Below are 42828 nucleotides of genomic sequence, written 5' to 3' on the forward strand. Positions count from 1 at the left end.
TTTTTTATCGATACTTATTGGAGTAGTGATAGGTATAGTGGCTGTAACGAGTATGAATGTAGTGATTGGCGGAATTTTAAATATAGATAAGGAACTTATATTAACTACTTTACCACAGTTAGCAACGATGCCTATTGCCCTATCATTAGCGGATCAAATTGGTGGTATTCCATCTATGACTTCTAGTTTTGTAGTTGTTGCAGGAATAACAGGCGCTATTATCGGACCAACAGTACTTAAGTTTTTCAGTATAACAAGTACGATTGGAAAAGGAGTTGGAATGGGCTGTGCATCACATATTATCGGTGTGAGCCGTCTCGTGAAGGAAGGCGAGAAAGAGGCGACAATCGGTTCGGTAACGATGATTGTAACTGGAATACTCATTAGTATACTAATACCGTATGGAACGAAATTTATTTTTTAAATGTAATGGAGATGATAACAATGACAACATGGTTTATAGTTACATTATTTGTTTTTGGAGCTATTAAAGTATTAGTTTCTAGCATGCCCACTTCTGTTGTAGAATCAATTATTAGTAAATTTGAATTGCATCAAAAGCTTGAGGCGGAAAATACTTCTATATCGATAGATGGAAAAAATATAGAGGGAGAAATGAAACTACAAGTTATTCATGAATTTAATGAGGCTTTGTTTTTAGATAAACATTATTTCCCGCCGCACGGAGAAGGGACACCAATAGTCATTGATACGAAGAAAGGGAATAAAGAGATTAGGTTTTCTCTATATAGCTATGAGGAACATGTTGATGTCATTAAGCAATATAAGAAGAAAGTCGTTGCCTATCGTTTACGCTCTAAAAGCCTTCAAACACTGGCACCATTAGCAATAATGGAAGAGTATGCTTAAGAAGGGACCTATAATGGTCTCTTTATTTTTTTATCCAATTATATACGTTCCAAATAAAAGAATAAAAAATCATATAACCAAATAAAGAATATGTATGGTTCCAATTCGCACTATGTACAAATAAACCTAAACTTTCAGCAATCTGTTCAAAAAGGCTAGCGCAAATACCGATCGAAATAATAAATAGAATTCTAGAAACTTTAGATAATTTTTTTGAAATGTGTATAAAGATAACTGTTAAAATCGGCAGTACGAACAATGTAAAAGCTATATTAACTAAAAATGTGGATGAGAAGGGTCTAGCTGGAAAGGAATATATTTGTTTATGAACAAAAAAAGCATCTAAACAAGTTCCAATAATAGAAGAGAGAAAGATTGTAACTACTAATGCTAGAAACTCATTCTTCTTCTCGGAGGAGGACATTTTTCTTTGCGAGAATTGCGAGTTCAATTTTTTCGAGTGTTTTGCAGTAGTCTTCTGTAATTTGTCCATTTATATTTTCCTCCTTATCAACTAAGTAATTTACAACTTGCCAATCGGTAAACCAATCTTCACTGTCAACTTCTTCATGCTTCATATCTCGCCATGCATAGATGAGTGAAGGACTGTATATACGATAAGCGCCACTTCGCAACTGGCATTTCTTTATTCGGCGCTTATAAAACTCACGGGAAAAAGATTCATTTACACTTGAAAATAAATGGGGCCAGTAATCTTTCCTTGAGCCTGTATGCGGATGATGTTGGGCCCAGCTTATTATTTGAGATAAAACATGTGTATCTCGAAATAATAATGAATACAATCTTTTTCCAATTAATATTCGTTCATGTAAGGAAGTGAAATGTTTCATTGTATCACCAAATAGTAATACTTTTTGTTTTTTATCATTTTCGTAGAATGGGAAAAGGATATGATTAAACTGAAAGAAATCAAAGAGTTTAAATCCAATACTATTTAGTACAGTCTTTTTAAATTGTACATTTTGAATCACTCTTTTTTCTAAGTAGTTTTGTTCATTAACAATAGTTGCAATCGCTAATGTTTTTTTGTTGCCTGTTTTCCAAAAATCGTTCCACATCGTTTCCATAAATGTAGAAACATTTAGGTGAGGGAGAAGGTGAAATAACTTTTGTGATCTCTTTACACTTTGTTCGTAAAGTAAAAATTGAGGGTATACATCTTGGAAAATAAGCCAATTCCCTCTTTCTAAAAAAGAAAAAAATATGAATTGATCTTTCTCTGATAAAATTCTCGTATATAAATCGCCCTTTAAATCAGTCATATTCCAACCGCCGTTACGTGATACCATATGCCCAAGCAGTGCCCAATGTATTTCTGGATATTGAATGTAAAATTGGTAGTATGCGCGTGTTCTTGTAACATTATTTTTATTTAGCTGTTCTGTTTGTATTTTTATTTTGTTGATGATGAGTTGCTCTTCTTTCGTTAATTTATACATGGTATCAGAAGGAATAAGTTTGCTTTTTTGTTTCAATTCATTTTTTACATCGAATAGGGAGAGAGGCAGTGCTTTGGAAGGTCCGTTATATGTATGATATGAATTGTTTCGGTCCATTCCGTTACCTCCCTTTTTCATAAATTTAAACATGATTATTGGCTATGAATCATTCTATTTATTTTATTACGAGTATAAGAAATAAATGAGCGGTGTTTTTTACAAGGAATTTATTTATCATGCAAACAGTATAAAAAATCTTACTGTTGTGAGGTGAAATGAAAAACAGAAACTAAGTTTAATAGTTTCTGTTTTTTTATTTTGTCAATTAAATGTAACAAACGACGATTATGATTTGAATCAATTGAAAATAATTCAATAAATATTATTTAAATTGAGATGTTTCGTAGGAGGAAAAGGAATGTTAAATAAAATAATTTTAATTACTGGTGGTACAGGTTCGTGGGGGCATGAACTTATAAAACAACTATTAGAAAAATCACCGAAAGAAATTAGAGTTTTTTCAAGAAATGAAACGGTCCAGTTTGAAATGCAGCAACAGTTTATAAATGATGATAGGCTAAAATTTATTATTGGAGATATTCGTGATAAAGATCAACTAGTCTATGCATGCCAAGGTGTACATTATGTATTCCATCTTGCAGCTTTAAAACACGTTCCAGTATGTGAGTATTATCCTTATGAAGCTATAAAAACTAACATACATGGTACGCAAAATGTAATTGAAGCCTCTACAAAGACGCAAGTTGAAAAAGTTATATATGTTTCAACGGATAAAGCAGCTGATCCATCAAATACGTATGGGATGACAAAAGCAATTGGTGAAAAATTAATGGTTCATGCGAATATACAAACGAAGAAAACAAAATTCATTTGTGTTCGTGGTGGAAATGTTTTAGGAACGAGTGGAAGTGTAGTACCGCTTTTTAAACAACAAATTAAAAGATCTTCACAAGTAGGGATTACCGATGCGAATATGACTAGATTTTTCTTAACAGTTGAAGATGCTGTTGGATTGTTATTTAAAGCAGTATATCAAGGTAGAGGCGGGGAAATCTTTGTTATGAAAATGCCGGCATGTAAAATAACAGATTTAGCAGAAATATTAATTGAAGATTCAAAAAAAGAAAACATTAAGGTGAAAGAGGTAGGGATAAGACCGGGTGAAAAATTAAGTGAAATGCTTCTATCTGAGGTAGAGAGTAAAACAAGTATAAGCTTTGATCAAAATTATTTTGTGGTACTACCGACGATTCCTATCGAAGGACTTCAAGAATATTATTCTAGCTATCCGCTAGTGGATGTGAAGAGTTTTAGTTCTCAACAAGACTTGCTTGCAAAACATGAGGTGAAACAAATGCTATTAAAAGGAGGGTTTTTGCGATGAAAAAAAATGCGAGCCTTTTAATAACTGGTGCAAATGGTTTCACAGGACGCCATGCTTGCCAATATTTTTTAGAGCAGGGCTTTCATGTAATTCCTATGTTTCAAAATCGTGCACATAGAGAAAAAATTAGAAATGGTATTACTTGTAATTTAACTAATAAGAGCGAAGTAATGAAGGTAATGAAACAAATAAAGCCAGACTACGTATTGCATTTAGCAGGAAGGAATTCGGTTATAGAATCTTGGACAGCTGCTCTTGAGTATATAGAGATTAATGTAATAGGAACGTTATATTTATTAGAAGCAATTAAGCAAGAAGCCTCGCATTGTAGAACATTAGTTATAGGATCTGCTTTGCAAGCAGATAGTATGAACGAAATAAAAATTTCAAATCCATATAGTTTAAGTAAAACGATGCAAGTCATTATTGCAGAGGCTTGGGGAGGATTAATGGATTCAAATATTATCATTGCAAAGCCCTCAAACTTAATTGGTCCAGGGGAATCGAATGGCATTTGTTCGATTCTCGCAAAGAAAATGATAGATATAGAATCAGGTAGAAGTAAAGCCATTATTGAAGTAAACAGTTTGAAAGATAGTAGAGATTTTCTAGATGTACGTGATGCGATTAAAGCGTATCATGTGTTATTACGAGATGGAATAAATGGAACACAATATAATATCGGATCAGGAGTAAAACGATCTTTATTAAATGTACTAGAACAATATAAAGAATTAACACAGCTAAATTTTTTTATAGAGGAAACAGAGAAAAATGGGAGCGACTCAAATGAGAGTTTAGCAATAGAGGAAATAAAAAGGTTAGGTTGGATCCCAGAAATTGAATTTCATCAATCATTAAAAGATGTACTTGAGTATGCGAAGTGTAGTGACATCTGCATGCAATGAAAAACAAAAAAGGGTGTAAGAAATATATGAATGATTATGAAATAATAGATAATCAAAATACGCTATTTCTTTCAATTGTTGATACGTTGGATTGGAGAGATGAAGAAGCGCATGTATTGCGTCTTTATGAGGCAATACATAAATATCAAGCGTATGTAGAAGAAAAAAGGGTTAATCAAATAAAATCAGCATTAGAGACGGAAACTAGATATGTAATTCAAATCTTTGCTCAATACGAGTGTAGTGAGTATGGAAATGATTTTTATGAACTCATTAACGATCTTTTACAAGATATAGAGGTGGAGTTAAAGATTTATATAAAAAATAATAAGTTTATTTACATTTAAAAGGTAAAGAGAAAGATAGATTTTTAATAATAAAGGTGGGTATAAGTTATGAGCAAAACGATTCTTTTTACTGGGGGCGGTACAGCCGGACACGTTATGATTAATATTGTATTAATTCCTAAATTTATAGAGAAAGGCTGGAGAGTCGAGTATATTGGATCAAAAAATGGAATTGAAAAATCATTAGTGCAAAATGTTAAATACAATAGTGTTTCAACGGGAAAGCTTAGGAGATATTGGGATTGGGAGAATTTTAAAGATCCTTTTAAAATTATACGCGGTTGTTTACAAAGTTATAATTTAATTAAGAAAACAAAGCCTGACGTTATCTTTTCAGCAGGAGGATTTGTTTCAGTTCCTGTAGCTATAGGAGCATGGTTAAATCGTGTGCCTATAATTATACGTGAACCAGATAGCACATTAGGGCTTGCCAATAAAATAGCATTACCTTTTGCTACAAAGCTATGCACAACATTTCCTCAGACAGGAGAAAATGTAAGTAATGAGAAGAAGGTTTATGTAGGACCAATTGTAAGGGAAGAAATTGAGAAGGGTAACGTATTACGAGGAAGAAGATATTGTGAATTTCAGCAAGATAAACCAGTATTATTAATTATGGGTGGGAGTCAAGGTGCTAAGTGGATAAATGATATGGTAAGGGAATGTTTAGATACAATACTATTAAAATTTAATATTATTCATATATGTGGTAAAGGAAAGGTAGACCCATCTATTGGCATGGAGGGGTATATGCAATTTGAATATATAGGCGACGAGTTGCCGCATATACTAAATATGGCAAGTGTTGTAGTTTCCAGAGCGGGTTCTACTGCTATTTCTGAATTGTTATTTTTGAAGAAACCGATGTTGCTTATCCCGTTAACTAACAGTTCCAGTAGGGGAGATCAAGTTTTAAATGCTGAATATTTTTCACGGCAAGGATATGCTGAAGTTATACTCCAAGACAGAGTAAGTACGAATACATTTATACATGCAGTAAATAAGTTGTATACAAATAAGGAGAAATATATTCAAAACATGAATGGATATAAGAAAACAAATGATGAGGGAATTCATCAAATAATAGATATAATAAATGAAGTGGTGAAGTAATAGAAATGTAAATAGAAAAACAAAAGGAAAGAAGGTATCTTCTTTCCTTTTTACTATATTTGTTCAAATTCATTATTATTTATTCTAATTAGTTATGTACTATCGGTGAATGCCGTTTTCTAATAGCTCAGTAAATGCATGAATATGAATAGGTTTACTGTAATAATAACCTTGAATAAACTGACATTTATTTTTTTGAAGGAAATTTACGTGCTCTTTTGTTTCTACACCTTCAGCAATGACAGACATTCCTAATGTATTTGCTAATGTGATGATCGTTTTAATAATTTCCATTCCATCATCACATGTTTCAGACATTGTAATAAATTCTCTCGGGATTTTTAACGTATCAATTGGATATAAAGGTAAGTAGGCTAGCGAAGAATAACCTGTACCAAAGTCGTCGATTGAGATGTGAATCCCTAAACTTTTTAGTGTACGCAGTTTTATCAATGTTTCTCGCTCATCCATCATTGCAATTCGCTCTGTTAATTCAAGATCAAGAGAGCTTGCTGGTAAACCTGTATTTGTTAAAGTAGAAGAAATAGATTTTACAAAATCCTCTTGTTCAAATTCTTTAGCAGATAAATTTACACCTATTTTTAAATGTGAATATCCGAGTGCGTGCCAACGTTTCATTTGCTTACAAGCCTGCTCTAATGTCCATTTTCCTATTGAAATAATTTGTAGTGTTTCTTCTGCAATCGGAATAAACTCGTATGGAGAAATAATACCTAATTCAGGATGGTTCCACCTAATTAAAGCTTCTGCACCGATAATTTTATTAGATTCACTATCAACTTGAGGTTGATACAAAAGGAACAATTCTTCATTTTGTAGTGCGTTTGGTAAATCTTTTTCTAATCGTAATCGTCTTTCAATTTTTTTAGCGATTACATCGTCATAAATAGAGACAGAATTAAGCTCTTTTGCTTTTGCATCATACATTGCAACATTAGCGTTTTTCAGAAGTGTAGCGGTATCGATTCCGGAATGTGGATAAATAGCGATACCGATACTCAGTGATAAAGTTAATTTATGCTCATGTATGATAAATGATTTTTTCATGCATTCAAATAATTGGTTACATAATTGGAATAAGTAATCTTCGTCAGTATAGTTTTCAATTATGATTGTAAATTCATCGCCACCGATTCTTGAAAGATGAGTATGTGATGGAAGACATGATTGGAATCGCTTTGCTACTTCTTCTAATATGTAATCTCCTGACGAATGTCCAAGTGTATCGTTAATTGCTTTAAAGCGATCTAAATCTAAATATAATAATGCAAACTCGCTTTCTGTTATTTTAGCATTTTTTATAACTCTCTTTAATTTCTTATGGAAAAAGGCACGGTTCCCAATTTTCGTTACAGTGTCATGGAATGCTAAATATTTTATTTCTTCTTGCTGTTTTTTTAGTGCAGTAATATCTTTCACCATAATATAGCTTCCTGAAATTTGTCCGTCTATTATAATAGGAATGATTGTAACGTATAAAAAATAAGTAAAGCCATCTTTATATTGAGAACTAAGTTGTAAGAATGCCGATTCTTGTTGTTTCACTTTTTCTAATGCCAATGCTAGCTTATGCTTATCTTCATCTAAAATGATCGAAAAACAAGTTTCGCCTAGTAACTCATCCGTTGGTGCCCCAAGTAGTACACTCCCAGCCTTATTTACATTTAAGAATGTTCCATTTAAATCAATGGTGAAAATAGGGTCAGGATGATATTCATATAATGATTTAAACTTTTGTTGTTTTTGAGAAAGAGCCTCTGATTTATGAACTAAATCAGACGTCCGTACAGTAACTTTTTCTTCTAGTTGGGCATTAAATGCCTGTAAACGTTTTGTTAAGGAATTGTTTTGCATACGTACGATAGAATGACGAATGAGTACGAAAATAAAAGTAATACAATTCCCTGTAATGAGAGTTGAAGATGATGTTTGTTCTTTTAATGTAAACCCGATTAGTATTGCAACAGCAAGATAGGGAAATACAACTAAAGCTTTTTTTCCTATTATAGGGTTTACAATGAAATAATTTTTATGGCTATTATGATCTTCTGAAATAGAGCCAGCTATTGCAATAAGTAATATAGGTATTCTATATAAAAGACGTAATAAAGTTATTGTTTCTGTTGATAAGTGGTTATTTAAGTAAAAATAAATATAGTTAAAAGTTGCAGAACTTATTAATACAAAAATAAATATATAAATTTTCCGTTTGGAATTAAAAATTGTTGGACGGAAAAAGAGACTAACACCTAGCAGTAGAAATAATAAATCTGCAATTGGATATAAAAATGAAAGGAAAACATCTCCTAGTGAAAGAGCGAATATATTTAAATTTGGTTGATTAAATAAATACCATTCTAATGTAAATATGGAAGTAAGCACTATGCATATATCACAAATAAAGAACGCTTTTTCCCATTTATTGCATTCCTTTAAGATTTTATAGGAGAAAGCGATAAGACAGAAAAATAGAAAAAACATGTAAAATACATCAGAAACCGTAAAACGATGTATTGGAATTTCGAAGAAGCTATCTTGATATGTATATACTATTTTCCCTAATAAAAAACTACCAATTGCTATTGTAATACATATCCAAAACGGATTTGAACTGACTTTTTTAGAATATATAGAGTAAATTAGTGATACAAATGTAATGGCTTCAACGACAAGTGAAGCGAAGCGTACATCTGAATTTGAAAAATGAGTAGGGAACAGATAGAAAAACATAAAATAGATTGAATAGCATATTAATGTTCCGATTAATATACATAATTGTAAATTTTTATTTAATTTCAATGAAATCACCTTCTTTAATTATGCACTATGTTCGTTATATCTATACATAATAATATTATTTAAGAATTGTATCAGATTTCCTTATAAAAATCATGTTTATAAGGAAAGTGTTAAAGAGTGTAAGTATTCTTAAGGTTAAAAAAATATTGCGGTTGATAGTATAGACTGTATCAAGACTTTAAATAGAAATTGTATATTTAGTCATCCTTTGAATTGTAAAGTTTTTTTAGTGATTTGTAAGTGGAGATGCAAAATTGCATATAAAATGATGAGTATCTTTTTTTTTGTGAGATTTTTATTTTTAATCTGAAAATGTTGAGAAAGGATATAAAATAAGAACGTGTATTCTTACAGAGTGGAATAGTATTGCCACTAAATAGGGAGGCTTTTTTATGATATATCGAATTAAAGATGCAGAAATATACTATGAAATTGTGGGAGAGGGTAAACCGGTCATTATCATACATGGCTGCGCCCCTGACCATAGGTTAATGATGAAATGTATGGAATCAGTATTTCAGAAATATGAAGGTTATAAGCGAATATATATTGATTTACCTGGAATGGGAAAATCGAATGCTCCAAATTGGATAAATAGTTCAGATCGTATAGTAGAAGTGCTTATCACATTTATTGAGGAAATCATTTCTACTGAAAAATTTTTATTGGTAGGAGAATCATATGGAGGCTATTTAGCCAAAGGTATACTTGCAAAGATGTTTGAGAGAGTTAGCGGATTACTATTAGTATGTCCTGTTGTTGTAGCGGAGCCAGAAAAAAGGATTCTTCCAGATAAACAGGTAATTGTACAAGATGAGGAATTTTTAAATACGCTCACTTCCACAGAAAGAGAGGCATTTTGTGAGTTAGCTGTAATAGTAAATGAATATACATATAAGCGATTTAAAGAAGAAATTAAGCCTGGGTTAGATGTTGCTAATGATGAATTTATTGAAAGGTTGCAAAAGAATTACTCTCTTACTATGGATTTTCAGCGTAAAAAATATGAAAATCCCGTTCTTTTACTGACTGGAAGACAAGATATATCAGTGGGTTATCAAAATATTATAGAAATTATTGAAGAATATCCAAGGGCAACATTAGCAGTGTTAGATATGGCAGGGCATAATTTGCAAATTGAGCAGCCTGAATTATTTGAGAGTTTAGTAGGAGAATGGATTAGACGAACAAATCAGCACGTTTTATAAAGTATTTTAGTATTACGCCTAAGTGTTGAAATGGGATAAATGAACGTGATTTATTAACTTATCTCGCTATTTGCCGGGCAGTAAGACCCCCACCTCAAAATTTAGCGGAAGCAAAGAAATTAGGTGGGGGCGGGCTGCCTGTAAAAGCCCGATTAGTGATAGCTAATTAAAGTTTCACTTTATAAAAAATTTTAAGGAGAAATTATGAGCACATATATTTATATGGTTAGACATGGTGAATCACCAAAACTAGAAGGAAATGAAAGAATGCGCGGGTTAACTGAGAGGGGACATATGGATGCCCGTAGAGTAACTGACATATTAAAAGCGGAGAGGATTGATACTTTTATTTCCAGTCCTTATAATCGGGCTATGTTAACGATAGAGGAGTCAGCTAATTTCCATGAAAAAGAAATAGTAGTATATGAAAATCTTAAAGAGTGTATGTTTTCAAGTGAGGATCAGGTTATATCAGACAAAGAGGTGTATCCACTTGTACAGAAGATGTTCTCTAATCCAGACTTTGCACGAACGGAAGGAGAGTCATATGCAGATTGCCAGAGAAGAGTAGTGAAAGTATTAAAAGAAATCTTATTGGATTTTCAAGGACGCAAAATTGTAATTGGTACACATGGGCTTGTCATGACATTAATGATAAATTATTTTGATAAACAATATGGTTTTGAATTTTTAATGAATACGTCAAAACCGGATATATATAAGATGGAGTTTAAAGAAGAACAATTAATGAATGTGGAGAGATTATGGAAAGAGGAATAAAATTAGTTGCATGGATTTTGTTGTAAAAGTTACTTTTATAGCAAAGTCTTTTTTGAATAGAAAGCATCTTTATCAACTATTTTTAGAATGTTAAATCAATAAGTAATTATTCAGTATTTGAATAAATTATTGGGAAATTGGTTTAGGGAAACAATTTTAAATGTGTCAAAACTCCAAACGTTGGATTTATATTCAATAGGAGAAAAAGATGTAGAATTTTGTCTTACAGTCCCCGTTTACTTTTCATTTCATTACATATAGGCTTTGTGGTGTAAGGGCGGACATTACCTTTACGCAAAATCTATAAGGAGGTCATTATAATGAAACAGATTAAAAAGTTTGCGGGAGTTGCTTTAGCGGGGACGATTGGATTAAGTGGACTACTGTTTTTAGAACCAAGTGTAAGCGTTGCGGAAGCACAGCAAGTGAAAATAGAAAATTTCAATACAATTGATGTAACGATGAATCTAAATGAATTGTATGTATTAAGTGGCAGAAGCATTGATATTCTTTCTGGAGATAAAGAAGCAATTCAGTTAAATAAATACACAATTAGTTTTAATAAACCTGGGAAGTATGTGATTAAAGTAAATGGCTGTATTTATGATGATGTATATACTTTTATTGTAAATGAGTAGTATATATTCTTAAATTGCGAGATAAAAACAGAAACACCCTATTTGCGATGAGAGTCGTAAATAGGGTGGATTTATTTGTATTAAGCTGTACTTTAAATATGTTCGCTAATTTTCTTTTTGCCATGTAAAGTATGTAAAAGTGTTTGAAACATCTTAAATGATTGCTGAAAGATTGGACTTTGAATAAAGGTGTACAGAAAAGTTACGATGAAAACAGGACCTCCTAGCATAAATCCAATAACTAGTACAATACATTCTACTATGATTCTAGCACGGCTAATAGAAAGTCCTGTTTTGTCTGAAATAGTAAGCATGAATCCATCACGGGGTCCAGCGCCAATCCCAGCCGCAACGTACATACCTCCCCCGATACCTGTAATGGCAATACCAGAAAATAAAATGAGTAAGTTTATCCATAAATAATTACTAGCGTCTGGAAGCATGTTTGATTGTAAGAAAAAGTCCATAATGGGACCGATAAGTAGTGCATTCAAAAATGTCCCCACATTTATATATTTTCGATCTACTAGTAAAGATATTAGAACGAGACATAACCCACATATGACACTCCACGTACCGATGGTCCATCCAAACTTTTGGTAGAGAGCCATATTTAAAACTTCCCAAGGGTGCAAGCCGAGAAATTTAACTTTGACTGCAAGAGCGTTTCCAAGGCCAAAGAAAATTAATCCTAAGAAAAAAAGAAAATAGCGAAAGAGAGTTAGCCTCATCTTTACAACCTCCCATATTTTATAATTATGTATGTTACCTGTTACAGTTTTAATGTACAAATATTATGTCTTTTTATCATTCGTTTAAAAGTGTTAACAATGTAAATGAAATATACATCTTCACAGTCGAAAAAGTTAAAATATTTCGTTTTAAGGATTATAATGGAGGGAGAAACATAAAAGGGAGTGAATGAACTTGAAACAAGAACTTATTGAAAGATTTACGAGATATGTAAAAATTGATACGCAATCAAATGAAGAAAGTCATACAGTACCAACAACACCAGGACAAATTGAGTTTGGTAAGTTATTAGTGGAAGAGCTAAAAGAAATTGGTTTAACAGAAGTAACGATGGATGATAATGGCTATGTAATGGCAACACTTCCAGCTAATACGGACAAGGATGTTCCTGTAATCGGATTTTTAGCCCATTTAGATACGGCAACAGACTTTACAGGGAAAAACGTCAAACCACAAATTCATGAAAATTTTGATGGTAATGCAATTACGTTAAATGAAGAGCTAAATGTTGTGTTAACACCAGAGCAGTTCCCGGAATTACCATCATATAAAGGACATACCATTATTACAACTGATGGTACAACACTTCTAGGAGCAGATGATAAAGCTGGTCTTACAGAAATTATGGTTGCAATGAACCATTTAATACATAATCCGCAAATTAAGCACGGGAAAATAAGAGTAGCATTTACACCGGATGAAGAAATTGGTCGTGGGCCAGCGCATTTTGATGTAGAAGCGTTTGGTGCATCATTCGCTTATACGATGGATGGAGGTCCATTAGGTGGTTTAGAGTATGAAAGTTTTAATGCTGCAGGTGCTAAGTTAACGTTTAACGGAACGAATACACATCCTGGAACAGCGAAAAATAAAATGCGCAATGCTACTAAACTTGCTATGGAGTTTAATGGGTATTTACCAGTAGAAGAGGCGCCAGAATATACAGAAGGCTATGAAGGATTCTATCATTTACTTTCTTTAAATGGTGATGTTGAGCAAAGTAAAGCGTATTATATTATTCGAGACTTTGATCGTGAAAATTTTGAGGCACGTAAAAATACCATTGAAAATATTGTGAAACAAATGCAAGAGAAGTATGGGAAAGATGCAGTCGTTTTAGAAATGAATGATCAATACTATAACATGCTTGAAAAAATTGAACCGGTAAGAGAAATTGTTGATATTGCATATGAAGCAATGAAAAGTTTAGACATTGAACCAAATATTCATCCGATTCGCGGAGGCACAGATGGATCACAATTATCATATATGGGATTACCGACGCCGAATATTTTCACTGGTGGTGAAAACTATCACGGTAAATTTGAGTATGTTTCGGTAGATACTATGGAAAAAGCCGTTCAAGTTATTGTGGAAATTGCAAGACGTTTTGAGGAGCAAGCGTAAAAAAGAACCAAGTAGTACGAATGTGCTACTTGGTTCTTTTAATATAGTACTCGCCATAAATAAAAAGTCGCATAAGACTCCCAATTAGCCCAGTTTGCCGCGAAATCTTTTATTTCATTTTTAGTTGGTTTATTTTCGGAACCTGTTATAAATTTAATTGCATTATGGAGACCGACATCATCAATTGGAAAAGCTGAAGGAAATCTTAAACAACGCATTAAAACATAGTTGGCAGTCCAGGGGCCTATACCATGGATGGCGGTTAATTGTTTCTCAGCAACCTTTACATCTTGTGTTTGCAGTAAATCCTCTTTTGATAGTTTTCTCTCTGTAATAAGCTTCGCAATACCGATTAAATATTCACATTTTCTAGTCGTCATTTTTAATTGTTGGAGATCTTCTACATGTAGATTTGCAATTGTTTCAGGTGATGGGAATATCCAATGTTTTCTACCGTCCCATTCTACATAACTTCCAAATTTCTCAACTAATCTTCTTTTTAGCGTATAAGCATATGTTAGGTTAATTTGTTGACCGATAATTCCCCAGGAAAGTGCCTCAAATAAGTCTGGAATACCTAAATTACGAAGGCCATAATATTGTTCAATTGGTCCTTGAAGGAGTAAATCATGTTTAGCTAATGTATAAAATGGGGCTAAATCAGTAGTTAAATCAAACCATTCTTTTACATAGTTAGATACAGCTTCACGTATCGATTTTTCAGATGTATATGGTTCTTCTAAACAACGTATTTGAATATTTCCATCTGTATTCACACTAATTTCAACTAAAGGATTTACATCTTGAACAGGGATAACTTTATAAATTTTGTTGTCTTCAATATGGAACATACATTCATTGTTCGAACGTGATAGATAGCGTAAATTTTCTTGAAAACAAAATTCTTTCGGAACTGCTACAGATAATGCGCTATTATATTCTGCTGTCATATGAATTCCACCTGCACCTTTTCTAATGTAAGCAATTTTTTCTTCATTTCTAATCCACCCCTAAATCCGGTTAGTTTCCCGTTCCTCCCAATAACGCGGTGACAAGGAATTGTAATAAGAAGAGGGTTAGCAGCAATAGCAGAAGCAACGGCGCGCACAGCTTTAGGTTTTTGAATTCTTTCAGCAATTTCTGTATAAGAATATGTCTTCCCATAAGTAATTTCACGTACCGTATTCCAAACAGATAATTGAAAATTAGTTCCATAAGCATCGATAGGAAATGTGAAAGTTTCTCGCTTGTTTTCTAAATACTCGATAACTTCTTTCGTATATATTAGCAAGTAATCTGGACTATGGATCAATATATGTTGGGGCAGTTTTTTTCTAGCCCATATATTTAATTCTTCAAAGTTTTCTTCTTGTGATCCAATGAAGCATAGTCCATTTTCAGTTGCAGCAATATGAAATCGCCAATTTTCATGTGTAAGTAGCGTCCAATATATATAATTATTTTTGTAGGAATTCATTATCGTATCCCTCTTTCATTTCGTTCTTTTTTCGATATTCAGTAGGAGTAAATCCGGTTTTCTTTTTAAATAAAGTTGCGAAATACTCTGGGTTTTCTATCCCGACAGCAGTACTAATTTCTTTAATAGATTGATTTGTGTGTAAAAGGTATTCGGTTGCTTTAAGAACCCTGAATTGTTGTATATATTCTATAGGAGTTAGCCCTATTATTCTTTTGAAAGTACGCTGTAAATGAAAAGGGCTACCGTGACACATTTCCGCAAGCATGTCGAGAGTTAAGGATTCGTCATAATGCTTTTCGATATAGTCTTTAATTTGTTCTACCCACTCTTCATTAGGTAAAGTGATCCCGTTTGGCTTACAACGTTTGCACGGGCGAAAGTTTTCACTTAATGCTTGCTCTGCATGATGAAAAATTCGTACATTGTTTCTATTCGGTATTCTTGATTTGCATGATGGTCTGCAAAAGATTCCAGTTGATTTCACAGCATAAAAGAATTTGCTATCATAGGAAGAATTATTATGAATAATTGCTTGCCAATACTCATTTGTTAATGTAACTCCATCCTTGTGCATAGAACATCACCTCTGAAATTAGTATAACCTGAATAAAGTGCGTATGTATGTATTCATAAATGTAAGAGCAAGATTACAAAGGTGAAAATATGATTGTTTTCTATTTTGTGATAGCATGAAATTTGGAAATAAACATCAAGAGGAGGACTATAAATGAAGTTAATTTCATGGAATGTAAATGGTTTGCGAGCTGTTATCGCAAAAGGTGGATTTTTGGAATATCTTGAGGAATCAAGTGCTGATATATTTTGTCTACAAGAGATTAAATTACAAGAAGGGCAAATTGATTTAAATCTAGAGGGATATTATACATACTGGAATTATGCTGTGAAAAAAGGATATTCAGGAACAGCTATTTTTTCGAAAAAAGAACCGCTTTCAGTTACATATGGTTTAGGCATTGAAGAGCATGACCAAGAAGGGCGACTTATTACTTTAGAATTCGAAGATTTTTACATGATAACGTTATATACACCAAATTCAAAACGTGGATTAGAACGATTAGATTACAGAATGAAATGGGAAGATGATTTCAGGTCCTATATCAAACGATTAGATGAGAAAAAACCAGTAATTTTTTGTGGAGACTTAAATGTTGCTCATAAAGAAATCGATTTAAAAAATCCAAAAAGTAATCGTAAAAACCCTGGATTCTCTGATGAGGAACGAGAGAAATTTACATGTATTTTAGAAGAAGGATTTGTTGATACGTATCGTTATCTTTATCCTAATCAAGAAGGTGCATATTCGTGGTGGTCGTATCGTATGGGCGCGAGAGCGAAAAATATCGGATGGCGTTTAGATTATTTTGTTGTTTCGGAAAGAATGAAAGACCAAATAACAGAAGCGAAAATTAATAGTGAAGTAATGGGATCTGACCATTGTCCAGTTGAATTACATATAAATTTCTAAAAAAAGAAGTATCCATCTAACATTAGGCGGATACTTCTTTTTTAATTCAGTTTGTTAAAATTTTTCAAATCTTTCTTGAAATAATTGCATATTAAATATATACTTAGTAACGATAATCATTATCAATGAAAAATATTATCAATGGATGAGGTATAAAAGAATTATAGCTTAGGGGAAGTGAACGAGAATGAGTTCTGGATAGAATTATTAATCTAATGAAATATATATGTAAGACAAGTTTCATATAGTTAAATTTTATTGAGAATATAGTTTGGAAAATTCGAGAGGAGATATATAAAGATGAATAAGAAGTTATTTACATTAGGGATGGTTACAGTTTTAAGTGTAGGTTTAGCGGCATGTAATAGTGCGGATAAAACTTCAGGCGAGCAAAAACAACAGACAAAAGCTACGGAAACGAAAAAAGATGAAAAACGTAAAATTACATATTTAGGTAAAGAATATACAGTGCCAGCAAAAGTAGATAAAATTGCGACAGCTAGTTTAGAGTCAATGGAAGATGCGGCAGTACTTGGAATTAAACCAGTTGGTGCCATTACTGTTGGTGGTAAATTACCGAAGTATCTTGAGAAAGATTTAGAAGGTGCGAAATCTGTTGGTGAGAAAATGGAACCAAATTTCGAAACATTACTTCAATTAAAACCAGACGTTATTACATCAAGTACGAAATTCCCAGCAGAAACAGCTGAAAAGTTTACGAAAGTAGCTCCTACATTCCCGGTATCACACGTTTCAACAAATTGGGAAGATAACTTAAAGTTAATGGGAGAATTAACTGGTAAAAAAGATAAAGCAGAAAAAATTATTAAAGACTACAATTCGGACGCTGAAAAAGCAAAAGCAAAACTAGGAGATAAGTTAAAAGATAAAAAAGTACTTGTCATTAGACTAAGAGCAAATGACTTATTCCTATACCCAGAAGGAGTATACTTTAACCCTGTAATTTATAAAGATCTTGGACTAACTGCTCCAGAACAACTTAAAACGGTAAAAGCACAAGAAAAAATTTCTTTAGAAAAATTAGCTGAAGTTAATCCTGATTATATCTTCTTGCAATACGAAGCAAGTGAAAATAATAAACCGAAAGTGCTAGAAGATATTGAAAATAATCCGATTTGGCAAAGTATGAACGCTGCGAAAGAAAAGAAAGTATTTGTAAATGTTGTAGACCCAATGGCACAAGGTGGTACAGCTTGGAGTAAAACAGCATTCTTAAAAGAAGCAGTGAAAAATTTATCTAAATAATACAATAAGTAAGGTGCGTTGAATGATATGCAGAAAACAAATGCAGTACCAGTAACTATATTATGTATAGCACCCATACTCATCTTATTTACAGTTATACTTTCGATTTTGTATGGGGCAAAAAGTATTGACGCTGAAACAGTGTGGAACGCATTATTTCATTTTGATTCAAGCGATGTAAATCATAATATTATTATTACTTCACGTTTACCAAGGGTAGTTGCAGCTCTTTTAGTCGGAGCATTTCTAGCCATATCAGGAGCACTTATGCAGGGGATGACAAGAAACTATCTTGCATCCCCTTCTATTATGGGTGTGACGGATGGCGCTGCCTTTGTTATTACACTTAGCATGATTTTTCTTCCGGGAATGTCATCAATTGGTATGGTTTTATGTTCAATGATTGGTTCTGCACTAGGAGCCGGTATCGTGTTTGGTTTTGGTTCGCTCCTTCAAAATGGCTTATCACCAGTTAGGTTAGCGATTATAGGAACAGTTATTGGAACATTTTTAAGTAGTGTATCGGCTGCAATGGCTTCGTATTTCCAAATTTCTCAAAATGTTAGTTTTTGGTTTAATGCAAAGTTAGATCAAGTAGATCCTAATATCATTAAAATCACGATACCGTTTGGGATAATTGGAATAATTTTAGCACTGTTAATATCAAAATCTATTACCATTCTTTCATTAGGCGAAGAGGTTTCTATTAATTTAGGGCAACGTACAAAACTAGTTAAAGCGATGGCAATTTTATCGGTAATTTTCTTAACAGGAACAGCAGTTGCTTTAGTGGGGAAAGTTGGTTTTGTAGGTTTAATTATTCCGCACATTACCCGCTTTATAATTGGGGTAGATTATAAGTGGATTTTGCCATGTGCAGGTGTTATTGGTGGCGTTTTCTTAGCGTTATGTGACGTTTTGAGTAGATTTGTAAACTATCCATTTGAAACACCTATTGGAGTCGTTACCTCTTTAATTGGAATTCCTTTCTTCCTTTATTTAATCCGTACTAGAGGAGGAGAGAGACATGCCTAAAAGTTCAAGTCAACGTTTCGGAATGACGATGGGGATTATTATATTTTTAATACTATGTGCTATTTATATTAGTTTAACAAATGGTACGTTCGATATTACGATTACAGATGTATTTAAAACACTGTTTAGAATTGATCCAGTACCAGAACATGATTTAGTTATTTTTGAGTTTCGCCTTCCGCGCATCGTAATTGCTGGATTAGTAGGATTAGGCCTTGGTGTTGCGGGTGCCGTTATTCAAGGGATTACGAGAAATGGGTTGGCGGACCCAGGTATTTTAGGCGTAAATGCCGGAGCAGGAACAGCGATTGTCATTTTTATGTTTTTCTTTCAAGGGCAATTAAAAAGCACAGACTGGGTTTCTATTATGATGATGCCAATGTTTGGTTTAGTAGGCGGATTAGGTGCAGCTATCATCATTTATCTGTTTTCTTGGAAAAACGGTAAATTAGATTCGCAGCGACTTTTATTAACAGGGATTGCAATTGGATCAGGATTTGGAGCCTTTTCTATGTACTTATCACTCAAAATGAAGTCAACTGATTTTGAAATGGCTGCAGTGTGGGTGTCTGGAAGCATATATAGTGCAAACTGGAAGTATATTGTGGCTATGTTACCATGGCTTATTATCTTAATTCCGCTTATACAAAAGAAAGCTTATTTATTAGATTTATTTCAATTGGAAGAAACGAGTATTACAAGTTTAGGTGTTTCAGTAGAAAGAGAGAAATCGATTTTACTATTAAGTAGTATCGGGCTTGTGAGCGCATGTGTTGCTGTTTCAGGGAGTATCGGTTTTATTGGCTTAATGGCACCGCATATAGCGAAAAGGCTTGTCAGTATTCAACATAAGTATATAATTCCTACGTGCGGCGTAATCGGAATGTTTCTTGTAATTGCTTCAGACTTTATTGCGAAAACAGTTTTTACACCTGTAGAGCTACCAGTTGGAATCGTTATTTCTATTGTCGGTGTACCGTATTTCTTATATTTACTTTATAAGGCGAAAGCGTAAGAGGAGGAATAAAAGTGAGTATTTTAAGTGCAAAAAATTTAGAAACAAGTTATGAAAAGCTTACAGTGTTTCGCGATTTAAATGTGGAAATACAAGAAGGAAAAGTAACGACAATTATAGGTCCAAACGGTTGCGGTAAATCGACATTGTTAAAAACAATGGGAAGAATTTTAAAACAAAAAAGCGGTAAAGTATATTTGCAAGGACAGGATTTACATACAATTCCAACGAAAGAAATTGCGAAGCAGTTAGCTTTACTCCCGCAAACTCCAATTGCACCAGGTGAGCTTAAAGTGGAAGAATTAATTTCTTATGGACGCTATCCACATCGAAATAACGTAAATAAGTTAACGACAAAAGATAAAGAAATGATTGATTGGGCATTAGATATAACGAAAACTTCTGAATTTCGAACGAGACAAATTGCAAATTTATCAGGTGGTCAAAGACAAAAGGTATGGCTAGCGATGGCATTAGCACAAGAGACAGAAGTGTTGCTATTAGATGAGCCAACTACATACCTTGATATGTCTCATCAATTAGATGTATTACAAATTGTGGAGAAGTTAAATAAAGAACATAATTGTACGGTTGTTATGGTATTACATGATATTAACCATGCAGCAAGATTTTCAGATGAAATTATTGCAATGAAGGAAGGAGAAATTGTTACAACTGGTAGCCCGGAAGAAATCATTACAAATGAAGTGTTAAAAGAAGTATTTCATATTGATGCACGTGTCATGATTGATCCGTATAACGGGGCTCCTGTTTGTTTCGGTTATGATAGCGTTGTATCTCAAGAAGAAAAAATCGAAATATATGTAACAAGTTAAAAAGGGGGGGATAGGGTGAATACTACAGTTGAAAAACAGCAGATTATAACATCTAATACAGAGCAGTGGAAAATGTATTCAAAATTAGAAGGTAAGGAATATCAAATTCATATTTCAAAGCCGAGGCAACCAGCACCGGATTCAGGATATCCTGTCATTTACGTATTAGATGGCAATGCCTTTTTTCAAACATTTCATGAAGCAGTTAAAATACAATCAGTAAGAGCGGAAAAAACCGGTGTTTCACCAGCTATTATAGTAGGAGTGGGTTATCCAATTGAAGGCGCATTTTCAGGGGAAGAAAGGTGCTATGATTTTACGCCTAGCGTAATTTCAAAAGATGCCCCTTTAAAACCAGACGGTAAACCGTGGCCTAAAACAGGAGGAGCACATAATTTCTTTACTTTTATTGAAGAAGAACTGAAACCACAAATTGAAAAGAATTTTGAGATTGATAAAGGTAAGCAAACTTTATTTGGGCATTCTTTAGGTGGCCTATTCGCTTTGCATATACTATTTACAAACTTGAATGCTTTTCAAAATTATTTTATTAGTAGTCCATCTATATGGTGGAATAATAAATCCGTTCTTGAAAAAGAAGAGAACCTTATAATTGAATTAAACAATGCTAAGTTTGAAACAGGAGTGTTCCTTACAGTTGGATCACTTGAACGAGAGCATATGGTTGTAGGTGCAAATGAATTATCAGAGCGCCTTCTCCAAGTAAACCACGATAAACTTAAATTTAAGTTTTATGAAGCTGAAGGGGAGAATCATGCATCTGTTGTGCCGACGTCTTTAAGTAAAGGATTGAGGTTTATTAGTTACGTATAGGAAAAAAGGTAAGCAATTGCTTACCTTTTTTCCTTATTGTTTAAAGGCAATGTATCCATCAATTAAAAAACTAGTGAAAAAGCGAGTCATTTGAGTAAAGTCACATTCCTTCATGATAGTTAATAAATTAGCTTCGGAAATAGGGAATATTTCTGTTTCAAAAGAATTTTCAAATCGGTCCCAATCTTCTAATGGAATTTGATTTTGCATCATATGGTTGCGCCAAGCATGTAATTGTGTAGAAAACATACTCGTATGGGGCACACCATTTATTGAAGAGAGAAAGAATGGCGCACCAGGCTTTAGGCGACTACTGATGTCATTAATAAGTTCTTTTTTCTCCTTATTAGTTGGAATGAAGTGCAGGACAAGCATACAGGTGGCAGCGTCAAATAACTGATTTGGTAATAATGTGTGGATAGTTCCATGTACAAGATGAACATGATTTTGTATGCCTTCGTTGTTAATTCTTTTTTTAGCTAACTGTAGCATGCTTTCAGATGGATCGACACCTGTAAAATATAAATTACTATTTTGTTTGCCTATTGAGAGAATTTCTTGTCCACCACCAGCACCTATAACTAGCAAATTGGGATTGATATTTTCTTTAGGGAGTGTAGTAAACAAGAAATGATTCATCATTTCATATAAGTGGTAGTAGCCTGGGATTTTACATGGAATTCTTTGTTCATATGAATTTACGGTAGTATCATTCCAATTCATTTTAAACCTCCTAAGTATGTGTTTTATAGGTTTATTATGAAATGAAATTATGAAGGGGAACAATCCCGTAAATCTGGGGGGGAAGAGGATGCATGAAAAAACAATGAAAGAAATTACAATGGTGGCGAATCATATAAGTTCTATAAGGTCATTTCAAGATTCATTTCTCCACTTGATACGTAAAGTCATTGATTTTGACGCCGCTTGTTTTACAACTATAGACCCGATTTCTTTTTTATCTACTGGGGCATTTACCGATGAGAGTGTTGAAAAGATTCATCCACAATTGTTTATGAATGAATTTTTAGAAGATGATTTTAATAAATTTAAATGTTTAACAGAACACTCTCCTCATGTTGCTTCTCTAAGTATGGCGACAAATGGTGAACAAAAGAAAAGTTCGAGATACCGAAATATTTTAAAACCAGCAAATTTTGGAGATGAATTAAGGGGCGTTTGTATGAGTAAGGGAAAATGTTATGGCCATCTTAGTTTATTTCGAGGAAGTACAAGTCCCGCGTTTCATATCGATGATTGTAAGTACTTAGCAACGATAGTCCCAATTGCTGGAGAGGCTTTAAAGAAGGCAGTTCCTATACCTTTTTCAGAAGAGAAGGTGATAGGCACAGGCACGATTATAGTAAGTGAGGAATTTAATGTATTATATTGGAATCAAGATGGCAGCGAGTGGCTTTCAAATCTTAGAAAGTATGAACAGTTAAATATAAAAGAAATACCAAGACCAATACGTGCAGTTTGTTCAAAAGTAAAGGCTAACGAGTATAATGTAGGGTGTATGAATAGAGAAGAAAAAGTTTGTCTACCTTTAGCCTATGGCCATTTTTTAATCATTCGGGCTAGTAAGTTAGAAGATACAAGTAGTTTTCAAGATGGTTATATTGTTCTATTCGAAAGAGCAAGACCGGAAGAGATTTTTCCACTTATTATGGAAACTTATAGTTTTACAATGCGTGAGAAGCAAGTAATACGTAAAATTCTTACAGGTATGTCGACAAAGGAATTAGCCCAAGAATTTTGTATATCTATATACACGGTACAAGATCATTTAAAATCCATTTTTGAAAAGACTGGGGTAAGTAGCAGAAATGAACTTGTGTGGGAAGTATTTTCGAAGTTTTGCTTTGATGCCACTGAATGAAAATAAAACAAGTCTACAAAGATCACATGAAGTACGGTGGATGAGTTGTAGAATTGAGCTTAAAAAGGTTATGGATGAGACATTCCATAACCTTTTTAATATGTAGAATTGTCCTTTTTGAAAGTTTTGTTTCAACTTTTCGTCTAAAGAGACAAAAAGTTGTCACAATTCGGTCACAATTAGCATAAACATAAAATAGACGAAATGAACTTATTTCCAAAAGGCTTGGTTTATTACAATCAGGATTCGTAGAGCTGAAAAAGCATGGATGAAAAGTTCACTATATTCCCAAGGAGGTAGATCGTATGAAAACAATTCTTGCTATCGCTGGACTTATTTGGGTTCTATCGCATGGCATCCCAATTTATGAAGGAGAACAAATTCGCAGTGCTCTGAATAAAAATTTTAATGAATATCATATCATTGATCGGCAAGATAATGTTGTGACAGTTCGAGTGAATGATTGTTTTCATACGGTAACCGTTGAAGGAACTTCAGTAGTGAATGATACAAAAGTATGTGATCAGCAATAATTATATATGGAAAGAAAAATTCTAGGGTTAAATATCTGAAAATTAAAATTAAAACATTATAGACGAAGAATAAGCGGGGGCGGGTAATCCCCGCTTATTCTTGTTTCACTTTATTGAATTTTGATGAGAGATATAATGATTTTTTGACAAATAGGAAAGGGTATACTGAAAATTGAGATTAAGAAGCTAATGAGTTGTTAAGAATAATCATAAAGTGAAAATATACTCTTATGGGGTATCATGCGTAGATATTTAATGCTATAATTGGTATACTCATAAAAAACAATTATTTTATTGGATGAAGAGAAACTTTAAGAAGGTGATAATATGGATCATAAAGAGCATGAAGCAGTAACACATAGATCAGAAAAAGAAAAAGAACAGATTATAAATAGATTAAAGAGAATTGAAGGACAGGTCCGCGGTATTCAAAACATGATTGAAAATGATCGTTATTGCGTAGATATTTTAGTGCAAATTTCAGCGATTAATGCAGCGATGAAAAAAGTAGGAATGGGCGTTCTCAAAAATCATACGAGTCATTGTGTTTCAGGAGCTATTAAAAATGGAAATGGTGACGAAGCAATTGAAGAATTAATGACAGTATTTGAACGTTTTTCAAAAGCGTAAAAACAAGCTAGTATTTAACTGGCTTGTTTTTTTGTTTACCCTCATATTGGATTTGGGTGTATTGTAGTGAAAAAGTGTGTGTAAAATAAACTTTTAGAAAATAATTGAAAAATCATGATACAAAACCATTGATTACCTTAGGGGGGTATGGTAAGATGTAATTGTGATTAACAAACAATGAATAAACAAGAGGAGGATTTTAAATGGAACAGTTAACATTACAAGTTGAAGGTATGTCTTGTGGACATTGTGTAAATGCTATCGAAAGCAGTGTGAAAGAGCTAAACGGTGTTGAACAAGTGAAGGTTCAATTAGCAGAAGGAACTGTTGAAGTTACTATCGACTCGTCTGCTGTAACATTAAAAGATATCGTTGCTGTAATCGAAGATCAAGGATACGATGTTCAATAATTATTTTTAGATATGGAAATAAATCGTACTTTAAATGAAGTACGATTTATTTTGCTAATAATTATACCTCATAAGGGTATATAGAGGTGAGAGACATGAATGAAAAAAAAGAGGCCAATCTTCAAATATCAGGAATGACATGTGCGGCATGTGCAAATAGAATTGAAAAAGGTCTAAAAAAAGTAGAAGGTGTTCATGAGGCAAATGTAAATTTTGCGCTTGAAAAAACAAAAATAATGTACGATCCAACTAAAACAAATCCGCAACAATTTAAAGAAAAAGTTGAATCATTAGGATATGGAATTGTAAGTGATAAAGCTGAATTTACTGTTTCAGGAATGACATGTGCAGCATGTGCAAATAGAGTTGAAAAGCGTTTAAATAAGTTAGATGGTGTGAACAAGGCGACAGTAAATTTTGCTTTAGAATCAGCCACAGTAGACTTTAACCCTGATGAAGTTAATGTAAATGAAATGAAGAGCGCGATTACGAAGCTAGGATATAAATTAGAAGTGAAACCAGATGATCAAGATGCATCAACTGATCATCGATTACAAGAAATTGAAAGACAAAAGAAGAAGTTTATTATTTCGTTTATTTTATCTTTCCCATTATTATGGGCAATGGTTAGTCATTTCTCATTTACGTCATTTATTTATTTACCAGATATGTTAATGAACCCTTGGGTGCAACTAGCACTTGCAACTCCTGTTCAATTTATCATTGGTGGACAGTTTTATGTTGGGGCTTATAAAGCGTTACGCAATAAAAGTGCTAATATGGATGTTCTCGTGGCACTTGGAACGTCGGCCGCGTATTTCTATAGTGTATATTTAAGTATTCAATCTATTGGTTCTTCGGAACATATGACAGATTTATATTTTGAAACGAGTGCGGTACTTATTACATTAATTATTTTAGGTAAATTATTTGAAGCGAAAGCAAAAGGGCGCTCATCAGAAGCAATTAAAAAATTGATGGGTTTACAAGCGAAGACAGCTACAGTTGTGCGAGATGGAACAGAAATAAAAATTTTGATTGAAGAAGTAGTAGCTGGTGATATCGTCTATGTAAAGCCTGGTGAAAAAATACCAGTAGATGGTGAGATTGTAGAAGGAAAATCAGCGATTGATGAATCGATGTTAACGGGTGAAAGTATTCCTGTTGATAAGTCAATTGGGGATGTAGTAATAGGTTCGACAATAAATAAAAATGGTTTTTTAAAAGTGAAAGCAACTAAAGTAGGCAGAGATACTGCATTAGCTCAAATCATTAAAGTAGTAGAAGAGGCACAAGGTTCAAAAGCTCCTATTCAAAGGGTAGCGGATCAAATTTCAGGTATTTTTGTACCGGTTGTAGTTGTGATTGCGATTATCACATTTGCAGTATGGATGATATTTGTTACACCTGGTGATTTTGGCGGAGCACTTGAGAAAATGATAGCAGTACTTGTTATCGCTTGTCCATGTGCATTAGGTCTTGCAACGCCTACATCTATTATGGCAGGATCAGGAAGATCGGCTGAGTATGGTATTTTATTTAAAGGTGGAGAGCATTTAGAAGCAACGCACCGATTAGATACAGTTATTCTAGATAAAACAGGTACTGTGACAAACGGAAAGCCTGTGTTAACAGATATAATTGTAGCAGATGGATTCCATGAAGAAGAAATACTACGTTTAGTAGGTGCGGCAGAAAAAAATTCTGAACACCCACTTGCAGAAGCGATTGTGGAAGGAATTAGAGAAAAGAAAATTGATCTTCCAAGTTCAGAAACGTTTGAAGCGATTCCTGGATTTGGTATCGAATCAGTCGTAGAAGGAAAACAATTATTAATTGGCACACGTCGATTAATGAAGAAATTCAATATTGATATTGAAGAAGTTTCAAAATCAATGGAAGAGCTAGAACGAGAAGGAAAAACAGCAATGCTTATTGCAATCGATAAAGAATATGCTGGTATAGTTGCCGTTGCAGATACTGTGAAAGATACTTCAAAAGCAGCTATCGCAAGACTGAAAAAAATGGGTCTAGACGTTGTGATGATTACAGGAGATAATACACAAACTGCTCAGGCGATTGCAAAGCAAGTTGGTATTGATCACGTAATTGCAGAAGTATTGCCAGAAGGAAAAGCAGAAGAAGTGAAAAAACTGCAAGCAAATGGTAAGAAAGTAGCGATGGTTGGAGATGGGATAAATGATGCTCCTGCTCTTGCTACAGCGAACATTGGTATGGCAATTGGAACGGGAACGGATGTAGCGATGGAAGCAGCGGATATAACGTTAATCCGCGGTGATTTAAATAGTATTGCTGATGCGATCTTTATGAGTAAAATGACGATAAGAAATATTAAACAAAATTTATTCTGGGCATTAGCTTATAACGCGTTAGGAATTCCAATTGCGGCATTAGGTTTCTTAGCCCCTTGGGTTGCTGGAGCAGCGATGGCATTTAGTTCTGTATCCGTTGTATTAAATGCATTACGATTACAAAGAGTTAAATTAAAATCTTAAAAAGCTACATTAAGTAATTGAATAGAATTAAAAAACAATACTTTGAATAAGTATTGTTTTTTTGTTCGTATAGAAATTAAAACGATATAATAAAGAAGAATTATGGAATCGTATATAGTAGAAAAGTTAAGAGGTAGTTTGGTAAGGAGACTTATATATGTTAAAAGATATTATAATTAGAACATTTCAGAAAGAAGATTTAAATCAAGTATTACAATTGTTCTATGAAACAGTTCATACGGTTAATGCAAAAGATTATAATGAGTTACAGCTACAAGCATGGGCACCAGATCGACTAGATAGAGAAAGCTGGTTAAAGTCTTTAGAAAAGAATATTAGTTATGTAGCGGATCATAACGGTGTGATAGTCGGATTTGGAGATTATAATGAGGATCATTACGTAGATCGTTTATTTACACATAAATATTATCAGGGGAAAAGGATAGCCTCATCCATATTACAGAAGTTAGAAAAAGAAGCAGTGAACCTAGGGCATAGGGAAATCTATACAGAAGCGAGTATTACAGCAAAACCTTTCTTTGAAAGTAAAGGTTTTATTTGCATAAAGGAACAAAAGAAACAGCATAATGGTCAGATTTTTATTAATTATGTTATGAAAAAAATATCCTTCTCATAAATGAGAAGGATATTTTTCATTATTTTACAGCTTCTTTTAGTTCTTTACCAGCTTTGAAAGCAGGTACTTTAGAAGCTGCGATTTGCATTTCTTCACCAGTTTGTGGGTTACGGCCTGTACGAGCAGCTCTTTCACGAACTTCGAATGTACCGAATCCGATAAGTTGTACTTTTTCACCAGCAGCTAAAGTGTTAGTGATTGATTCTACTACAGTTTGTACAACTACAGTAGCTTCTTTTTGAGAAATCTCAGCATTTTGTGCTACGTTTTTAATTAATTCTGTTTTGTTCATGTTTTTCACCTCATATGTAAATAATGCTATTTAAGTTGTTATTATAACGTATAAAACATTCGAGAACAAGTGTACGTACATATATTCGCAAAAAAAATGAAATTTGTAATATTTTTTAGGACATTTTATAGACATTCCATTTAAGCGGACAGAGATTTGTTCTTCATTTCAGTCTTCTCTTGATGAGAAGGTAGTTTCTTATTATAAGATATGAAGTAAGGTAGTGCTACAAATAACATACCTCCTACTAAATTTCCAAAGAAAACAAAAATAAAGTTTGGAAAATATTCAGCCCAAGTGAAATGACCGGCAAAAATTGCGGCTGGGATGACAAACATATTTGCTACAACGTGTTGAAATCCAATCGCAACAAAAGTCATAACTGGGAACCAAATACCGATAATCTTTCCGATAAATTCTTTACTTCCCATACTGAGCCAAACAGCTAAACAAACGAGCCAATTACATCCGATTGCAGAAATAAATGCTTGCAATGGTGTATCGTGTAGTTTCGCTTGAGCGATAGAAATAGTTTTCGCTAAAAAAGCTCCTTCAGTTAAGCCGACGATATGACCGAAAAAATAGGCTACGAATACAGCTCCTATGAAATTGCTAAATGTAACAATAACTAAATTTCGTATGAAATAAAATAAAGTAATTTTCTTTTGGAGCCAGGCCATAGAAACTGTCATCATGTTACCAGTTACTAGTTCACCGCCTGCAAGAATAACGAGAATGAGACCAACAGGGAATACAGCAGCGCCTAGAAAACTAGAAAATGATCCCCAATATTTTGGCATTGTCCCAATAACATGAATATCGAGTAAATACCCTAATGCGATAAAAGCGCCACCAAAAAAACCGAGAATTAGCATAGGGAGTAATGATAAATGAGCTTTTTTCCTTCCGGAATTCGCAGCAAGTTCCGTAATTTCTTCTGGTGTAAATACAGACATGAATAACCCCTCCGTAATAAAATGATGGAATGAATAGAAAAAATTCAAAAATCTATGTATTATAAAAACATGTTATGACTTCTGTATAAAATTGTCAAAGTGAATAGGGAGGGAATTACATATTAAGAACATTGTTCATGTTGTCACATTAATGTAACAATAAGGATTTAAAGTGTTTCTAGAGGTGAAAACATGCATACGAATCATGTAAAAAAAGAACGAAAAAAATCAATCATAAAGATATTTATTATTAGTTTTATAAGTATATTAATGATACCAGTAAGTTTGTATTATTATGCGACAGAAATAGAAAGAAAATTAGTAACAGTTACATGGAATGAAATAGAAGCTTCTACAATTCCTAAAGAGTTTAATAATAAAAAAATATTGCAGTTTTCAGATGTACATTTAGGACCAGAGTTTACACTGAAACAACTTGAACATTTAGTGGAGAAGATGAATGAATTACATCCAGATATAGTAGTTTTTACCGGAGATTTAATAGATAAATTTGGGTCTTATAGTGCGGAAAGAGAAGCAGCGAAGGCTATTTTGCAGAAAATTTACGCTCCCTTAGGGAAATATGCTGTGTTTGGGAATCATGATAGGGGCGGGGGCGGTAGTTTATTTTACAAAAAATATATGGAGGAAGCTGGTTTTTCTGTATTAGTAAATGAAGTGCAGAAAATTAAAGTGGAAAACGGCAAATATATTACAATATCAGGTTTGGATGATTTTCTATTAGGGAAGCCGCAAATAGATTCAACTTTAAAAAACTTGAAACAAGATGATTTCAACATGTTATTAGTACATGAGCCGGATGTTGTAACCAAAATAAATCGTTACCCAGTGGATCTTCAACTGTCAGGACATAGTCACGGAGGACAAGTCCAAATTCCTTTCGTAGGTCCATTAATTACTACCAAACTAGCTGAGAGCTATGTTGAAGGTATGTATGAAGTAGAGGGGAAGAGTAAGCTGTTATATTTATATGTAAATCGAGGTATTGGGACAACCCGAATGCCTGTTAGATTTTGGAGTGTACCAGAACTTTCAGTATTTGTATTGAAGCAAAATAGTAACTAATGTATTCAATTCCACATCATCATTCTCAATTTGATTTTGATGAACGAGATATGGTAATTTACGGTAAATAAAAACAACAATAGGTCCTATAACCTATTGTTGTTTTTTATTATTTTTGCAAGGGAAGAGTATCAAAATATGTTCTGTAATTATTAGAGAATTCAAAGTTGTTTTTTGCATCCCAATTAATAGACCAAGACATTAGGCCGCGGAATGCAGGATAGCCACTCTGGTTAGAAAGTTTATACTTTCCTCCGAACGGAACTCCTTTAATGATATAATTTAAAGCTTTTTTCATTTCAGTTGGCGAAATGTATCCACCACTTGGAGCGGCCGCTGGTGCTGCTGGAAGCCCAATCATAACTTGATCTGAGCGAAGAGCTGGGAAAATGTTATTTGGATTACCACCTACAGGAAAACCATGTAAGAGCATATCTGCCATAGCGACTTCGTAGTCTGCAGTACCTTGATTGTAGTTATTACCGTCCATTCCAACCCCGCTGCCAGCGTTGTAGTGTTGAACGTGAATGTATGTTAGTTTATCTTTCACTCCGTAAATAATTGGTAAATATGCACCCCAGATACTTCCGTATGCGCTATAACCGCCTTGAACATAAGCTGTTTCAGGAGCCATGCTTAATAGAAAATCTGGACCATAATGATCTGAGATTGTTCGAATAGCTGATATAAGATTTACGATTTGGGGAGTAGTTGGGTTTTTGAAATTAATGTCATTTCCGTTTAAGTAAATACCTGATTCAAGGTCAATATCTATTCCATCAAAACCGTATTTATCGATTAGAGATTGTATGGAATTAATAAAACGTTGCTTAGCGGCATTGTCAGGAAGTAAAACGACTCCATTTTGTCCTCCTATTGAAAGAACTACTTTCTTTCCTTTACTTTTTAAATAAGAAATATCTGATTTGAAGTCTGCATCTGTACCATACACAGGAGAAAATTCAACAGTGGAACGATCACCACCAGTTTCACCAAAAGATACATTGATTACATCCCATTTTGGTGAAACGTCTTTTAATTTAATAATGCCAGTACCGTTATCAAAGTTATGCCAGTATCCAACGAGTAATTTTGGACCTAAATTGTTTGCTGCTTGTGCTTGGAAAGGGGATAGCGGTAGAAGTATGAACATTACTAAAATACAACAAAAAAATTTGAACTTGTTTAACATATCAACACTCCTATACAAAAAGTTGTCTAGATGTATAATCTTGTTTATTTAATAATATCTGAAAATTCTCTCTTTTGTAAGAGGACTATAATTTTCTCAACAATTGTGTGTGGGAAAGTATTAAACCTAATGAAATAATTTTTGAAGGAGATTGAATTGCAATTGTTAAATTCAGAATATTTTGATATATTTTAACGTATAGAACAAAATCTTTCGCACAGTACTCTTACATAAATTTCAAAATTTAGTTTGGAAGGGGATGTACAAGAGTTGGATAAAAATCTAAAGAAAGATCTCAAAATACGCCACATTACAATGATCTCAATTGGCGGCGTAATAGGGGCTGGTTTGTTTGTTGGAAGTGGTGCCGTTGTACATTCGGCAGGACCTGGTTCTATCGTTTCATATGCATTAGCAGGACTTCTAGTCATTTTCGTCATGAGAATGCTAGGAGAAATGGCAGCTGTAAATCCGACAAGTGGTTCATTTGCAACGTATGCAAGAGAAGCAATTGGTCCATGGGCGGGTTATACAATAGGCTGGTTATACTGGTTTTTCTGGGTAATTGTTATTGCAATAGAAGCCACAGCAGGTGCTGGTATTATCCAATATTGGATTCCACAAATACCGCTATGGTTATTAAGTTTAATATTAACAATTTTATTAACGCTGACGAACGTTTTTTCGGTGAAATCATTTGGAGAGTTTGAATATTGGTTTTCTTTTATTAAAGTAATAAGTATTGTTTTGTTCCTTTGTCTAGGTCTTGCTGTTATTTTAGGATTTGTTCCAGGAACAGAAGCACCCGGCACTTCGAATTTAATTGGACAAGGTGGGTTTATGCCAAACGGTATAAGTTCGGTCTTGCTTGGAATTACTGTTGTTATATTTTCATTTATGGGATCAGAGATTGTAGCAGTAGCGGCTGGTGAATCTGCAGAACCTGTAAAAGCAGTAAAAACAGCAACAAACAGTGTGATTTGGCGTATTCTTGTATTTTTTATTGGGTCTATAGCGGTAGTTGTTACGCTACTGCCATGGAATTCAGCTAACATATTAAAAAGTCCATTTGTAGCTGTACTTGAACATATAGGAATACCAGCGGCAGCACAAATTATGAATTTTATCGTTTTAACAGCTGTACTTTCTTGCTTAAATTCAGGCTTATATACAAATTCAAGAATGCTTTTTTCAATGGCAGAAAGAGGAGATGCGCCAAAGTCATTTTTAAAATTGAACAGTAGTGGTGTTCCTGTTCGAGCGGTTTTATTTGGAACGGTCTTCGCTTATATTGGAGTTGTTTTTAGTTACATTTCTCCAGATAAAGTCTTTTTGTTTTTAGTGAATGCATCTGGCGGGATTGCGTTACTAGTTTATCTCGTTATTGCAGTTTCGCATTTAAAGATGCGTAAAAAAATGGGGAAAGTAGAACAAAAAAATTTGAAAGTGAAAATGTGGCTTTTTCCGTATGTAACGTATGTTACAATTGCTGCTATTATAGCAGTTTTAGTTGCGATGTTCGCAATTGATACTTTACGTTCACAAGCACTTTTAACAATGTTTGTTACAGTTCTTATCATACTTTCTTATTTTATTTTTAATAGAAATAAAAATAGCACAGTTTTGAATCCTAAAAGTAAGAATGAGGAATCTGTTCGATTCTAATTTTCTAATTTTCGAAGAGAGTTACACCCAGTCATTGCTATAAAAGAATCATATATAATCATAGAAACAAGTAATTACTATTGTCATAGTGGATATAAACTTTTTTCTTGACTTTTTATACGAAGGCGAGCAAAATGGTAAAAAAGGAAGGGGGGATGATGATGGAAGAGTACGTATTAGAGCTGTATAACCTGTTATATACGACAGAATGGCAAGATATTGTTTCGTTTCTAGGAATAGTATTTTGCATGAAAATTGTAATTGTATATATGGAAGAGCAAGGTATGTTCTATTCCTTCTCATCTCCGTTCGACGTGCAACGCGAGCCGTTGCTAAACTATGCCAATGTGAATTACGAACAATTTCCTTTTGTAGTTTTCTTTATGATTCGATTTATTACAGCAATTGTAAAGAAGAAGGAAAGTGATGATGAAGAGTGCCACGCAACTTGTAAGGTAGCTAACGTTTTTTAAGCTAAATACAAGGAGGAGATTTATATGTGGTTTCGATTTCTTATGATTGGTTTCTTTTCATTAACAGCAATTTCATTAATGGGATATCAAGTGTCTGAAATTTTTCAAGCATATAGCGATACATTTTTTAACAAAAATTAATCGCGTTGCTATTTGAATAATAAAGCGATAAAATCCTTCTTAAGAAGTTTTATTAAGAAGGATTTTTTTCTTTGTTTTGTCTTGCTGTGTCAAACTATTGTCACATTTACACTGTGAATAATATGTTAAAATAGTGAGGTTACGTATACATACTTGAAGGAAGAGGGAGTGACCATTTTGGTGGATCAATCAACAAATCAGAAAAGCTATGCTCCTATTGTGATAACGCTTTCTGTAATTGTAAATGCGATTATTTTATTTTTGTTCTTTGGACCTGTTGGCTATGAAGGAGAAGTACATTTTGATGTAACGATTTTACCAATGTTAAACGCGATTTTTAATAGCTTTACGTTCGTATTTTTATTAGCAGCGTTATTCTCTATTATTAAAAAGAATGTGAAAATGCATCGTGGTTTCATCCTTGCAGCATTTACGACAACTTTACTATTTTGTGTGTCGTATTTATCGTATCATTACTTAGCACCGGCAACACATTTTGGCGGAGAAGGATTCATTAAATATGTGTATTTCATCATTTTAATTACACATATTATCCTAGCAGCAATTATCGTACCACTTGCATTGTTTGCACTTGTATTTGGTTTTACAAATCAATTAACACGTCACCGTAAAATTGTACGTTGGACAATGCCAATTTGGTTATATGTAAGTTTATCTGGTGTTATTGTGTACTTAATGATCTCACCTTATTATCAATAAAAAAATCTCAGCCTGTAGGCTGGGATTTTTTTATTAAGCAAATCTTTTTGTGAAATGAAAAAAATATGGTATACAAAAGTATAGTTGCTTTTCATATAGAAGGGATGGTAAAGAAATATGCAAAATTTTGTATTTCGTAATCCAACGAAACTTATTTTCGGTAAAGATCAATTAGAACAGTTAAAAACTGAAATTCCACAGTTTGGTAAGAAGGTTCTTCTCGTATATGGAGGAGGCAGTATTAAAAGAAACGGTATTTATGATAATGTGATTTCTATTTTAAAGGATATTAATGCAGAAGTATTTGAATTGACGGGTGTTGAACCGAATCCTCGTGTATCAACTGTAAAGAAAGGGATTCAAATTTGTAAAGATAATGGAGTCGAATTTATTTTAGCAGTTGGTGGAGGAAGTGTAATCGACTGTACGAAAGCGATTGCTGCTGGTAGCAAATATGATGGAGATGTATGGGATATTGTAACGAAAAAAGCATTTGCTAGTGAGGCATTACCATTTGGTACTGTACTTACTCTTGCTGCGACAGGTTCTGAAATGAATGCAGGCTCGGTAATTACAAATTGGGAAACGAATGAAAAGTATGGATGGGGAAGCCCAGTTACATTCCCGCAGTTTTCAATTTTAGATCCAGTTCATACTGCATCTGTGCCGAGAGATCAAACGATTTATGGTATGGTAGATATTATGTCACATGTATTAGAACAATATTTCCATCATGGAACGAATACAGAACTACAAGATCGTTATTGTGAATCTGTTTTAAAAACAGTAATTGAGACAGCTCCCAAGCTTTTAAGTGATTTAGAAAATTATGAGCATAGAGAAACTATTTTATATTGTGGTACTATGGCGTTAAACGGCATTTTAGCGATGGGAGTAAAAGGAGATTGGGCGACTCATAATATTGAGCATGCAGTTTCTGCGGTTCATGATATACCGCATGGAGGCGGCTTAGCAATTCTATTCCCTAACTGGATGAAACATGTTGTAGAGGAAAATGTAAGTCGTTTTAAACAGTTCGCTATTCGTGTATTTGAAATAGAAACAGATGGAAAAACAGATAAAGAAGTGGCGTTAGAAGGAATTGAGGCACTGCGTCAATTTTGGACTTCAATTGAAGCGCCAGCAACATTAGCTGATTACGGTATTGGAGAAAATGAAATTGATATAATGGCTAATAAAGCGATGGCGTATGGTGAATTTGGTAACTTTAAAAAATTAAATAAAGATGATGTTCTAAGTATATATAAAGCTTCTTTATAAGTGAATTTAGAAAAGAAACCTATTTGATTGTTTGATCGAATAGGTTTCTTTTTTTGCTGTTTATAAACGTTTATGAATGTTTGTGATTATTTTTGATTGTTTATGGTTGATTTTTGTGACCGTTTTCATTATACTGTAATCAAAGAAGAGGTGAATAAAATGTTAACTCCTGAACGTCATCAAATGATATTGCAACTTGTAAAAGAACAGAAAGTTGTAAAATTACAGCAATTAGTTGAAAGAACAGAAAGCTCTGAGTCGACAATTCGCCGTGATTTAGCACAATTGGAAAAGCAAAGGTTATTAAAAAGAGTTCATGGTGGTGCCGCTGTTTTAACAGGAAAAGGGCAAGAACCAACGATGGTTGAAAAATCATCCAAAAACATTCAAATAAAACAACAAATTGCTAATTATGCGGCTAGCGTTGTTGAACAAGGTGATTGTATTTATTTAGATGCAGGGAGTACAACATTTGAAATGATTCCATTTTTAATCAATAAAGATGTTACTGTCGTTACGAATGGACTTATGCATATTGAAGCTTTAGTTGAAAATAATATTCGTGCGTATTTACTAGGCGGAATGATGAAGAGTAGGACGAAAGCTTTAATCGGTGCTATGGCACAGGAAAGTATGCAGAAGTATCGCTTTGATAAATGTTTTTTAGGTGCAAATGGTGTACATGAACAGCTTGGCTTTACAACGCCAGATCCAGAAGAAGCGCTCCTAAAACAAATGGCACTAACATTAGCAAACGAAGGATATTTCTTAATTGATGAAAGTAAGTTTTCAGAAGTTGCGTTTGCGAAAATTGCAAATGTTGAAGATGCAAATATTATTACAAACCATTTAGAAATTGATTTAGAAAAATATAAAAAACAAACCAATGTAATTGAGGCTGATAAACAATGATCTATACAGTTACTTTAAACCCATCTATTGATTATGTAGTGCAAGTTCCTTCTTTTGATTTAGGAACAATAAATCGAGCGGAGAAAGATATGAAGTTTCCTGGAGGAAAAGGAATTAATGTTTCTCGTGTTCTTCAGCGTTTAGGTGTTAAAAATATAGCACTTGGATTTACTGGTGGATTTACTGGTCAATTTATTAAAGAGGTATTACATGACGAAGGTGTAACAACAAACTTCGTCCAAGTAGATGAAGATACTCGCATTAATGTGAAAATAAAAGGGAAAGAAGAAACAGAATTAAATGGCCAAGGTCCTATTGTAACAAAAGAGCAGTTCGAACAGTTAATGAAAAAAATTGAGAGTATGCAACCTGGAGATTGTGTTGTACTCGCTGGGAGTGTACCGATCTCTATTCCAAGTACTTTTTACGAATCAATTGCTGCGTTTGGAGCTGAAAAAGGTATTCGTGTAGTAGTAGATGCAAGTGGAAGTGCACTGCAACATGTAATTAAAAATAAGCCATTTTTAATTAAGCCAAACCATCATGAACTTGGTGAGTTGTTTGGAGTGGAGCTTTCAACAGTAGAGGACGTTTTACCTTATGGAAGAAAATTAATTGAACAAGGTGTAAAACACGTTATCGTATCGATGGCTGGAGAGGGAGCTTTATTATTTACGGCAGAAGGTATATATGAAGCGACTGTTCCAAAAGGTGTTGTAATTAATTCAGTTGGGGCCGGAGATTCTCTTGTTGCAGGGTTTGTAGGCAAATATGAACAGACAAAAGATATTGAAAAGGCATTTCAATACGGCGTTGCAACAGGGAGTGCAACAGCATTTTCAGCTGATTTATGTAAGAAGGAAAAAGTAGAAGAATTATTGTCGCAAGTAATTGTAGCTAAGCGATAGGGGGAAGCAACATATGAAAATTACAGAACTATTAAAAAGGGATACAGTCATTATGGATTTGACAGCTTCAAATAAAGAAGCTGTCATAGATGAATTAGTTGAGAAATTACACGGGGCAAATCGTTTAAATAGTAAAACGGAATTTAAAGAAGCTATTTTAAAGCGGGAGTCCCAAAGTACGACTGGAATAGGGGAAGGTATTGCAATACCTCATGCGAAGACAAAGGCTGTTAAACAACCATCGATTTGTTTTGGTAGAAGTGTAAGCGGTATCAATTATGAGTCGCTTGATGGACAACCGGCACACTTATTCTTTATGATTGCTGCAAGTGAAGGAGCGAATAATACTCATTTAGAAACGTTGTCTCGTTTATCGACATTATTAATGGATGAAGGGTTTCGCAAGCAACTATTAGAAGCGAAGGATGAAAGTGAGCTTCTTCAACTATTTGATGAAAAAGAGAATGAAAAAGAAGAAGAGATTGAATTCGCAAAACCAGAAGGAAATGAACCGTACGTACTTGCTGTTACAGCTTGCCCAACTGGAATCGCTCACACATATATGGCGGCGGATAGCTTAAAAGCAAAAGCGACAGAGTTAGGAATAGCGATTAAAGTTGAAACGAACGGATCAACAGGTATTAAAAACGGTTTAACGAAAGAGGATATTGAACGTGCAACAGCTATTATTGTTGCGGCAGATAAACAAGTAGAAATGAATCGTTTTGCTGGTAAACATGTCATTCAAGTGCCAGTTGCTGATGGGATTAGAAAAACGGAAAATCTGCTTAAACGAGCTGTCAAACAAGATGCACCAATCTTTAAAGGTGTAAAAGAGGATGGGAAAACAGAAAGTATTGAGAGAGAAAAAGGATTAGGAATTTATAAGCATTTAATGAGCGGTGTAAGTAATATGCTTCCATTCGTTGTTGGTGGCGGGATTTTAATAGCGCTAGCATTTTCGTTTGGTGGTATAAAGGCGGAAGGTCCTTTAGCTGAATTGTTCATGTCAATTGGTGGAGGAAAAACAGGTGCATTTTTATTCCTTGTACCAATTTTAGCTGGATTTATTGCAAGCTCTATTGCTGATCGTCCTGGTTTTATGCCTGGTGTTGTAGGTGGATTTTTAGCGGCGAATGCGAATGCTGGATTTTTAGGTGGATTAATTGCTGGTTTCTTAGCTGGATATGTTGTTTTAGGGTTAAAAAGATTATTTTCAGGACTACCAGTACAATTAGAAGGAATTAAACCTGTTTTGTTATATCCAGTCTTTGGATTATTGATTACAGGAGTTGTAATGCAAAAAGTAGTAATTCCGCCTGTAGTAGCATTAAATGAAATGTTGACAGGGTGGTTAAATGGTTTAAATGGTACGAATGCTATATTACTAGGTCTTATTTTAGGTGGTATGATGGCAATTGATATGGGTGGTCCAATTAATAAAGCGGCATTTACGTTTGGTATTGCTGCAATAGAAGCACAGAATTTTGGAGTGCACTCAGCAGTTATGGCTGGTGGTATGGTACCGCCACTTGCGATTGCATTCGCAACTACATTCTTTAAATCAAAGTTTACAGAAGCGGAACGTAAATCTGGTTTAACAAATTATATTATGGGGGCATCGTTCATTACAGAAGGTGCGATTCCGTTTGCAGCTGCAGATCCGGTTCGAGTAATCGTAAGTTGTGTTGTTGGTTCTAGTATTGCAGGTGCGTTATCTATGTTATTCCAAATTACATTACCGGCACCGCATGGTGGATTATTTGTAATAGCGTTAGTAAATAAACCGTTACTATATATTTTCTCTATATTAATTGGAACAATTGTCTCGGCTATTATGCTAGGTGTTTGGAAAAAGAAAGTTCAATAACAAATAAAAAGAGAGTAGCTTTTAGTAGCTGCTCTCTTTTTATTACAAAAAAATAAGTTAACAATGGAATATTGATGTTTTTTGGTAAAAGATGTAACGAATTGTGAATTTTTTGTAACAAAAAAGTAACACTGTAATTTTTTCTGGAAAAAAGTTCTTGTGCTCGTATATGAAAAATATATGAAAACCACTGGAGATTGTATGAGAAATACATTTTATTAATATGGAAATTTATGTTACAACTCGTTAATTGTATATTACGAATGCTTTGTAATTGTGTGATTTCTAAAAATTCTAAAAATCTGTTGCTATAATGAAAATACGAAAACAAAGCAAATGGAGGCTATTCATGAAAAAATTATTAAGTATAGCAACAGCAGCAGTTTTTGGTCTTGGGATTTTTGCGGGTTCTGCTAAAGCGGAAACAATTGTAACAACAGACGTATTAAATGTTAGAGAAAACCCAAATGTAGAGTCAAAGCTTGTAGGTAAAGTGTTAAGTGGGAATACACTAGATGTTATAAATACAGAGAATGGATGGACAAAAATTAAGTTAAACGGTAAGGAAGCGTTTGTAAGTGCTGATTTTACAAAGAGCACATATTATGTAACGGCGGGCGTATTAAATGTTCGTGCTGGAGCGAATACTGATTCTGAAATTTTAGGTAAACTTAATAAAAATGATGTGATTGAAACGACGAATCAAGTTCAAAATGAATGGTTACAATTCGACTACAATGGAAAAGTCGGATATGTTCACGTGCCATTTTTAACAGGAACGGCACCTGTAATTGAAAAGAAAGAGGTTGTAGCTCAAGAAGAAGCGCCGGTTAAAAATAATACAGCAGTTAAGAATAAAGAGTCTGTTAAGAGTAACGATTCTATTAAGAATGTAGAATCAAGTAAACCTGTGGTAAAAGAAAAGCCGGCTGCAAAACCAGTTGCGAAATCTACTGAAACAAGTGCGCCTACTGGTGGTCGTGAAATTACAGTAGAAGCGACGGCATATACAGCAGATCCGAGTGAGAATGGTTCGTATGGTGGTCGTGTATTAACTGCAATGGGGCATGATTTAACAGCAAATCCAAATATGAAAGTAATTGCTGTTGATCCGAAAGTAATTCCGCTTGGATCAAAAGTGTGGGTAGAAGGATATGGAGAAGCGATTGCTGGAGACACTGGTGGTGCGATTAAAGGAAATCGTATTGATGTATTAGTCGGTTCAGATGGTAGTGCTAATAACTGGGGGCGCAAATCTGTAAAAGTGAAAGTTATACAATAGGTTATCGATATTAATATAAAAAGCGGTTGCTTGAAATTATGTAAGCAGCCGCTTTTTATGGATTATTGAAAGGGATAAATAGTTTTACCTGTAATAATTTTATATGCACTGCAAAATTGTGTTTGTATATATTCTGTATTTTTATTTTCTGGATGTGATGTTGTTTCATGGAGAGTAGAATGAAAAGCCCGTAGTAAACAATTTAGGGCGAAGTATAATTCCTCTTGTGAACAATTTTGTTCTTTTGTAGAAGTAGCTAAAATGAGGTCTTTTGTCAAAGATGAAAAATTGATGGTGGATTGTTTCATAGTTAACTCATCCTCTCGAAACTATTTTTATCATGTATATGCAGAATTGGACAAACTATGTTCTTTTTTTATATGTAATTTCATGTACCGAAATGAAAGAACTTGCAATCATGCCGTTAAAATTGGTAAGATTGGGTATAATCAATAGATGGAGTATATTACATAAAGAGAGTTGAATGCTATGGGAGAAGTGCAACGTGAAAAAGTTGCTGTCATCATTGGACCAACAGCTGTTGGAAAGACGAAGTTAAGTATCGATCTTGCCAAAGCGTTGAACGGTGAAATTATTAGTGGTGATTCCATGCAAATCTATCGAACGATGGATATTGGAACTGCAAAGGTAACACAAGCAGAGATGGACGGAATTCCACATTATATGGTCGATATAAAAAATCCGGAAGATTCATTTTCTGTCGCGGAATTTCAAGAACGTGTTCGCAAACATATTCGAGAAATTACAGAACGTGGTAAATTACCAATTATAGTTGGTGGGACCGGTCTTTATATACAATCTGTTTTATTCGATTATCAGTTTACAGATGATGCTGGTGATGTGATATACCGAGAGCAAATGGAAAAGTTAGCTTTAGAACGCGGTGTGGAATATGTACATAAAAAATTGCAAGAAGTAGATCCGGAAAGTGCGGAGCGTATTCATGCAAATAATGTACGACGTGTCATTCGGGCGTTAGAAATTTTCCACACGACGGGTGAAAAAATGAGTGACCAAATTGAGAAACAAGAAAAAGAGTTACTCTATGATGTTTCATTAATTGGCTTGACAATGGATCGAGAAATGCTATACGATCGCATTAACTTACGAGTGGATTTGATGATGGAACAAGGCCTATTAGAGGAAGTAGAAGGTCTGTATAATAGAGGGATACGAGATTGTCAATCTATTCAAGCGATTGGATATAAAGAAATCTATGATTATTTTGAGAATCGAGCCCCTTTAGAAGATGCGGTATCACAATTAAAGACGAATTCGCGTCGTTATGCAAAGCGTCAATTAACGTGGTTCCGTAATAAAATGGATGTCACGTGGTTTGATGTTACAGACGGTGAAAAAACGTCAGAAATTTTACGATACATAGAAGGAAAGTTACAAGTAAAGTCGAATAATAGTAAGTAGAGAAAAAGAGGAGGATTCGACATGAAGCAATCAATCAATATTCAAGATCAGTTTTTAAATCAACTCCGTAAAGAAAATACGTTTGTTACGCTGTACTTATTAAATGGTTTCCAGCTTCGTGGACTAATTAAAGGATTTGATAATTTTACAGTCCTACTGGAAACAGAAGGTAAGCAACAGCTTATTTATAAACATGCAATTTCTACATTTGTACCACAAAAAAATGTTTCAATTGAATTAGAATAGTAATGAATTATTGTACATAACAAAAAAAGAGCGAGTTTGAACTGCACCCCAATTGTTAGACACAGTCTAACAATTGGGGGTGCAGTTTTTCT

The 42828-nt window shown here is 33.8% G+C and carries 45 protein-coding genes (1 of these 45 cut by a window edge); 33 read left to right on the top strand and 12 right to left on the bottom strand.

The genetic code is table 11. The features are described 5' to 3' along the window. Together CQ064_RS25295 and CQ064_RS25300 are read left to right on the top strand one after the other, a co-directional pair. Window positions 1-424, top strand: partial view of an LrgB family protein gene (locus CQ064_RS25295; RefSeq protein ID WP_000244407.1) — the 3' portion only. It extends 248 nt beyond the left edge of the window; only the last 424 of its 672 coding nucleotides appear in the window; the start codon falls outside the window, past its left edge; it ends in the stop codon at window positions 422-424. A 20-nt stretch (window positions 425-444) separates the two neighbouring features. Then, the gene (locus tag CQ064_RS25300) at window positions 445-870 is read left to right on the top strand and encodes a YfmQ family protein (protein ID WP_000214633.1); all 426 of its coding nucleotides are present in this window, start codon (window positions 445-447) and stop codon (window positions 868-870) included. 22 nt (window positions 871-892) lie between these two features. On the opposite strand, the gene CQ064_RS34160 is transcribed toward CQ064_RS25300, so the two are convergent. Both CQ064_RS34160 and CQ064_RS25310 read right to left on the bottom strand, forming a co-directional pair. Beyond that, complete coding sequence (locus CQ064_RS34160; RefSeq protein WP_015406501.1) at window positions 893-1294, bottom strand: CBO0543 family protein; 402 nt, start codon at window positions 1292-1294, stop codon at window positions 893-895. Next, window positions 1269-2447 carry a DUF2515 domain-containing protein gene (locus tag CQ064_RS25310; RefSeq protein ID WP_000375774.1) on the bottom strand — a complete coding sequence of 393 codons (1179 nt, stop codon included), beginning with the start codon at window positions 2445-2447 and terminating at the stop codon, window positions 1269-1271. The genes CQ064_RS34160 and CQ064_RS25310 overlap by 26 nt, the downstream gene beginning before the upstream one ends. A 301-nt stretch (window positions 2448-2748) precedes the next feature. On the opposite strand from CQ064_RS25310, the gene CQ064_RS25315 reads away from it, so the two are divergent. The 4 genes from CQ064_RS25315 to CQ064_RS25330 are packed head-to-tail and all read left to right on the top strand — an operon-like array spanning window position 2749 to window position 6103. Further along, the gene (locus CQ064_RS25315; RefSeq protein ID WP_000932607.1) at window positions 2749-3735 is read left to right on the top strand and encodes a UDP-N-acetylglucosamine 4,6-dehydratase family protein; all 987 of its coding nucleotides are present in this window, start codon (window positions 2749-2751) and stop codon (window positions 3733-3735) included. Beyond that, the gene (locus tag CQ064_RS25320) at window positions 3732-4643 is read left to right on the top strand and encodes an SDR family oxidoreductase (protein WP_000739092.1); all 912 of its coding nucleotides are present in this window, start codon (window positions 3732-3734) and stop codon (window positions 4641-4643) included. Before CQ064_RS25315 ends, CQ064_RS25320 begins: the two co-directional genes overlap by 4 nt. Beyond that, the gene (locus CQ064_RS25325; protein WP_015055176.1) at window positions 4640-4990 is read left to right on the top strand and encodes a DUF6572 domain-containing protein; all 351 of its coding nucleotides are present in this window, start codon (window positions 4640-4642) and stop codon (window positions 4988-4990) included. Before CQ064_RS25320 ends, CQ064_RS25325 begins: the two co-directional genes overlap by 4 nt. Window positions 4991-5038: 48 nt before the next feature. Beyond that, window positions 5039-6103 carry an undecaprenyldiphospho-muramoylpentapeptide beta-N-acetylglucosaminyltransferase gene (locus tag CQ064_RS25330; RefSeq protein WP_000047560.1) on the top strand — a complete coding sequence of 355 codons (1065 nt, stop codon included), beginning with the start codon at window positions 5039-5041 and terminating at the stop codon, window positions 6101-6103. A 99-nt stretch (window positions 6104-6202) separates the two neighbouring features. Here CQ064_RS25330 and CQ064_RS25335 read toward each other — a convergent pair whose 3' ends face one another. Then, entirely contained in the window at window positions 6203-8923 is a 2721-nt protein-coding gene (locus CQ064_RS25335) for a sensor domain-containing protein (RefSeq protein ID WP_000773568.1), read from the bottom strand. A gap of 392 nt (window positions 8924-9315) precedes the next feature. Here CQ064_RS25335 and CQ064_RS25340 point away from each other — a divergent pair, with 392 nt between their 5' ends. The 3 genes from CQ064_RS25340 to CQ064_RS25350 all read left to right on the top strand — a co-directional run bounded on the left by CQ064_RS25340 (window position 9316) and on the right by CQ064_RS25350 (window position 11549). Then, complete coding sequence (locus CQ064_RS25340) at window positions 9316-10131, top strand: alpha/beta fold hydrolase (RefSeq protein ID WP_000640331.1); 816 nt, start codon at window positions 9316-9318, stop codon at window positions 10129-10131. 204 nt (window positions 10132-10335) lie between these two features. Then, entirely contained in the window at window positions 10336-10911 is a 576-nt protein-coding gene (locus tag CQ064_RS25345; protein ID WP_000109177.1) for a histidine phosphatase family protein, read from the top strand. A 320-nt stretch (window positions 10912-11231) separates the two neighbouring features. Beyond that, the gene (locus CQ064_RS25350) at window positions 11232-11549 is read left to right on the top strand and encodes a hypothetical protein (protein WP_000809492.1); all 318 of its coding nucleotides are present in this window, start codon (window positions 11232-11234) and stop codon (window positions 11547-11549) included. Window positions 11550-11641: 92 nt separating this feature from the next. Here the strand turns inward: CQ064_RS25350 and CQ064_RS25355 are convergent, their stop codons facing one another. Continuing rightward, entirely contained in the window at window positions 11642-12280 is a 639-nt protein-coding gene (locus CQ064_RS25355) for a YczE/YyaS/YitT family protein (RefSeq protein ID WP_001241256.1), read from the bottom strand. Between the two features lie 196 nt (window positions 12281-12476). Between CQ064_RS25355 and pepT the strand changes: the two genes are divergently transcribed. Further along, window positions 12477-13709 carry a peptidase T gene (pepT, locus tag CQ064_RS25360; protein ID WP_000807015.1) on the top strand — a complete coding sequence of 411 codons (1233 nt, stop codon included), beginning with the start codon at window positions 12477-12479 and terminating at the stop codon, window positions 13707-13709. A 38-nt stretch (window positions 13710-13747) separates the two neighbouring features. On the opposite strand, the gene CQ064_RS25365 is transcribed toward pepT, so the two are convergent. The 3 genes from CQ064_RS25365 to CQ064_RS25375 are packed head-to-tail and all read right to left on the bottom strand — an operon-like array spanning window position 13748 to window position 15763. After that, on the bottom strand, window positions 13748-14659 hold the full coding sequence (locus CQ064_RS25365; RefSeq protein ID WP_000123517.1) for a DNA-3-methyladenine glycosylase 2: 912 nt from the start codon (window positions 14657-14659) through the stop codon (window positions 13748-13750). After that, window positions 14656-15186 carry a methylated-DNA--[protein]-cysteine S-methyltransferase gene (locus CQ064_RS25370; RefSeq protein WP_001089832.1) on the bottom strand — a complete coding sequence of 177 codons (531 nt, stop codon included), beginning with the start codon at window positions 15184-15186 and terminating at the stop codon, window positions 14656-14658. The genes CQ064_RS25365 and CQ064_RS25370 overlap by 4 nt, the downstream gene beginning before the upstream one ends. Continuing rightward, window positions 15167-15763 (bottom strand): bifunctional transcriptional activator/DNA repair enzyme AdaA, encoded by a 597-nt coding sequence (locus CQ064_RS25375; RefSeq protein ID WP_000548569.1) that lies wholly within the window; start codon window positions 15761-15763, stop codon window positions 15167-15169. Before CQ064_RS25375 ends, CQ064_RS25370 begins: the two co-directional genes overlap by 20 nt. A gap of 153 nt (window positions 15764-15916) precedes the next feature. Between CQ064_RS25375 and CQ064_RS25380 the strand changes: the two genes are divergently transcribed. From CQ064_RS25380 to CQ064_RS25405, 6 genes are all read left to right on the top strand, one after another. After that, window positions 15917-16675, top strand: a complete 759-nt coding sequence (locus CQ064_RS25380; protein ID WP_000767622.1) for an exodeoxyribonuclease III — start codon at window positions 15917-15919, stop codon at window positions 16673-16675. Between the two features lie 300 nt (window positions 16676-16975). After that, complete coding sequence (locus CQ064_RS25385; RefSeq protein ID WP_001035498.1) at window positions 16976-17941, top strand: iron-hydroxamate ABC transporter substrate-binding protein; 966 nt, start codon at window positions 16976-16978, stop codon at window positions 17939-17941. Window positions 17942-17968: 27 nt separating this feature from the next. Beyond that, a complete protein-coding gene (locus CQ064_RS25390; protein ID WP_001173064.1) occupies window positions 17969-18976 on the top strand; it encodes a FecCD family ABC transporter permease in 1008 nt (335 codons plus the stop codon). Then, window positions 18969-19991 carry a FecCD family ABC transporter permease gene (locus CQ064_RS25395; protein WP_001126727.1) on the top strand — a complete coding sequence of 341 codons (1023 nt, stop codon included), beginning with the start codon at window positions 18969-18971 and terminating at the stop codon, window positions 19989-19991. The genes CQ064_RS25390 and CQ064_RS25395 overlap by 8 nt, the downstream gene beginning before the upstream one ends. Window positions 19992-20005: 14 nt before the next feature. Then, the gene (locus CQ064_RS25400; protein WP_000025764.1) at window positions 20006-20827 is read left to right on the top strand and encodes an ABC transporter ATP-binding protein; all 822 of its coding nucleotides are present in this window, start codon (window positions 20006-20008) and stop codon (window positions 20825-20827) included. Between the two features lie 15 nt (window positions 20828-20842). Beyond that, window positions 20843-21661, top strand: coding sequence for an alpha/beta hydrolase (locus CQ064_RS25405; protein ID WP_001098701.1), 819 nt, complete (start codon window positions 20843-20845; stop codon window positions 21659-21661). Between the two features lie 33 nt (window positions 21662-21694). On the opposite strand, the gene CQ064_RS25410 is transcribed toward CQ064_RS25405, so the two are convergent. Further along, window positions 21695-22384: a class I SAM-dependent methyltransferase gene (locus tag CQ064_RS25410; protein ID WP_001104345.1), complete on the bottom strand. Its 690-nt coding sequence runs from the start codon at window positions 22382-22384 to the stop codon at window positions 21695-21697. A gap of 88 nt (window positions 22385-22472) precedes the next feature. Here CQ064_RS25410 and CQ064_RS25415 point away from each other — a divergent pair, with 88 nt between their 5' ends. The 6 genes from CQ064_RS25415 (at window position 22473) to CQ064_RS25440 (ending at window position 28269) form a co-directional block, all read left to right on the top strand. Further along, window positions 22473-23543, top strand: coding sequence for a helix-turn-helix transcriptional regulator (locus tag CQ064_RS25415; protein ID WP_000544760.1), 1071 nt, complete (start codon window positions 22473-22475; stop codon window positions 23541-23543). Between the two features lie 305 nt (window positions 23544-23848). Next, on the top strand, window positions 23849-24076 hold the full coding sequence (locus tag CQ064_RS25420) for a hypothetical protein (protein WP_000849103.1): 228 nt from the start codon (window positions 23849-23851) through the stop codon (window positions 24074-24076). 327 nt (window positions 24077-24403) lie between these two features. Further along, window positions 24404-24706 (top strand): metal-sensing transcriptional repressor, encoded by a 303-nt coding sequence (locus tag CQ064_RS25425; protein ID WP_000349637.1) that lies wholly within the window; start codon window positions 24404-24406, stop codon window positions 24704-24706. Between the two features lie 203 nt (window positions 24707-24909). Beyond that, on the top strand, window positions 24910-25116 hold the full coding sequence (gene copZ / locus CQ064_RS25430; protein WP_000436973.1) for a copper chaperone CopZ: 207 nt from the start codon (window positions 24910-24912) through the stop codon (window positions 25114-25116). A 95-nt stretch (window positions 25117-25211) separates the two neighbouring features. Continuing rightward, window positions 25212-27632, top strand: coding sequence for a heavy metal translocating P-type ATPase (locus tag CQ064_RS25435; RefSeq protein ID WP_001003177.1), 2421 nt, complete (start codon window positions 25212-25214; stop codon window positions 27630-27632). Window positions 27633-27789: 157 nt separating this feature from the next. After that, window positions 27790-28269: a GNAT family N-acetyltransferase gene (locus CQ064_RS25440; protein WP_000910164.1), complete on the top strand. Its 480-nt coding sequence runs from the start codon at window positions 27790-27792 to the stop codon at window positions 28267-28269. 19 nt (window positions 28270-28288) lie between these two features. Here the strand turns inward: CQ064_RS25440 and CQ064_RS25445 are convergent, their stop codons facing one another. Both CQ064_RS25445 and CQ064_RS25450 read right to left on the bottom strand, forming a co-directional pair. Then, window positions 28289-28561 (bottom strand): HU family DNA-binding protein, encoded by a 273-nt coding sequence (locus CQ064_RS25445; protein ID WP_001043904.1) that lies wholly within the window; start codon window positions 28559-28561, stop codon window positions 28289-28291. Between the two features lie 140 nt (window positions 28562-28701). Beyond that, window positions 28702-29517 carry a formate/nitrite transporter family protein gene (locus CQ064_RS25450; RefSeq protein ID WP_000110541.1) on the bottom strand — a complete coding sequence of 272 codons (816 nt, stop codon included), beginning with the start codon at window positions 29515-29517 and terminating at the stop codon, window positions 28702-28704. Between the two features lie 192 nt (window positions 29518-29709). On the opposite strand from CQ064_RS25450, the gene CQ064_RS25455 reads away from it, so the two are divergent. Further along, window positions 29710-30603, top strand: a complete 894-nt coding sequence (locus CQ064_RS25455; protein WP_000557324.1) for a metallophosphoesterase — start codon at window positions 29710-29712, stop codon at window positions 30601-30603. Between the two features lie 109 nt (window positions 30604-30712). Here CQ064_RS25455 and CQ064_RS25460 read toward each other — a convergent pair whose 3' ends face one another. Further along, the gene (locus CQ064_RS25460; protein WP_000932433.1) at window positions 30713-31795 is read right to left on the bottom strand and encodes a chitinase; all 1083 of its coding nucleotides are present in this window, start codon (window positions 31793-31795) and stop codon (window positions 30713-30715) included. Between the two features lie 270 nt (window positions 31796-32065). On the opposite strand from CQ064_RS25460, the gene gabP reads away from it, so the two are divergent. From gabP to entD, 8 genes are all read left to right on the top strand, one after another. Next, window positions 32066-33460 (top strand): GABA permease, encoded by a 1395-nt coding sequence (gabP, locus tag CQ064_RS25470; protein ID WP_000360114.1) that lies wholly within the window; start codon window positions 32066-32068, stop codon window positions 33458-33460. A gap of 134 nt (window positions 33461-33594) precedes the next feature. Next, complete coding sequence (locus CQ064_RS25475) at window positions 33595-33933, top strand: hypothetical protein (RefSeq protein WP_003271231.1); 339 nt, start codon at window positions 33595-33597, stop codon at window positions 33931-33933. A gap of 318 nt (window positions 33934-34251) precedes the next feature. Beyond that, on the top strand, window positions 34252-34794 hold the full coding sequence (locus CQ064_RS25485; protein WP_000228315.1) for a DUF420 domain-containing protein: 543 nt from the start codon (window positions 34252-34254) through the stop codon (window positions 34792-34794). 117 nt (window positions 34795-34911) lie between these two features. Continuing rightward, a complete protein-coding gene (locus CQ064_RS25490) occupies window positions 34912-36075 on the top strand; it encodes an iron-containing alcohol dehydrogenase (protein ID WP_001179067.1) in 1164 nt (387 codons plus the stop codon). A 159-nt stretch (window positions 36076-36234) separates the two neighbouring features. Beyond that, the gene (locus tag CQ064_RS25495; RefSeq protein WP_000957288.1) at window positions 36235-36987 is read left to right on the top strand and encodes a DeoR/GlpR family DNA-binding transcription regulator; all 753 of its coding nucleotides are present in this window, start codon (window positions 36235-36237) and stop codon (window positions 36985-36987) included. Then, window positions 36984-37895 (top strand): 1-phosphofructokinase, encoded by a 912-nt coding sequence (gene pfkB / locus CQ064_RS25500; RefSeq protein ID WP_000640854.1) that lies wholly within the window; start codon window positions 36984-36986, stop codon window positions 37893-37895. Before CQ064_RS25495 ends, pfkB begins: the two co-directional genes overlap by 4 nt. Window positions 37896-37908: 13 nt before the next feature. After that, window positions 37909-39765, top strand: a complete 1857-nt coding sequence (locus tag CQ064_RS25505; RefSeq protein ID WP_000704592.1) for a PTS fructose transporter subunit IIABC — start codon at window positions 37909-37911, stop codon at window positions 39763-39765. Window positions 39766-40114: 349 nt separating this feature from the next. Then, entirely contained in the window at window positions 40115-41047 is a 933-nt protein-coding gene (gene entD / locus CQ064_RS25515; protein WP_000735452.1) for a cell wall-binding protein EntD, read from the top strand. A gap of 62 nt (window positions 41048-41109) precedes the next feature. Here the strand turns inward: entD and CQ064_RS25520 are convergent, their stop codons facing one another. Then, window positions 41110-41355 carry a hypothetical protein gene (locus tag CQ064_RS25520; RefSeq protein ID WP_000814431.1) on the bottom strand — a complete coding sequence of 82 codons (246 nt, stop codon included), beginning with the start codon at window positions 41353-41355 and terminating at the stop codon, window positions 41110-41112. Window positions 41356-41536: 181 nt separating this feature from the next. On the opposite strand from CQ064_RS25520, the gene miaA reads away from it, so the two are divergent. Together miaA and hfq are read left to right on the top strand one after the other, a co-directional pair. Further along, window positions 41537-42490 carry a tRNA (adenosine(37)-N6)-dimethylallyltransferase MiaA gene (miaA, locus tag CQ064_RS25525; protein WP_000504953.1) on the top strand — a complete coding sequence of 318 codons (954 nt, stop codon included), beginning with the start codon at window positions 41537-41539 and terminating at the stop codon, window positions 42488-42490. Between the two features lie 21 nt (window positions 42491-42511). After that, window positions 42512-42736: an RNA chaperone Hfq gene (gene hfq, locus CQ064_RS25530; protein ID WP_000813896.1), complete on the top strand. Its 225-nt coding sequence runs from the start codon at window positions 42512-42514 to the stop codon at window positions 42734-42736. The last annotated feature ends 92 nt before the right edge of the window (window positions 42737-42828 follow it).

Origin of the sequence: Bacillus sp. MYb78, from assembly GCF_002975115.1 — a bacterium.
Lineage (GTDB): Bacteria > Bacillota > Bacilli > Bacillales > Bacillaceae_G > Bacillus_A > Bacillus_A cereus.

Coding starts and splice junctions, on each gene's coding strand:
- copZ (WP_000436973.1), top strand. CDS start 24,910: ATGGAACAGTTAACATTACAAGTTGAAGGTATGTCTTGTGGACATTGT.
- CQ064_RS25455 (WP_000557324.1), top strand. CDS start 29,710: ATGCATACGAATCATGTAAAAAAAGAACGAAAAAAATCAATCATAAAG.
- CQ064_RS25380 (WP_000767622.1), top strand. CDS start 15,917: ATGAAGTTAATTTCATGGAATGTAAATGGTTTGCGAGCTGTTATCGCA.
- CQ064_RS25490 (WP_001179067.1), top strand. CDS start 34,912: ATGCAAAATTTTGTATTTCGTAATCCAACGAAACTTATTTTCGGTAAA.
- CQ064_RS25315 (WP_000932607.1), top strand. CDS start 2,749: ATGTTAAATAAAATAATTTTAATTACTGGTGGTACAGGTTCGTGGGGG.
- pfkB (WP_000640854.1), top strand. CDS start 36,984: ATGATCTATACAGTTACTTTAAACCCATCTATTGATTATGTAGTGCAA.
- CQ064_RS25425 (WP_000349637.1), top strand. CDS start 24,404: ATGGATCATAAAGAGCATGAAGCAGTAACACATAGATCAGAAAAAGAA.
- CQ064_RS25505 (WP_000704592.1), top strand. CDS start 37,909: ATGAAAATTACAGAACTATTAAAAAGGGATACAGTCATTATGGATTTG.
- CQ064_RS25325 (WP_015055176.1), top strand. CDS start 4,640: ATGAAAAACAAAAAAGGGTGTAAGAAATATATGAATGATTATGAAATA.
- CQ064_RS25435 (WP_001003177.1), top strand. CDS start 25,212: ATGAATGAAAAAAAAGAGGCCAATCTTCAAATATCAGGAATGACATGT.
- CQ064_RS25410 (WP_001104345.1), bottom strand. CDS start 22,384: ATGAATTGGAATGATACTACCGTAAATTCATATGAACAAAGAATTCCA.
- entD (WP_000735452.1), top strand. CDS start 40,115: ATGAAAAAATTATTAAGTATAGCAACAGCAGCAGTTTTTGGTCTTGGG.
- CQ064_RS25445 (WP_001043904.1), bottom strand. CDS start 28,561: ATGAACAAAACAGAATTAATTAAAAACGTAGCACAAAATGCTGAGATT.
- CQ064_RS25520 (WP_000814431.1), bottom strand. CDS start 41,355: ATGAAACAATCCACCATCAATTTTTCATCTTTGACAAAAGACCTCATT.
- CQ064_RS25385 (WP_001035498.1), top strand. CDS start 16,976: ATGAATAAGAAGTTATTTACATTAGGGATGGTTACAGTTTTAAGTGTA.
- hfq (WP_000813896.1), top strand. CDS start 42,512: ATGAAGCAATCAATCAATATTCAAGATCAGTTTTTAAATCAACTCCGT.
- CQ064_RS25450 (WP_000110541.1), bottom strand. CDS start 29,517: ATGTCTGTATTTACACCAGAAGAAATTACGGAACTTGCTGCGAATTCC.
- CQ064_RS25440 (WP_000910164.1), top strand. CDS start 27,790: ATGTTAAAAGATATTATAATTAGAACATTTCAGAAAGAAGATTTAAAT.
- CQ064_RS25350 (WP_000809492.1), top strand. CDS start 11,232: ATGAAACAGATTAAAAAGTTTGCGGGAGTTGCTTTAGCGGGGACGATT.
- CQ064_RS25340 (WP_000640331.1), top strand. CDS start 9,316: ATGATATATCGAATTAAAGATGCAGAAATATACTATGAAATTGTGGGA.
- CQ064_RS25370 (WP_001089832.1), bottom strand. CDS start 15,186: ATGAATTCCTACAAAAATAATTATATATATTGGACGCTACTTACACAT.
- CQ064_RS25420 (WP_000849103.1), top strand. CDS start 23,849: ATGAAAACAATTCTTGCTATCGCTGGACTTATTTGGGTTCTATCGCAT.
- CQ064_RS25475 (WP_003271231.1), top strand. CDS start 33,595: ATGGTAAAAAAGGAAGGGGGGATGATGATGGAAGAGTACGTATTAGAG.
- CQ064_RS25355 (WP_001241256.1), bottom strand. CDS start 12,280: ATGAGGCTAACTCTCTTTCGCTATTTTCTTTTTTTCTTAGGATTAATT.
- CQ064_RS25415 (WP_000544760.1), top strand. CDS start 22,473: ATGCATGAAAAAACAATGAAAGAAATTACAATGGTGGCGAATCATATA.
- CQ064_RS25345 (WP_000109177.1), top strand. CDS start 10,336: ATGAGCACATATATTTATATGGTTAGACATGGTGAATCACCAAAACTA.
- CQ064_RS25300 (WP_000214633.1), top strand. CDS start 445: ATGACAACATGGTTTATAGTTACATTATTTGTTTTTGGAGCTATTAAA.
- CQ064_RS34160 (WP_015406501.1), bottom strand. CDS start 1,294: ATGTCCTCCTCCGAGAAGAAGAATGAGTTTCTAGCATTAGTAGTTACA.
- CQ064_RS25320 (WP_000739092.1), top strand. CDS start 3,732: ATGAAAAAAAATGCGAGCCTTTTAATAACTGGTGCAAATGGTTTCACA.
- CQ064_RS25390 (WP_001173064.1), top strand. CDS start 17,969: ATGCAGAAAACAAATGCAGTACCAGTAACTATATTATGTATAGCACCC.
- CQ064_RS25460 (WP_000932433.1), bottom strand. CDS start 31,795: ATGTTAAACAAGTTCAAATTTTTTTGTTGTATTTTAGTAATGTTCATA.
- CQ064_RS25495 (WP_000957288.1), top strand. CDS start 36,235: ATGTTAACTCCTGAACGTCATCAAATGATATTGCAACTTGTAAAAGAA.
- CQ064_RS25330 (WP_000047560.1), top strand. CDS start 5,039: ATGAGCAAAACGATTCTTTTTACTGGGGGCGGTACAGCCGGACACGTT.
- CQ064_RS25365 (WP_000123517.1), bottom strand. CDS start 14,659: ATGACAGCAGAATATAATAGCGCATTATCTGTAGCAGTTCCGAAAGAA.
- CQ064_RS25310 (WP_000375774.1), bottom strand. CDS start 2,447: ATGGACCGAAACAATTCATATCATACATATAACGGACCTTCCAAAGCA.
- miaA (WP_000504953.1), top strand. CDS start 41,537: ATGGGAGAAGTGCAACGTGAAAAAGTTGCTGTCATCATTGGACCAACA.
- CQ064_RS25395 (WP_001126727.1), top strand. CDS start 18,969: ATGCCTAAAAGTTCAAGTCAACGTTTCGGAATGACGATGGGGATTATT.
- CQ064_RS25375 (WP_000548569.1), bottom strand. CDS start 15,763: ATGCACAAGGATGGAGTTACATTAACAAATGAGTATTGGCAAGCAATT.